Source organism: Dactylosporangium sp. NPDC049140 (assembly GCF_040648435.1).
Map to the genome: position 1 here is coordinate 195,951 of NZ_JBEZDS010000001.1, position 57,671 is coordinate 253,621.

48 protein-coding genes, 4 tRNA genes and 1 pseudogene (1 of these 53 only partly in view) are annotated in these 57,671 nt (G+C 70.6%); 27 read left to right on the forward strand and 26 right to left on the reverse strand.

The window, feature by feature from the left end; translation table 11 throughout:
• The first annotated feature begins 293 nt into the window (after positions 1-293).
• Positions 294-776, forward strand: a complete 483-nt coding sequence (locus AB0B76_RS00860) for an NUDIX hydrolase (protein WP_360367184.1) — start codon at positions 294-296, stop codon at positions 774-776.
• Between the two features lie 485 nt (positions 777-1,261).
• Here AB0B76_RS00860 and AB0B76_RS00865 read toward each other — a convergent pair whose 3' ends face one another.
• The 5 genes from AB0B76_RS00865 to AB0B76_RS00885 all read right to left on the reverse strand — a co-directional run bounded on the left by AB0B76_RS00865 (position 1,262) and on the right by AB0B76_RS00885 (position 8,547).
• Positions 1,262-2,029, reverse strand: coding sequence for a DUF6339 family protein (locus AB0B76_RS00865; RefSeq protein ID WP_360367187.1), 768 nt, complete (start codon positions 2,027-2,029; stop codon positions 1,262-1,264).
• Positions 2,029-2,739, reverse strand: coding sequence for a hypothetical protein (locus tag AB0B76_RS00870; RefSeq protein ID WP_360367189.1), 711 nt, complete (start codon positions 2,737-2,739; stop codon positions 2,029-2,031). Before AB0B76_RS00870 ends, AB0B76_RS00865 begins: the two co-directional genes overlap by 1 nt.
• Before the next feature lie 182 nt (positions 2,740-2,921).
• Entirely contained in the window at positions 2,922-4,976 is a 2,055-nt protein-coding gene (locus AB0B76_RS00875; RefSeq protein WP_360367192.1) for a hypothetical protein, read from the reverse strand.
• Positions 4,973-5,977 (reverse strand): PD-(D/E)XK motif protein, encoded by a 1,005-nt coding sequence (locus tag AB0B76_RS00880; protein ID WP_360367195.1) that lies wholly within the window; start codon positions 5,975-5,977, stop codon positions 4,973-4,975. Before AB0B76_RS00880 ends, AB0B76_RS00875 begins: the two co-directional genes overlap by 4 nt.
• Positions 5,974-8,547 carry a Z1 domain-containing protein gene (locus AB0B76_RS00885; protein WP_360367197.1) on the reverse strand — a complete coding sequence of 858 codons (2,574 nt, stop codon included), beginning with the start codon at positions 8,545-8,547 and terminating at the stop codon, positions 5,974-5,976. Before AB0B76_RS00885 ends, AB0B76_RS00880 begins: the two co-directional genes overlap by 4 nt.
• A gap of 245 nt (positions 8,548-8,792) precedes the next feature.
• Here AB0B76_RS00885 and AB0B76_RS00890 point away from each other — a divergent pair, with 245 nt between their 5' ends.
• Positions 8,793-9,236 (forward strand): very short patch repair endonuclease, encoded by a 444-nt coding sequence (locus AB0B76_RS00890; RefSeq protein WP_360367200.1) that lies wholly within the window; start codon positions 8,793-8,795, stop codon positions 9,234-9,236.
• Here AB0B76_RS00890 and AB0B76_RS00895 read toward each other — a convergent pair.
• Positions 9,145-10,332, reverse strand: coding sequence for a DNA cytosine methyltransferase (locus tag AB0B76_RS00895; protein ID WP_360367203.1), 1,188 nt, complete (start codon positions 10,330-10,332; stop codon positions 9,145-9,147). The two genes, AB0B76_RS00890 and AB0B76_RS00895, sit on opposite strands and share 92 nt — an antisense overlap.
• Before the next feature lie 857 nt (positions 10,333-11,189).
• Between AB0B76_RS00895 and AB0B76_RS00900 the strand changes: the two genes are divergently transcribed.
• Together AB0B76_RS00900 and AB0B76_RS00905 are read left to right on the forward strand one after the other, a co-directional pair.
• Positions 11,190-12,053: a DUF3578 domain-containing protein gene (locus AB0B76_RS00900; protein ID WP_360367206.1), complete on the forward strand. Its 864-nt coding sequence runs from the start codon at positions 11,190-11,192 to the stop codon at positions 12,051-12,053.
• Positions 11,999-12,292: a DUF3883 domain-containing protein gene (locus tag AB0B76_RS00905; protein ID WP_360367208.1), complete on the forward strand. Its 294-nt coding sequence runs from the start codon at positions 11,999-12,001 to the stop codon at positions 12,290-12,292. Before AB0B76_RS00900 ends, AB0B76_RS00905 begins: the two co-directional genes overlap by 55 nt.
• Positions 12,293-12,935: 643 nt before the next feature.
• Here AB0B76_RS00905 and AB0B76_RS00910 read toward each other — a convergent pair.
• Both AB0B76_RS00910 and AB0B76_RS00915 read right to left on the reverse strand, forming a co-directional pair.
• Positions 12,936-13,871, reverse strand: a complete 936-nt coding sequence (locus AB0B76_RS00910) for an HNH endonuclease (RefSeq protein ID WP_360367211.1) — start codon at positions 13,869-13,871, stop codon at positions 12,936-12,938.
• A gap of 124 nt (positions 13,872-13,995) precedes the next feature.
• Positions 13,996-14,068, reverse strand: a tRNA-Thr gene (locus AB0B76_RS00915).
• Positions 14,069-14,284: 216 nt separating this feature from the next.
• On the opposite strand from AB0B76_RS00915, the gene ugpC reads away from it, so the two are divergent.
• Positions 14,285-15,376 carry a sn-glycerol-3-phosphate ABC transporter ATP-binding protein UgpC gene (ugpC, locus tag AB0B76_RS00920; RefSeq protein ID WP_360367214.1) on the forward strand — a complete coding sequence of 364 codons (1,092 nt, stop codon included), beginning with the start codon at positions 14,285-14,287 and terminating at the stop codon, positions 15,374-15,376.
• A gap of 54 nt (positions 15,377-15,430) precedes the next feature.
• Here the strand turns inward: ugpC and AB0B76_RS00925 are convergent, their stop codons facing one another.
• From AB0B76_RS00925 to cysS, 3 genes are read right to left on the reverse strand one after another with little or no spacing between them, the layout of a single operon-like run.
• Entirely contained in the window at positions 15,431-18,091 is a 2,661-nt protein-coding gene (locus AB0B76_RS00925) for an Hsp70 family protein (RefSeq protein ID WP_360367217.1), read from the reverse strand.
• Between the two features lie 29 nt (positions 18,092-18,120).
• Entirely contained in the window at positions 18,121-19,203 is a 1,083-nt protein-coding gene (gene rlmB, locus AB0B76_RS00930) for a 23S rRNA (guanosine(2251)-2'-O)-methyltransferase RlmB (protein ID WP_360367220.1), read from the reverse strand.
• A gap of 4 nt (positions 19,204-19,207) precedes the next feature.
• The gene (cysS, locus tag AB0B76_RS00935) at positions 19,208-20,614 is read right to left on the reverse strand and encodes a cysteine--tRNA ligase (protein WP_360367223.1); all 1,407 of its coding nucleotides are present in this window, start codon (positions 20,612-20,614) and stop codon (positions 19,208-19,210) included.
• Positions 20,615-20,681: 67 nt separating this feature from the next.
• Here cysS and AB0B76_RS00940 point away from each other — a divergent pair, with 67 nt between their 5' ends.
• Positions 20,682-21,314 carry a helix-turn-helix domain-containing protein gene (locus AB0B76_RS00940; protein WP_360367226.1) on the forward strand — a complete coding sequence of 211 codons (633 nt, stop codon included), beginning with the start codon at positions 20,682-20,684 and terminating at the stop codon, positions 21,312-21,314.
• A gap of 6 nt (positions 21,315-21,320) precedes the next feature.
• Here the strand turns inward: AB0B76_RS00940 and AB0B76_RS00945 are convergent, their stop codons facing one another.
• A complete protein-coding gene (locus tag AB0B76_RS00945) occupies positions 21,321-22,034 on the reverse strand; it encodes an NUDIX domain-containing protein (protein ID WP_360367229.1) in 714 nt (237 codons plus the stop codon).
• A gap of 119 nt (positions 22,035-22,153) precedes the next feature.
• Here AB0B76_RS00945 and AB0B76_RS00950 point away from each other — a divergent pair, with 119 nt between their 5' ends.
• Both AB0B76_RS00950 and AB0B76_RS00955 read left to right on the forward strand, forming a co-directional pair.
• Positions 22,154-23,875 carry a hypothetical protein gene (locus AB0B76_RS00950; protein ID WP_360367232.1) on the forward strand — a complete coding sequence of 574 codons (1,722 nt, stop codon included), beginning with the start codon at positions 22,154-22,156 and terminating at the stop codon, positions 23,873-23,875.
• A 10-nt stretch (positions 23,876-23,885) separates the two neighbouring features.
• Positions 23,886-24,782 (forward strand): 5'-methylthioadenosine/S-adenosylhomocysteine nucleosidase, encoded by an 897-nt coding sequence (locus AB0B76_RS00955; RefSeq protein ID WP_360367235.1) that lies wholly within the window; start codon positions 23,886-23,888, stop codon positions 24,780-24,782.
• A gap of 45 nt (positions 24,783-24,827) precedes the next feature.
• Here the strand turns inward: AB0B76_RS00955 and AB0B76_RS00960 are convergent, their stop codons facing one another.
• From AB0B76_RS00960 to AB0B76_RS00995, 8 genes are all read right to left on the reverse strand, one after another.
• A complete protein-coding gene (locus AB0B76_RS00960) occupies positions 24,828-26,213 on the reverse strand; it encodes a class II fumarate hydratase (protein ID WP_360367238.1) in 1,386 nt (461 codons plus the stop codon).
• Between the two features lie 11 nt (positions 26,214-26,224).
• The gene (locus AB0B76_RS00965; RefSeq protein WP_360367241.1) at positions 26,225-29,119 is read right to left on the reverse strand and encodes a BTAD domain-containing putative transcriptional regulator; all 2,895 of its coding nucleotides are present in this window, start codon (positions 29,117-29,119) and stop codon (positions 26,225-26,227) included.
• Between the two features lie 531 nt (positions 29,120-29,650).
• Complete coding sequence (locus AB0B76_RS00970) at positions 29,651-30,739, reverse strand: HAMP domain-containing sensor histidine kinase (RefSeq protein ID WP_360367244.1); 1,089 nt, start codon at positions 30,737-30,739, stop codon at positions 29,651-29,653.
• A gap of 10 nt (positions 30,740-30,749) precedes the next feature.
• The gene (locus tag AB0B76_RS00975) at positions 30,750-31,433 is read right to left on the reverse strand and encodes a response regulator transcription factor (RefSeq protein ID WP_360367247.1); all 684 of its coding nucleotides are present in this window, start codon (positions 31,431-31,433) and stop codon (positions 30,750-30,752) included.
• Positions 31,434-31,442: 9 nt separating this feature from the next.
• A complete protein-coding gene (locus AB0B76_RS00980) occupies positions 31,443-32,135 on the reverse strand; it encodes a VanZ family protein (RefSeq protein WP_360367250.1) in 693 nt (230 codons plus the stop codon).
• A gap of 67 nt (positions 32,136-32,202) precedes the next feature.
• Positions 32,203-33,438 carry a serine hydrolase domain-containing protein gene (locus AB0B76_RS00985; RefSeq protein WP_360367253.1) on the reverse strand — a complete coding sequence of 412 codons (1,236 nt, stop codon included), beginning with the start codon at positions 33,436-33,438 and terminating at the stop codon, positions 32,203-32,205.
• A 284-nt stretch (positions 33,439-33,722) separates the two neighbouring features.
• Positions 33,723-34,643, reverse strand: a complete 921-nt coding sequence (locus tag AB0B76_RS00990) for a hypothetical protein (protein ID WP_360367256.1) — start codon at positions 34,641-34,643, stop codon at positions 33,723-33,725.
• Between the two features lie 455 nt (positions 34,644-35,098).
• Positions 35,099-37,123: a PKD domain-containing protein gene (locus AB0B76_RS00995; RefSeq protein WP_360367259.1), complete on the reverse strand. Its 2,025-nt coding sequence runs from the start codon at positions 37,121-37,123 to the stop codon at positions 35,099-35,101.
• Between the two features lie 98 nt (positions 37,124-37,221).
• Between AB0B76_RS00995 and AB0B76_RS01000 the strand changes: the two genes are divergently transcribed.
• The 4 genes from AB0B76_RS01000 (at position 37,222) to AB0B76_RS01015 (ending at position 41,364) form a co-directional block, all read left to right on the forward strand.
• Positions 37,222-37,707, forward strand: coding sequence for a SigE family RNA polymerase sigma factor (locus tag AB0B76_RS01000; RefSeq protein ID WP_360367262.1), 486 nt, complete (start codon positions 37,222-37,224; stop codon positions 37,705-37,707).
• Positions 37,704-39,038: a WD40 repeat domain-containing protein gene (locus AB0B76_RS01005; protein ID WP_360367265.1), complete on the forward strand. Its 1,335-nt coding sequence runs from the start codon at positions 37,704-37,706 to the stop codon at positions 39,036-39,038. Before AB0B76_RS01000 ends, AB0B76_RS01005 begins: the two co-directional genes overlap by 4 nt.
• A gap of 242 nt (positions 39,039-39,280) precedes the next feature.
• Positions 39,281-40,231, forward strand: a complete 951-nt coding sequence (locus AB0B76_RS01010; RefSeq protein ID WP_360367268.1) for a ricin-type beta-trefoil lectin domain protein — start codon at positions 39,281-39,283, stop codon at positions 40,229-40,231.
• A gap of 200 nt (positions 40,232-40,431) precedes the next feature.
• Positions 40,432-41,364 carry a hypothetical protein gene (locus AB0B76_RS01015; protein ID WP_360367271.1) on the forward strand — a complete coding sequence of 311 codons (933 nt, stop codon included), beginning with the start codon at positions 40,432-40,434 and terminating at the stop codon, positions 41,362-41,364.
• 22 nt (positions 41,365-41,386) lie between these two features.
• Here the strand turns inward: AB0B76_RS01015 and AB0B76_RS01020 are convergent, their stop codons facing one another.
• Both AB0B76_RS01020 and AB0B76_RS01025 read right to left on the reverse strand, forming a co-directional pair.
• Entirely contained in the window at positions 41,387-43,219 is a 1,833-nt protein-coding gene (locus AB0B76_RS01020) for a hypothetical protein (protein WP_360367274.1), read from the reverse strand.
• Between the two features lie 124 nt (positions 43,220-43,343).
• The gene (locus AB0B76_RS01025; protein ID WP_360368773.1) at positions 43,344-43,478 is read right to left on the reverse strand and encodes a hypothetical protein; all 135 of its coding nucleotides are present in this window, start codon (positions 43,476-43,478) and stop codon (positions 43,344-43,346) included.
• Here AB0B76_RS01025 and AB0B76_RS01030 point away from each other — a divergent pair.
• A pseudogene (locus AB0B76_RS01030) lies at positions 43,437-43,733 on the forward strand (AAA family ATPase); the annotation flags it as partial. The gene AB0B76_RS01025 and the pseudogene AB0B76_RS01030 sit on opposite strands and share 42 nt — an antisense overlap.
• Here AB0B76_RS01030 and AB0B76_RS01035 read toward each other — a convergent pair.
• Positions 43,727-44,098, reverse strand: coding sequence for a hypothetical protein (locus AB0B76_RS01035; protein ID WP_360368776.1), 372 nt, complete (start codon positions 44,096-44,098; stop codon positions 43,727-43,729). The pseudogene AB0B76_RS01030 and the gene AB0B76_RS01035 sit on opposite strands and share 7 nt — an antisense overlap.
• A 325-nt stretch (positions 44,099-44,423) precedes the next feature.
• On the opposite strand from AB0B76_RS01035, the gene AB0B76_RS01040 reads away from it, so the two are divergent.
• The 5 genes from AB0B76_RS01040 to AB0B76_RS01060 all read left to right on the forward strand — a co-directional run bounded on the left by AB0B76_RS01040 (position 44,424) and on the right by AB0B76_RS01060 (position 49,615).
• A complete protein-coding gene (locus AB0B76_RS01040; protein ID WP_360367277.1) occupies positions 44,424-45,686 on the forward strand; it encodes a S8 family serine peptidase in 1,263 nt (420 codons plus the stop codon).
• Positions 45,687-46,255: 569 nt separating this feature from the next.
• Positions 46,256-47,218, forward strand: a complete 963-nt coding sequence (locus AB0B76_RS01045; protein WP_360367280.1) for a hypothetical protein — start codon at positions 46,256-46,258, stop codon at positions 47,216-47,218.
• A 148-nt stretch (positions 47,219-47,366) separates the two neighbouring features.
• Positions 47,367-48,209, forward strand: a complete 843-nt coding sequence (locus AB0B76_RS01050; protein WP_360367283.1) for an RNA polymerase sigma factor — start codon at positions 47,367-47,369, stop codon at positions 48,207-48,209.
• Positions 48,206-48,841 (forward strand): hypothetical protein, encoded by a 636-nt coding sequence (locus AB0B76_RS01055; protein ID WP_360367286.1) that lies wholly within the window; start codon positions 48,206-48,208, stop codon positions 48,839-48,841. The genes AB0B76_RS01050 and AB0B76_RS01055 overlap by 4 nt, the downstream gene beginning before the upstream one ends.
• A 39-nt stretch (positions 48,842-48,880) precedes the next feature.
• A complete protein-coding gene (locus AB0B76_RS01060; protein ID WP_360367289.1) occupies positions 48,881-49,615 on the forward strand; it encodes a DUF429 domain-containing protein in 735 nt (244 codons plus the stop codon).
• On the opposite strand, the gene AB0B76_RS01065 is transcribed toward AB0B76_RS01060, so the two are convergent.
• Positions 49,612-50,091, reverse strand: coding sequence for a hypothetical protein (locus AB0B76_RS01065; protein ID WP_360367292.1), 480 nt, complete (start codon positions 50,089-50,091; stop codon positions 49,612-49,614). The genes AB0B76_RS01060 and AB0B76_RS01065 overlap by 4 nt on opposite strands.
• A 63-nt stretch (positions 50,092-50,154) precedes the next feature.
• On the opposite strand from AB0B76_RS01065, the gene AB0B76_RS01070 reads away from it, so the two are divergent.
• The 6 genes from AB0B76_RS01070 (at position 50,155) to AB0B76_RS01095 (ending at position 54,102) form a co-directional block, all read left to right on the forward strand.
• A tRNA-Arg gene (locus tag AB0B76_RS01070) sits at positions 50,155-50,227 on the forward strand.
• An 85-nt stretch (positions 50,228-50,312) separates the two neighbouring features.
• A complete protein-coding gene (locus AB0B76_RS01075) occupies positions 50,313-52,025 on the forward strand; it encodes a hypothetical protein (protein ID WP_360367295.1) in 1,713 nt (570 codons plus the stop codon).
• A 34-nt stretch (positions 52,026-52,059) separates the two neighbouring features.
• Positions 52,060-52,132 (forward strand) — tRNA-Val (locus AB0B76_RS01080).
• A gap of 95 nt (positions 52,133-52,227) precedes the next feature.
• Entirely contained in the window at positions 52,228-52,485 is a 258-nt protein-coding gene (locus AB0B76_RS01085; protein WP_360367298.1) for a hypothetical protein, read from the forward strand.
• Positions 52,486-52,613: 128 nt separating this feature from the next.
• A tRNA-Ser gene (locus tag AB0B76_RS01090) sits at positions 52,614-52,686 on the forward strand.
• Between the two features lie 96 nt (positions 52,687-52,782).
• The gene (locus AB0B76_RS01095; RefSeq protein WP_360367301.1) at positions 52,783-54,102 is read left to right on the forward strand and encodes a PQQ-binding-like beta-propeller repeat protein; all 1,320 of its coding nucleotides are present in this window, start codon (positions 52,783-52,785) and stop codon (positions 54,100-54,102) included.
• Here the strand turns inward: AB0B76_RS01095 and AB0B76_RS01100 are convergent.
• Together AB0B76_RS01100 and AB0B76_RS01105 are read right to left on the reverse strand one after the other, a co-directional pair.
• Positions 54,099-54,806 carry a metallophosphoesterase gene (locus tag AB0B76_RS01100; protein ID WP_360367304.1) on the reverse strand — a complete coding sequence of 236 codons (708 nt, stop codon included), beginning with the start codon at positions 54,804-54,806 and terminating at the stop codon, positions 54,099-54,101. The genes AB0B76_RS01095 and AB0B76_RS01100 overlap by 4 nt on opposite strands.
• A 56-nt stretch (positions 54,807-54,862) precedes the next feature.
• A complete protein-coding gene (locus AB0B76_RS01105) occupies positions 54,863-55,420 on the reverse strand; it encodes a helix-turn-helix domain-containing protein (protein WP_360367307.1) in 558 nt (185 codons plus the stop codon).
• Between the two features lie 75 nt (positions 55,421-55,495).
• Here AB0B76_RS01105 and AB0B76_RS01110 point away from each other — a divergent pair, with 75 nt between their 5' ends.
• The 3 genes in view from AB0B76_RS01110 to AB0B76_RS01120 are tightly spaced (at most 13 nt apart) and all read left to right on the forward strand, a layout consistent with a single transcriptional unit that may run on beyond the window.
• Positions 55,496-56,149, forward strand: a complete 654-nt coding sequence (locus AB0B76_RS01110) for an AzlC family ABC transporter permease (RefSeq protein WP_360367310.1) — start codon at positions 55,496-55,498, stop codon at positions 56,147-56,149.
• Complete coding sequence (locus AB0B76_RS01115) at positions 56,146-56,454, forward strand: AzlD domain-containing protein (RefSeq protein WP_360367313.1); 309 nt, start codon at positions 56,146-56,148, stop codon at positions 56,452-56,454. The genes AB0B76_RS01110 and AB0B76_RS01115 overlap by 4 nt, the downstream gene beginning before the upstream one ends.
• 13 nt (positions 56,455-56,467) lie before the next feature.
• Positions 56,468-57,671, forward strand: the 5' portion of a protein-coding gene (locus AB0B76_RS01120) for a fumarate hydratase (protein WP_360367316.1). The gene runs 425 nt beyond the window's last position; 1,204 of the gene's 1,629 nt are visible here — the first part of the coding sequence; the start codon lies at positions 56,468-56,470; the stop codon falls past the right edge of the window.

Consider the following 57,671-nt stretch of genomic DNA (forward strand, 5'->3'; position numbering starts at 1 on the left):
GGCGGACGCTCGGCTTGAGTCAGCGGGATCTGGCCGAGCGGATCTGTCTGCCATCAGGGCGGACGACGATCACCCGGCATAAGCTGTCATGGTACGAACGCGGTTGCAGCTGTCGGCGTGGCGATGGTGACCGTGCTGGCCGAGGCGCTTGACGTGCCGGTCGCGATGCTCGCGGCGTACGCATCGAGGGCGTCCTCCATCCGGTCAAGCAGGCGTTCGAACGGGTTGTCCGACTGTCACCTACAGAGTCCACGAGACGACTGCGTGACCCGGTGCGGCGTAGCCTCCGTTTGGTGACCACATCGGCCAGCGACTACACGGCCACGTTACCGCGCAAGCGCATGGGATCCGGCGTGCTGTTCCGCGACGCCGCGAACAGGATCCTGCTGGTACAGCCCACATACAAGGACTACTGGGAGTTGCCAGGCGGTGCGGTGGACGGTGACGAGTCACCGTATGACGCCGCACAACGTGAGGTCGCCGAAGAACTCGGCTTGTCCATGTCGCCCGGCCGTCTGCTGGTCGTCGACTGGGTCCCGCCACGACCGGGCCGCACCGAGGGCGTGATGTTTATCTACGACGGTGGCGTGCTCGACATGCAGACGACCGCAAACTTTCAGCTCCCCGCGGACGAGCTGCACAGCTGGGCCTGGTGCACAGTCATCGAGGCGCGGCAGCGGTTGTCCCCGCTGCTCGCTCGCCGTGCGACCGCCGCGCTGGAAGCGACGGCCGACGCGGTCACGTACTACCTGGAAGACGGGAAACGTGTCTGCTGACTCTGTTCCGACGCCCATCCAGCATCGCCGTCAAGACCAGCCGTGATCCGGTTGTGCGGGGCGCGGAAGGCCAACGCTCGGGGCCTACCACCAGGGGCACATCGAGTGGCCGCCGCGGCGCTGTAACCGACCTAGAAATTTTCTAGGTCGGTTACAGCCGCTTAGCAGTAGAGCGGGACGGCTTGCATCCATCAGCCGCCTTCGGCCACTCGCGCAGGGCATCATCAATGAGCCCGACCACTTGAACCAGCACCCGTAGTTCCGGTGGTTCGGCGCATCCAGCAAGTTACCGCCGAGCCTTGTTGCCAGGGCCAATGGACGCTCTGGACTCCCACGTCCACCGCGGGCAACACCCGGAGCGACGTCCTTAATTCGGTCAGTGATGGAATCATCTGTGCGGCGCTGGAGCGCGTCGCCGACGAGCTCGGCATGCGGTTATGGTTCGGGGCCGGTTCGCCGAGCCGCCGTTGCGCCATGACGGCTCTCTATCGCCCGAGCGCCTCGACCGATTCGGTGATCACGAAGGCCAGCTCGGCCTCAAGCTGATCATCCTGCAGGGCGTCGAACGCGATGAACGGCGCCAACCGGAGAAGCCGTTTGAGGAAGTCCCTCAACAGCTCACGGTCCGTCGTATCGTCGGCGGTCGACTTCTTCCACGCACGCACGATCGCCTTGACGAGCGTCGGGCTCGCGCCGAGCGCCGCTCGCCGAGCCAGGATCTGGTCGAATGCCGCCTCGCCGACACTGTCGAACAGGCCATACGGATCGGCACCGGGGACATCCTCGTACAACAGGTACGCCCGCCACCACAGCCGCGCGAACACATGCCGGGTCAGGTCAGTCCGGAGCACGCGGTCGCTGTCGAACGTCGCATCCGGCCGACGAAATCGCCAATACGCGACGTCCGGTGCGAGGACCAGCGAGGTGAACGCCCAGATATCGCCGACAGCCGCCTCGACCGGCAGAATTCCCATGAGCCGGTGCAGCATGGGTCCAATCTGGGCATCGAACGCCATGCGGTCGGCGGCAGAGGGCGGCTCCGGGAATCCCGCAGCCCGCGCGGCCGCCGTCAGCTCCTCACGCAGGCCGGACAGGATCTGGCGTTCGACGCGATCACCGCCGGTCGCGGCATACACGGTCGCGACGTGATCCAGCGCGTGGTGACCGGTCAGCTCGTTCGTGGGCACGTTGACCAGCTCGCTGTGCAGCCTCTGCGCCTTCGCCGGAAGCAGGCGTGGATAGAGATAGCCCATCACGACTCCCGGAAGATGCCGACCGCGGCCTGGATCTGCGTCGTCAGGAGGTGCGGTGAGTGGTCACGGAGGTGACGAAGGTCGGCCGTCGACCGGCCCGGAAACAGGCGTCGCAAGAGATTCTGCAGCGTCTGACCGAGCGTGTCATCGTCGAAGCCCGCGTCGTCGACCAGGTCGTCGTTGTGCAACGCGGCCTCGACCATCGTCCGGGCTACGTCGGCGTAGACGGCGGACAGGATGAGGCGGTCGGCTGGGCGCGGCGCCGCCGCGTTCTGGAACGCGCGGACGACTGCCGTGCTGCGCTCGTTGACGTAGAGCAGCACGGCACCCATCGTCGCCGCCTCCAACTGCGAGCTGACGTCGAGATGCCAGGCCGCCGCGTCGGGCAGCGGCGTTTGCGTGAAGTCGATGACGGCGATCGGGAACTGCGGCGCGTCGCCCTGTAAACGCACGCGGCACTCGTCCGACCAGAGCATCGAGCCCGGCCGGCTGGGAGCGAGGGGCTGCCGCGCGGTTCCGGGGTCGACCAGCGTCAGCACCGTGCGCAACACCAGGGTCCCGCCCAGCCGCTCGCCAGGCAGCAGCAGGTCAAGGTCGCCCCGGTAACGGCCCCCGGAGGGCAGCGGCACCCGAACGGCGGGCTCTCGGAGGCTTGACCCGGACGACGCCCAGATCACCACGAGCGACAGCTGAGCGTCCGCCGAGAGCATTGTCGCTCGCAGGATCCCCTCGAGGTCGATGTCGACCGTGCGCCGCAACGCAAGATCCGTTCGGTAGTCCCAATACGGGAGTGCGGAGGGCAGATCCTGCGAGACATTGTTGTCGATCAGCTGCCAGCCTCCGGCGTCGACCGTGGACGGCGCCGGCCGAAGGTACGGCCAGATTCTCCGCCTCATCGGGAGATCACCGTCCCGACCGTCACCGCGACTTCGGTGATGGTGTTCGGCGCGGGCCGTACGATCGCCTGCCACACGATGCCGTCGCCGCCTTCGACCTCTGCCTGGTCGCCCTGGACGAAGCGGCCGTCGCTACCGCGCCAGCCCAGTACGGTCGGCATGTCCGCCGCGGCGGGCGGCTGGCTTTCCCGTCCGCTGCCACTGCCGGCGATGACGACGTTCACCTCAGCGGAGACCACCTGAGCACCGTCAACAGGCAGCATGAACTCCTGGACGACGACGGGCCGGCCGTCGAGCTGGTCGAGCCGCGGTTCGCCGTCGTATCGGACCACGGGCCGAACGGCGAGTCTCGGGCCCGGCGGCCGAGTCTCGGACGCGGGCGCTCGGAGGGACTCGGTCGGCCCGCCCGTGAGCCGCTCGTCCTGGGGCTCTGTCCATCCGTTCCCGTCCGAGCTGCCGAAGCCGGTCGCGCGCGACTCCGCAGTTTGCCCATCGAACTCTTGCCATCCGCCTGGCGCGGGCCCCGTGGTCGGCGGCTTATCGGACCGGTCTTCCGCCAGGTCGACACGTTGCGCAACGGACGACGGCGGTTTGGATGCCTGCGTGCCGCCGCCGTAGTCCGTGGCCCCGCCAATGCCCCAGCCTCCCGCGACGAGACCCGAGAACATGCTGCTCGCCGCGCCGAGCGCGACCGCCGCCGAGCCGGACCGCGCGACCGCGCCCGCATTGTTGAACTGCTCCAGTTCCTCGCCGATCCGCGTGAACGTCATCCGGACAAAGGTGCGCTCACTACCCTCGAGCTGATCTGCGATCCAGTTGTCGTGCGTCGGCGGCTCCGCCTTTGCGTACACGTCATCGAGCGACTCGTCCGCCCGGAAGACCCCGGCGTAGCCGATGTGCTCCGACAGCGGCTTCGGACCGGCGTAGTACTTCACGACCAGCTCGGCCGGGCGCATGAGGCAGACGTGATGCACACCGCGGTTCAGGCCCGCGGTTTCCGACGCCCGCCCACCCTCGGCCGGCAGCATGAGGCGCCGGGCCAGGCCGAGCGAGCCGAGCTCGCGCTTGGGCCGGTAGCAGCTGAGGCGATGGGCGTCGTCGGAGCGGCTCTTGCGGTAGGCCTCGACGAAGAGATTGAGCGGAGCCGTCGAGGCCGGATCGGGAATCTCCACGCTCACGTTCTCGTGCCGTACGGCGAAGCGCATCGGGGCATCGCCGTTGGCCAGCGGAAGGATCTTCGGCCAGAGCTGCCAGGCGATCGTGTCCGCCAGGTAGCGGGCGACGTCCTCCGGCTCGTCGTCGCCGAACACCGGGTCGACGATCACGATCGTCGTCCCCGTCTCGTCGGCGCCGAACTGGCGCAGGCCGAGCAGCCGCGCGGTGCGGTCGGCGTCCTCGCCGACGAGGGGCTCGACGACGTTGTCCGCGTTCCGGTCGCCCCACCAATGCCGGCCCGTGTGCCGAACCGGTCCCTCGCGGCGGTCTGCGGTGTAGCTGCGCCACAGCGCACACCCGATCAGCCGGGTCTCCAACCCGTGGGCGCCCTGGCAGCGCGTGTGAATGAGGATCGTGCCGGACCGCGAGAGCAGGTAGAAGATGCCCTTGCCGAAGCCGTACGTGCCGCCGCCGAGGTGTTTGTCGCGAGGCTCGCCCGCATTGCGGACGAAGGTGACGAAGTCGCGTACCTCGCCGACGGCCTGATCCGCGCGGGTCGGACCCCCGAGTCCGGTCGTACCGCGGTCGGAGATGCGCAGCGTCCGGATGACCGGGGCGGCGAGGGCATTGCGCAAAGGCAGGTGGTCGTTCAGCGGCACGTCCCTCAGGAGCAGGTCGCGCCACTGGCCGGCATGGGCAGGGCTCACCGTCAGCATGTCGATCTCGAAGTCCACGACCTGGTGTCCCTGCCGCGCGTCCCAACTGTTCTGGGCCGCCTCACGGACCAGGACCGTCCACAGGTCCAGTTCCGGCCGGCCGAGCTGGTTGCGGATGCCCTCGGCCGCGGACGCTCCCTCGGGCGGGTATACCTGTGACTGCCAGCCGATCCCGGTCACTGACCAACCCCCGTAGCCGCCGCGACATGCGCCTCGATGTCCGCGTCGCCGAGCGCCGGTACGGGATCCGCGAGCAGGTCGATCGTGTAGTGGACGTCGGTCACCGGGGGCGCCGGTGGCACGAGCGACGCGAGGGTGACCCGCGGGAATCCGGCGCCGACCTCGTACCAGCGCTCCTCGGTCACGCGGAAGAGGACGTCGACGTAGTGACCGCGATCGGCCGGCCGGTAACCGACCTCGGCGAGCCGGGACAGCAGGTCGTGCCCGTCGTCGGCCAACTGCAGCAGATCGTCGACGAGCGCCGGAACGCAGCGGCCTCCAGTGCTCTGCTCCACCCGGATCCACACCAGGTCCAGGCATCCGCCCGCGGGCTCCTCCAGCTGGTCAAGGCCGTGAATGCGGACGCGACGGCCTTCGGTCGCCGTCGAGGTCTTGACCTCGATGGAGCGCGCCGCGCCGGTGAAGTCGTGACGATGCCCCGACGGCCCGGTCCACAGGTGGGAGGCGCCCCTGTGGCTGCGCAGCAGCCGTTCCAGGACGACGAGCTCGCCGAAGAGTCCGGCCAGGCGATCCGCGCCGAGCGGCACCGCGCCTGGGGCGAACAGCGCCCGCCAACGAGCGACCACCGTCCGGGCCGCCTTCAGCGGTCGGCTCGGCGCCGCCTCGACTGCAACCAGAATGTCGGCGCACAGTCCGTTGAACACATCGGCCAGGTCCGGCCGATCGCAGCTGAGATCGGCGTACCGGACGAAGACCTTCGCGTCCTCCAGCCCACGCTCGCGCCAGTGCAGCGCGGAGTCGGCGGCGGAGGCGACCGACTCGTTCGGGGCGAGCGGGATCAGCAGGCGCCGGACTCCGGACGCGTCGACGGCGGCCGAGATCGGCCCTGTGCTGCCCTTGACGGGCAGAGCAGCGACCCGCATCTTCTTCGCCGAGCCGATCGGCTCGGCGGCCAGCGCCTCCCAGTGGTCGCGAAGCAGGCCTCGGAGCGATCCACTCACTCGGTCTCCTCGACCTCGAGGCCGGTGAGGTCCTCCTCCTCAAGCTGCAGCTTCGACAGATCCGCGCTGACGTACTCCCACTCGACGGACGAGTCCGACCCGGCCGGCAGCGGAAATACGAGGCCGACGCCGATCACGTGGTCCTTGGCGTTCAACGGAACACGAAGCTTCTTGCTGCGCTCGGGCGGCGTCGACGTCTTGTCGATGGCGTAAAGGGTGAGCAGGCCAGTCTTCGGCATCTGGCCGCGTCGCAGGTCCTTGATCTCCTTCTCCGAGAGCTCCTTCTTCGAACCGCCGGGGACCGACAGATCGGCCGCCGCATCGGGGCGGCTCATCAGGGTCTTGATGTCCGGCACCTGTGCGTTCACGAGCTTCGCACGATTGACGCGGCGCACCGACACGCCCGGCGCATACTCGAACGCGGACTCGGCGGGCCCGTCCGGATTGCCGATCAACGCCAGGTTCCACCGGCGCAGGGCCCGGTCGCCCGAGTCCGCGCGCTTCCCGATGTAGTTGGCCAACAGCGTCGCGTCGCACTCCTGCGACCGCTCATGGAAGGCGTATTCCTTTAGGAAGTCGAGAACGAGGTCGTAGTCGACTTCGAACAGCACGATCCGGTCCTCAGCCGTTCTGATCTCGGTGCGTGCCCCGGCCGCCACGGCGCGCCGAACCAGCCTTCGCGCGGCCTGCTGGTTTCCGCGCAGCCAGTCGAGGTCGTCGCTGTGAAAGAACCGGGTCTGCACGCGCTGACCGCCGTAGGCGGCCGCCGCCTTCACGGCCGACTTCATCTTGGCCGCCGCCGTGACCAGCAGGGCGGGATGGGTGCGGATGCGTACGGCGAAATCGCGGGGCGTCTTGTCCTCGGTCATGTACACGTCGATGTCCCGCCGCATCTCGGCCTCGACCGAGGCGAGGTGACGGAACCAGTCCCGCAGCTCCTCCGTCATCCAGATCCTCGGCAAGTCGGCGTAGCCGTTGCGGAAACCGAACCAGCGACCCATCTGCAGCAGCGTGTCGTAGGCCGAGACGGAGCGGACGAAGTAGCTGACGCAGAGGCCCTCGAGGGTGAGTCCCCGGGACAGCGTGTTGCCGCCGACCGCGATGGCCACGACCCGGCCCTTCTCGTAGTCGAGGCGGTCCGTGCTCGTCGAGTTGTCGATGACGACCCGGCACTCCTTTAGAACGGCGGGAAGGTGCGCCAACAGCGCCTCGAACTCGACCGGCTCCTCGTCGAGCTCCTGGGCGGGGACTCGCATCGTCTCGGACTTCCACAGCGCGCGCAGCTCCTCAACCGCGGTCGGGTCGTCGAGAGCGGCGACAACGTCCGACACGACCGCCCGCAGCGGCGCCTTGAACGCCTGGTGGACGCCCGTGCTTACGCTCGTGTGAATCAGCATGGTGCTGTGTGGGTTGCCACTGCCCCGGGCCCGGCGTGCGGCCGTGGCGAGGCAGAAGTACCGCACAGCGGTACGGAGGCTGTCGGGGATGTCCGGCACGAAGGTGTCCTTCTCGCCCTTCGCCGGGCGCACGAGATCGACATCGTCGGGCGACACGTCACGGATCATGTCGTGGCCGTCTGGCACCTCGCTGGGGTCTTCATACTCCTGCACGTCGCGGCCGAAGATGACCTCGGGGCCGAAGTAGCCGACGGGACGCGGCAGATTCACGACGAAATGCTCGGGGTACAGGTCCTTGGCCGACGGGTCGATCAGCAGGTTGGCGAACGGGGTCGCGGTGTAGCCGACGTAGCACGCCTTCGGCAGTCGGGTCAGCACGTCACGGATGAGCGGGTTGATCGTCCTGGTAGCCACTGTCGCCTGGTCGGCCTCGTCGTCCACGATGATGGCGGGGCAGTCCGAGAGGTAGCTGCGCGCGGAGTCGAGCCACTTGTTGAACTTCCGCAGCACCGCCGGGTTCTTCTTGACCACGCACAGGACGTACTGCCGGTTGGACGAGCTGAAGTACGACGCGGCGTTGGCCGGCGGCGTGAAGTCACGGTCGGGGTCGGTGAGCTGGTGCCACAGGCCCGGGTTCGGTTTGACGAGCTGCTCCTCGAGGCGGAGCTGCGTCTGCCGGCGCAGGCCGTTGTGAATGCCCGCCAGGACGATGAACAGCTTATAGCCGCGGTCGGCCGCTTTCGCCAGCACCGAGGTGAAGTTGGTCGTCTTGCCCGACTGCACGTACCCCACAACCAGGCCGCGGACGGAGAACACGGCCTCGCGAGGATGGCTGAGCAGCGCCACGACCTTGGTCGAGGCGTCGTCAAGGACCTTCAACGGGTCGTCCTTCCACCCGTCCCGGCGGAGCAGGTTCTCCAGCGCCGGCCAGCACCGGTCATCCTTGCGTGGACCGGTGTACCAGGTGAACCGGTTGTTCAGGACCACCGACCGCGGCTCGTCAAGCTCCTTGATCCTGATGGTCTCCCGCTCGTACCGCTCGAGGATGCGCTGAATGATGTCCTGATTGACGTTCATCACTTCAAGCATCGAGCGCGCCGCGGCGGGCGTGTTCTGCTGGGCCATCTGCTGGAAGACGGTGTATTGGCCCTCGAACTCATCGAGCGACGACACCTGCTGCTCCTCCCACTCCGGCGGCCGTTTGACCCGCTCAGCCTAGTTGTTGCGACCCCGGATCCGACCCCGCCGATCTGCGCAACCGGGCCGCAACGACGCCCGCGCAACGCGCCCGACGGGCCACCCAACGCGCGAAACGGCGAGCTCCGCGCGCTAAAGGTCATCAAGATCATGCCGTACTCCGGCCTGGAACGGTTCGGCCGATCGGCTGACAAAGCGGTCCCGGCGGTAGTCTCGTTCGCGTGGTCGAACGGCTGAGTGGGGGATGGGCGTCGAGCGACGGCGTCCGCCGATGCATGCAGGCGAACAAGGGTCGCGACACACGGCCCGAAATGCGACTGCGCTCGGCCGTCCATGCCCTGGGTCTGCGGTACCGCACGTCGACCCGCCCCCTCGCCGCGATCCGCCGCACCGCCGACCTGGTGTTCAGCGGCGCGAAGGTGGCGGTCTTCGTCGACGGCTGCTTCTGGCACGGCTGCCCCGACCATCACACCAAAGCGAAGGCGAACGCTCAGTTCTGGTCGGAGAAGGTCGAACGAACCCGCGCCCGCGACCTGGAGACCAATCGATTACTCACCGAGGCCGGCTGGCAGGTCATTCGAATCTGGGAGCACGAACAGACAGAAGTGGCAGCTGCTCTTGTTGCGGCTGCCGTGCGCGAGCGGAGCCTTCGGCGGCGTCGATGAGGCTGGCCCCGATGTGCTCGGCCAGGGCTTTGGCCAGCTCCACCGGAACCGCATTGCCGATCTGCCGGGCAATCTGGATCTTGGTGCCGCACCACTTGAAGTTGTCCGGAAAGCCCTGCAGCAGCGCGGCCTCGTAATGCGTGAGCGCCCGGTGCTCCTCGGGGTGCAGGTATCTGCCCTTCTCCGGCTTGAAGAACTCCGTCCTGATGGTGACGGACGGTTTGTCCCAGCGTAACCGCCCCATGACGTCGGCCGATCCGGTCAGGTGGTTCTTCCAGCACGGCGCCTTGAGGTCATCGGGTAGGTCGAACCGGTTGCCGCCCGGCGGAATCTTCTTGAACCGGGCGATCGACACCTTGGGGTCGTAGTAGCGGGTGACGTGCAGCTCCGACGACAGGAACGGCCCCGGAATGCCGTTTTCCAGACGATTCGGCGGCAGGTCGATGTGGTCAACGGGAATCGACGCGGTCACGCCGTGGAGGGCATCCTTGACGGTCCGCCACGCCTCGCGGCGCACTGTCGGATCGGGGATCATGATCTGCTGCGGCAGGCTCTTGTGCGTACCAATGACGATGAAACGCTTTCGTACCTGCGCCGAGCCGTAGTCGGCAGCGGTGACCATTCTGGGATCGAGCTCGTAATCCTCGAGCCGCCCGCCTGGGGCCGCCTCACGTTGAAGCGCGGCAAACTCGTCGGATTTGGCGAACCGGTCAACGTTCTCGATCAGGAACGCCTTGGGCTTGATCTTTACCAGCGCGTTGACATACTCCCGCCACAACTGGTTTCGCTCGTCGTCCGCACGCTTCTTGCCCAGGTTGGAGAAGCCCTGGCACGGCGGACCGCCAATCACCACGTCCGCGGCCGGAAGGTCCGACTTAACCCATTCCCCAATGTCACCGCAGAAGATGTGGTCGGACCCGAAGTTGGCGGCATACGTGGCAGCGGCAAACTGGTTCAGCTCGACCGCAGCAACGGGAGCGAAGAAGCCGGACTGACGGAAGCCCTCGGTGAGACCACCGCAGCCCGCAAACAGATCCACAACGCGAAGCCGCGCCGGTGGATTGCCGACTGGCTCCGCGTCCGGGTCGGCCACCATCGGTCTCCCCTCATCACGCAACCCAGTGCCAACATCCGCCGCATCGTACGAGAGATCAATTCGACCACCTTATCGGGCCAACTGATACCACTCAAGCTCCGCCATACGTGGTCCGCGCGATGATCACCAAACGTGACCACATGCGCACGGAAAGCCGAAGCGTCCGTCGACGGGAGGCGATAGCAGCGCCGTCCAGGCGGCGACCCGTTGTCGCGTCGACGATCGCCGTGACGAGGGGCGGCTTCGCGGCCTTGCTCGGCAGCGTTGCATCTCGGAGGCCGGCCTGACGCTGGACCTCACCAATGGTGGCGACGGCGACCTCTGCAGCGCCGGGCCATCCCCTGCCGTCGCCTGAGGGCGGGCCGCGTTGATCGACGCGCCATCGGCCCGGATCATGCCGTTGTCGTAGGCCACGACCTCCGCCCGCCGCCGCGGCGTCGAGGGCCGCGGCGATCGTACAGAACGGCTGGGCCTGCGTGCCGGATCCGGCGTCGGAGCAGCCGGATCCGGTGGCGTTGTTGACGAACAGTCGGGTGGAGGTGCCTCTGAGCTGGTGTTGCGCGGTTGGCGATACTGGGATCGAACCAGTGACCTCTTCGGTGTGAACGACTGACCTTTGACTGCCAGCCTGGTGGGCGGCGGCTGTGACCTGATCCTGGCATCCGCCGATGTACGTCGTCGTCCGGCTGTGTGTTGGCCGGTTGTCACTCGATTTGTCACTCACCCGGCGTCACCAGCGTTTGCCCTGTCAAGAGGCGAACGCCTGATGTGATGCCGCCTCGATCGGCTTACCTGCAGCCGGGCTGATCGATGGCAAAATCTGCGGGACGCTCGCCCTTCGACGCCAGAGGAACCGCATGCAGGACCTGATCGAGGAAGTGCTGAAGCTTCAGGACGAGTACGACGCGAAGAACACACCGGCCATGCAGCGGCGCGGCGTCATCGTCCGGCAGGAGATGCGGAGTTGGCTGGATCAGCACATCGATGAGCTGCGCACCACCGTCGCCGATGTCTTCACGGACCTGGGTATCCAGGGCAGGGACGGCACGGGCCAGAAGACTGAGGTGCCGTGGACTCGCCTCTACTCCGCGTCCCGCAGCCCGAGGGCGACTGAAGGTTGGTACGTGGTCTACCTGTTCAGCGCGCTCGGCGACCGTTGCTATCTGACGTTGCTGCACAGCAGTACGGACTGGGATGGTGTCGAGTTCCGCCCTCGGCCGCCTCTGCAGTTGCAGGCCCTTGTCCAGTGGGCGCGGGAGAATCTGACCACCCTCGTTCCACAGCGCGTCGATCTGGTGACCGATCTTCAGTTCGACTCTCGCAGGAGTGGCCTCGGTGCCGCGTACGCAGCGAGTACCGCCTACGCAATCGAGTACCCGGCAAATGCGGTACCTGGACCTGAGTGGCTGCTCGCGGACCTCAAGTTCATGCTCGGCATGCTGAAGGAGCTTTACCGACTGGAAGAGATCGACCCACGCATTCCGGGCGTCGACCCACCTGAGGTCAGTCAGCTCAAAGCCGACGTAGCCGAGGCCGCTGGCCGACGTCGTTCACTGCCCGGGCAGGGTTTCCGGCTGACCAAGCAAGAACAGCTTGCTGTCGAGCGGAGAGCGGTCGATGTCGCCATACAGTACTACCGGGACCAGGGCTGGTCCAGGTCACCGACGTGGGCGCTACCGAGTCCTTCGACATTATCGCGCGCAACGGCACGGACGAATTGAGCATCGAGGTCAAGGGCACCACCTCGCTCGGTGAGTCGGTGATCCTGACCAGGAACGAGGTCGACCTGCACCGGAAGCGCTACCCCAACAACGCGTTGTTCATCGTTCACAGCATCGTGCTCGATCGCTCCAAGGCCGGGCCAACCGCTACCGGTGGCGTTGTGGTCGAACGCCGGCCGTGGGTGATCTCCGATGCCGATTTGAAGGTCCTGGCCTTTCAATACCGTGCGCCCACGTAGTAGATCGTCGCTCGAGATCGTCGGTGTGAAGGCCAACGTGGCGGTCGGTGGCTCGGGCCATCGTATGCGCGATGCTCCCGTGACTTCGGCTTTCCGATAGGGCCCGGACGGAGCCGCAGCGCACCGCCGGCCCACTACCGCGCTTCGCGCGAGCCGCGGCGGGGCTGCCACGGAAGCGCTTTTGGCCGGGCGCCTACGCTGGCTCCATCCGCGAAGCATCCGAACCTGTCCGCGTCGCGCTGACCGGCTCCACAGCAGGCCCGACCTGCACGCCATCACCCAGGCACTCGGCGCCGACTCGGTTCTGCGCCGTCTGCGGGCGCTCGGATCCGTGGCAAGCCGTTGAGCTGACAGCCGCCGCGTCGACAGAGTCGCCAGCCATGGCTGTCTTCCTGCGAATGCTGACTGGCGGTCGGCGCGATCAGGTGCGCCAAGGCTGCCCGATGCCGTAACGCGGAGTCGTGCCCGTGCGAGTCCTTGGCTTGATCGCACGGGCCAGCTCGGCGAAGACTGCGGCCGCTGCCGGCGGATACTGGTGCGCTACGAGCTGACCAGCCGCGGCACCCCCGATGTGCGCTACGAATGCCCGGCCTGCGACCGCTCCTCGGCTGGCGCTCGCGCACGACGGCGATAGGTCGCGCGGTCAGGCGGCCTGATAGACCGAGTCGACGTGCCACTCCAGGAACTCTCGGTGCGGGCGGTCGGCTTTGCGCTCCGGAAGCTCGATCTGCATCCCACTTCGCGAGTAGAACTCCTCGCCGTTGCCGAAGTCCTCACGCAGTCGCGGGCTGACCAGCAGCCGGTGCTTCGGATCGATACTGAGGTAGCCACGGTCGAACATGATGTGAACGTCCGAGCGCAGCAGCAGGCCGTTGTCGATGCGGTGCTCACCACCCTGCGGCAGCGGCAGGATGTGCGCGGCCTGGAGCACGGGCCGGATCTTCGCACTGGTAATGGCGCAGCGGTGGTGGTACGCGTCGAGCACGACACCCTTGAACGCCTGCTGACCGAGCCGCTGCGGCTGCAGCCGTGGGTCGCCGTACACCGGTCCGGGGCGATGCCACGGCGCGCTGAGATCGATCTCGACAACCGTTCCGGTGAGCCGATGCAGCAGGTCTAGGAAGTACCCCGAGTAGGCGCGCGCGGCCAGGTCGTAGCTCTTGCCCTGCACGACGTTCGTGGCGAAGTCCGGCGGCGCCGGGGCGTCCAGCTCCGGCCCGAAGAACCGCGTGTCGCGGATGAAAAGGCATCCGATCTGCGGATCCTCGCGCGGCGAGATCGGCTCGTTTCGGTAGCGGCCGATCGCCTCGCGCAGCTGCTGAAGGCTTGCGGCGCCGTTGCCCTCGCCGTGCGTCTCCCAGACCTCAGAAATGCTCAGCCGCGCGAAGCCGCTGAAGAAGCCTCCGCCGACGACGCGGTTGTGCGGGTGGTGGCTCTTGAAGAAGAAGGGCTCGCCAATCTCGACGGCGCCGAATCGATGCCTGCTCGACGGCCGCCAGAAGTTCACCTCCTGCAGCAGCGGCCGGTCGGCAAGGAACCGGTACCAATCGCCGTCCGTCACACCGACATAGGCCTTCACGATCGAACAGTTTGCCGTACGAACCGAGCTCATCCGAGCACACAATGAGCACGGCGCGTCGTCAGAAATTCGCCAAGATCACAAAATCGCACCCAAACACATAGGCTAGGGCCTTGATCAAGAGAGCCGACGGGGGGACTTGAACCCCCAACCTTCCGATTACAAGTCGGGTGCGCTGCCAGTTGCGCCACGTCGGCCTAGGCACACGATCGTACTTGGTCGAGTCCCGCCCCCGCGCCCCAGATACCGCCGCCCAACCCAGACCAACCCGGACAAAAACGGACCATGACCTTGGCATACGGTCCGTAAGCGCTTAAGGTAAGCAGCACTCCGTACCTGGCACTGCCGCCAGGCGCGGCGAACTTCTACTCGGATCGTCCGGCACGTTCCTGCCGGTGGAAGGTGGCTACTCCATGGCTACGGTCACGTACGCGAAGGCATCCCGGATCTACCCGGGCACCCCGCGTCCCGCAGTTGACCAGCTCGACCTCCAGATCGGTGACGGCGAGTTCCTCGTGCTCGTCGGGCCCTCCGGCTGTGGCAAGTCGACGTCGCTGCGTATGCTCGCCGGTCTCGAAGACGTGGACGCGGGCGACATCCTGATCAACGAGCGCAACGTCACGCACCTGCCGCCCAAGGCTCGCGACATCGCGATGGTGTTCCAGAACTACGCGCTGTACCCGCACATGTCGGTGTACGAGAACATGGCGTTCGCGCTCAAGCTGCGTAAGACGCCGAAGCACGAGATCGACCGGCGCGTGAAGGAAGCGGCCGCGATGCTGCAGCTCGAGGACTACCTCGGCCGCAAGCCCAAGGCGCTCTCCGGTGGTCAGCGCCAGCGTGTCGCGATGGGTCGCGCCATCGTGCGTGAGCCGCAGGTCTTCCTCATGGATGAGCCGCTGTCGAACCTCGACGCGAAGCTCCGTGTGCAGACCCGTTCGCAGATTGCCACGCTGCAGGCCAAGCTCGGCATCACCACCGTGTACGTCACGCACGACCAGGTCGAGGCCATGACCATGGGTCACCGGGTGGCCGTACTGCTGGATGGCGTCCTGCAGCAGGTCGACAGCCCGCGCGCGCTGTACGACCGGCCGGCCAACGTCTTCGTCGCGGGCTTCATGGGCTCGCCGGCGATGAACATCAAGACGGTGCCGCTGACCGATCAGGGCGGCCGCTTCGGCGACGTCATCCTCCCGCTGACCCGCGAGCAGATCGCCGCCGCGCAGGCGGACGGGGCCAGCGGCCGCGTCACGGTCGGCTTCCGGCCCGAGGACACGGACCTGGTCGGGCCGAACGACGGTGGCATCCCGATCACGGTCGACCTGGTCGAGGAGCTCGGCTCCGACGCCTACGTGCACGGCACGGTCGCGCTCGAGGGCCAGGACGAGCGCTTCGTCGTGCGCGCCGACCCGCGCCGCACGCCGCGGCTGACCGAGATCGTGCACGTCCGCCCGCACGCGAACACGCACCACGCGTTCAACGCCGCGACCGGCCGCCGTATCTAGTAAACAAAAACGAAGGGCGGTCCCGGAAGGGGCCGCCCTTCGTTATATCCGGAACTAGGCGAACGACCAGACCTGCAGCTTGCCCCCGCCCACACACGCGATCTTCGACGTGTTCCAGGAGCAGCTCGCGCCCTCGACCTTCGGCAGCGTGCCCAGCGCCACCCGATCGCCCGAGGACGCCGTAACGCCCGTCAGGGTCACGTCCTCCTCGATCGAGCTCGGCCCCTTCGCGAAGAAGAGCAGGCTGCCGTTGGTGACGCGGGCGCCGTACCCGTTCTGGTCCTCCGGCTTCAGCAGCTGGCCGCCGTCGGTGTTGAACAGCCGGCTCGACTCGGTGCTGGTGCCCGGCGCCGTGGCCAGGATCGTCGACCCCACGGGGACCAGCTGGGTCGTGCCCCGGGCATCGCCCTGCCAGAGTTGCTTCTTGTCCGGGATCGAGATGTACCGCAGCACGGTGTCCGCGGACGACGCCGTGTCGAGCACGCACAGGCGGTCGGTGCCGCACGGGGCCACTTTGGTGATCTCGCGCTTGTCGTCCGGCGCGGTGTAGATCTGCACCGGCTCGCCGGTCTTGCTCAAATCATAGGCCTTGATGGTGTACTTCGTGCTGGTCCCGAACACGAAGAGGCGCTGGTCGAACATGGCGTACCCCGCGTAGCTACCCGCCGTGTCGTTCCACGAGCGCACGATCTCGTGGTTGGCCGCCTTGCGCAGATTGATCTTGTCGCCATCGACGGTGACGAACTGGTTGCGGGCCTTCAGGTCGGGGTTCATCGGGCCGCCGCCGATGTCGGTCGGGCCGCGCTGGTCGGAGCCGAGGAGCGGGCCGAGCACGCTCGTGCCCTTCTCGTCGTCGTCGAGGGTCCACTTGTTGGTGCCGTCCCAGCCGTACGCGTTCGTCTTCTTCAGCTTCGTCGAATGCCAGAGCCACACGGAGTCGAGGAAGACCACGCTGTCGGTCGTCGTGAACTGCTGCTTGGTGCGCTCCTTGCCGGACGTGTTCAGCATGACCAGCGTGCCCGCGCCGCCGGTGCCGATCAGGATGATGCCGGCGGAGCTCGGCAGGATGCTCCAGCGGTAGTTGTCGTCGACGAGGTCGTACTGCCACAGCTTCTTGCGGTCGTCGAGGTCGTACGCCACCAGGTGCACGTTCTTGTCCGCGATGTACAGCGCGTACGTCTTCGAGCCCAGCGTCGCCGTCGCCGGGTAGTCGAGCTTGTCGTTCAGGTCGAGCGAGCCGGCACTCGCGACCGTCTTGAACTCGATCGCGTTGATCTTGTCGCGGAAGAAGAACCAGTACACACCGGCTCCCACCAGCGCGAGCACGACCACGGCGGCGAGAGCCCCGACGAGCAGCCGCGACAGGCCCCGGCGCGGAGCCGAAGGAGGAGCCGCGGACGGTGGTGCCGACGGCGGGGCGGCCGGCGGGGCGGAGAACGGCGCCGTGGGCGGCCCGGCCGGCGCCGGCCCGGGCGGGATCACCTGCGCGGCCCGCATCGGGTACCCGGCACCGACCGGCGGCGCTGACACCGGCGTGACACCGAAGCCCCCGGATACTGGGGAAACCGGAGACGCAGGAGGTGCGGAATGGGGCGACGACGAGGCAACCGGAACGCTTTCGGTGTGGTAGGCCCCGATAGGTACCAACTCCGCCAATGCGCCTTCCGCGACAGGCAGTTCGGGCTGTTCGAGTACAGTCGGTGCAATTCCCAACTCGGCGTGCAGAAGCCGCGCCGCCAGCGGCAGTCGCGACGAGCCGCCCACCAGGAACAGGCCGGCGAGCTGGTCCGGGCGCAGGCCGGCGTTGTGGATGACCTTCCCGGTCTCCCAGACGGCGCGGCGGATGAGCGGCTCGGTGACCCGCTCGAGCTCCTCGCGCGTGAGGTGCAGCGCCTGGTCCTGGCCGGGAATCGTGATCGGCGCGACCGTCGCGCGCGAAAGCATCTCCTTCGCGCCGCGGATGTCGTCCCAGAACAGGCGGCGGTCGCGGCGCTGGGTCGTCGAGGCCGGGTTGCGCAGCGCGGTCCAGGCCTGCGGCGCGGTCTGGTTGATCACGGCGCCGAGGTGCTCGACGATCGCCGCGTCGACGTCGAGGCCGCCGAGGTCCTCGATGCCGCCGGAGCCGATGACCGAGAACCGGCCGTTGTCGTTGCGCACGACCGCGATGTCGAGCGTGCCGCCGCCGAAGTCGAACACGGCGAGCGACGATCCGACCGCGACGGGCCGGCGCAGGACGTCGGCGAAGTACCGGGCCGCGGCGACGGGCTCGGGCACGAGACGGACCGGCGGCCAGCCCGCCCGGCGCGCGGCGTCGGCGAGCGTGTCACGTCGGCGGGTGCCCCAGGCCGCGGGGTAGGTCAGCACCGCCGCCGGCAGAAATCCGACAGCCTCGACGGCGGCGCGGGCGACCGCGGCCAGGATCGCCGCCAGCAGGTCGACGGTGGCGATCTCGCGGTCGCCGAGCAGCACGGTGGGCTCGTCGATGCGCCGCTTCGGGTTGGGCTCGAAGCGCGACGGGTCGAGCCCGGCCATCCGGTAGGCGTCCCGCCCCACGTGGATGCGGCCGTGCTCGTCGACGTACACGCCGGAGGGCATGATCGGCGCGCCGTCGACGAGCAGGGGGCGCGTCCGGCCGTCGGGGTGGCGAACCACCGCGACGGTGTTGGACGTGCCGAGGTCGACCCCGATGGCGAAGCCCTGCTGAGGCTGAGTCACCGGCCCATACTAGGTGCGGGGGTAAAGATCTACAGTCGGCGACGACGGCTGACTTCGGCAAGCGTTACGGCTGCCGCGACCGATGCGTTCAGCGACTCCACATCGGTCACCATCGGGATGCCGACGCGCAGGTCGCAGGTCTGCCCCACGAGCCGCGACAGGCCGCGGCCCTCGGAGCCGACGACCACGACCAGCGGGCCGACCGCGGCCTCCAGCGAGTACAGCTCCGTCTCCCCGTCCGCGTCGAGCCCGGCGACGACGAAGCCCTCCTCCTGGCACTGCTTCAAGGCCCGCGTCAGGTTCGTGACCTGGGAGACCTTGACCCGCGCGGCCGCGCCGGCGCTGGTGCGCCAGGCGGTCGCGGTGATCGCGGCCGAGCGCCGCTCGGTGAGGAAGACGCCGTCGGCGCCGAACGCGGCCGCGGAACGGATGATCGCGCCGAGGTTGCGCGGGTCGGTGATGCCGTCGAGCGCGATGAGCAGCGGCGGCGCCGACTCGAGCGAGGCGGCCAGGAGGTCGTGGAACGGCTCGTACGCGTACGGCGGGACCTGCAGGCCGAGGCCCTGGTGCAGCACCCCGCCGGTCATGCGGTCGAGCTCGTTGCGCGTGACCTCGAGGATCGCGACGCCCCGCTCGGCCGCGCTGCGCACGGCCTCCTTGACGCGCTCATCCATGTCGATGCCGAGCGCGACATACAGCGCCGTGGCCGGCACGTGGGTGCGCAGCGCCTCGACGACGGGGTTGCGCCCGACGAGCAGCTCCGGGCCGTCCTTGGGCGCGACCGACTTCCGCCCGGGCGACACCCTCGTCTTGGCGATCGCCGAGCCTTTGACGCCGAACGGCCCCTTGCCGGCCGTCCGCTTCGTCCCCGGCTGGCCGATCTTGGGCGCGCGGCCTTCGGTCGCGGCCGCCCGGCGCTCCTTGTCCTGCTTCCACGCGGTCTTCGAGGGCAGCGGCTCGTCGCCGGAGTACCCCTTGTGCCACGGACGTTCGTCCGCGGGCAGGGTGCGGCCACGCCCGGCGAGAGACTGCCGGTTCTTGCCGCCGGAGCCCTTCACGGCGCCCTTTTTCGAGACGACCCGCTTGCCGCGGCGTTCGGAGTTTCCTGGCATGTGTTCAGTGCTCCAACGTCCATCGTGGACCGGCCGTGGTGTCTTCCACCACGACGCCGGCGGTCTTGAGCTGGTCGCGCACCGCGTCCGCGGCGGCCCAGTCCTTACGCGTGCGGGCCGCGGCGCGCTGCTCCAGCGCGAGCGCGACCAGGGAGTCCACGACCTTTGTCAGGTCGCCGGCATCGGTGGAGCGCCACTGCGGGTGCAGTGGGTCAACCCCAAGGACATCAAGCATCGCTCGTACTTGCTGAAGCGCCGCGGCGATCTGCGGCCCATCGCCCGCGGTGAGCGCCGCGTTGGCGCCGTGCACGGCATCGTGCACGACCGCGAGCGCCCGCGAGGTGTTGAGATCGTCGTCCATCGCCTCGGCGAACTCGCTCGGCACGGTGCCGAGCTCGCCCGCGCCGACCTGCTCGGCGGCGCGCAGCACGAAGTTCTCGAGCCGGCGGTAGGCCACCGCCGACTCCGCCAGCGCCTCCGGCGTGTAGTCGATGACCGAACGGTAGTGCGGGGCAAGCAGGTAGTACCGCACCTCGACCGGGCGCAGACCCGACTCCACCAGGGAGTCGAGGGACACCACGTTGCCGAGCGACTTGGCCATCTTGGTCCCGCCGAGGTTCAGCAGCGCGTGGTGCACCCAGTAGCGGGCGAACCCGTGCCCGGCCGCCTTCGACTGCGCGATCTCGTTCTCGTGGTGCGGGAACTGCAGGTCGAGCCCGCCGCCGTGGATGTCGAACTCGGTGCCGAGGTAGCGCCAGCACATGGCCGAGCACTCGATGTGCCACCCGGGCCGGCCGGGCCCCCAGGGCGAGGGCCAGTTGGCGTCCGCGGGCTCCTCGGCCTTCTGCCCCTTCCACAGCGCGAAGTCGAGCGGGTCGCGCTTGGCCCGCGCGGGCCCGTCCTGCGCCGCCTCCATGGCGTCGGGCCGCTGCCCCGACAGCGCACCGTAGTCCTTGTAGGAGCGCACGTCGAAGTAGACGTCGCCGGACCCGTCGACCGCCTCGTACGCGTGCCCGTCCGCGATCAGCTGCTTGATCAGCTCGTGCATCTCCGGCACGTGCCCGGTCGCCCGCGGCTCGTACGTCGGCGGCAGCACCCCGAGCCGCTCGTAGGTCGCGGCGAGGATGCGCTCGTTGGCGTAGGCGATGGACCAGAAGGGCCGCCCGGCCTCGACCGCCTTGACCAGAATCTTGTCGTCGATGTCGGTGATGTTGCGGATGAACGTGACGTCATAGCCGGACACGAGGAACCATCGACGCAGAACGTCATAGTTGACCCCGGACCGCAGGTGCCCGATGTGCGGGCCCGCCTGCACCGTGAGCCCACACAGGTAGATGCCGACCTGCCCGGGCGTCAACGGGACGAAGTCCCGGACCGATCGGCTGGCGGTGTCGTACAGGCGTAGGGTCACACGTCCAAGGGTAACCGCCGGGCGTGATCATCCTTGCGCCCGCCGTCGGCCTTATACCCTGAGCCCCGTGGCTACCGAGACGGCGCAGACCCTGGACCGCGGCCTGCGCCTGCTCCACCTCGTCGCCGACAGCCCCGCCGGCCTGACCATGACGGAGGCCGCGACCGCCCTGGGCGTGGGCCGTGCGGTGGTGTACCGCCTGGCCGCGACCCTGACCGAGCACGGCATGGTCCGCCGCGACCGGGCCGGCCGCCTCCGCCTGGGCGCCGGCCTGCTCCACCTGGCCCGCCGCGCCCAGCCCCTGGTCGCCGACGCCGCCCTCCCCGCATTGCGCCGCCTGGCCGAAACGGTCGGCGCGACCGCCCACCTGACGATCGCCGACGGCGGCGAGGCCTACGCCCTGGCCGTGGTCGAGCCCAGCTGGACCCAGTTCCACGTGGCATACCGCACCGGGTCACGCCACGCCCTGGACCAGGGCGCCGCGGGCAAGGCCATCCTGGCCGGCCGCCGCGGCGACTACGCGGCGGTGACGACAATGGGCGAACTGCAACAGGGCGCCCACGGCGTGGCCGCGGCCATCCCGGGCGTGGAGGGCCTGGAGGCGAGCGTGGGGGTGGTCGCCCTGACCAACCTGGACCCGGCAACGGTACCGACGGAAGTAATCACCGCCGCGACGGCGATCGCGCGAGCCCTCTCCTAGGGGTGGTCAAGTTCCGGACGACCGCCCGGGCCGCAGCATCGGCGGCTGCAGGATGGTCGCCGGGCCGCGGCGGTAGAGCTTGGCCGGGCGACCGGCAGGTAATGACTGCAGTTCGCCGGTCTCCTCGATGAAACCCTCGATCTTCGTCACCTTCCGGTAGAAGTTCGGCGCATCGACCCGCACGCCCCAAACCGCCTCGTACACCCGGCGCAGCTCCGAGATGGTGAACGCGGCCCCGCAGAACGATGCGGCGATGGGCATGGACTCGAGCTTCGCGCGGGCGCGGTCGAGGCCATCCCGCAGTATGGCCGCATGGTCAAAGGCCAGCGAGCGGTCGACCTTGTCCCCTAAAACGGGCACCCACATCGCCCGCGCGGCGTCCGTCCCGGCGACCGGCGTCGGGAGGTTGGGCGCGATGGCGAGGTAGGCGACGGACGCGATGGCCCCGCGGGGGTCGCGGCCCTCGCGGGCATAACACCGCAGTTGCTCCAGATGGAGATCGCGCCCCTCAAGGCCGGTCTCCTCCTCGAGCTCGCGAGTTGCGGTGGCGTCGAGGTCCTCCGGCAGCCGGACGAATCCGCCGGGCAGGGCGGCCCGCCCCAGGAACGGCTCCTTCCCCCGCTCGACCAGCAGCACCTGCAGCCGCTCGTCCCGCATCGTGAAGATGACCAGGTCAACCGCGAGGCGGAACAGGGTGGGCGGCCGAACCGACTCAATCACGTGACCCTCCGACCGACGAGGCATTGACGTTGGTGTATGAAGCGCCTACGCTCCGCATCGAGCTAGTTATTGTCGATTCGACAATAACACTCGCCAGTCGCACTGCGAAGGAGCGGATCGTGAACGCCCTCATGACCACCGGCGCGCGTGACATACCGCGCCCGCGGACCACAGAGACCAGGCGCAACCTTCCCCGGCTCAACGCCGCAACCCGTCATCTATGCGCCGGCGTGTACCTCGATGCGGCGTTCCGCGACCGGATCCTGCGCGATGTCTTCAACGACAACAAGCGGCGCCCTGCGCCCGCGTACGGCTTCGACCCCATCCCGGTCCTGCACCACGCCTGGCGATCCTGGTGCCTCGACCTGTTTCAGCACTTGGTCATCAGCACCACGATGATCACGATCGTGGTCTGGCGGCCGCTCATCGCCGTTTTCGTCGGGAGCCTGACGCTGGTCTGGTGGAGCGGGCGCCAGTTCAGCGGGCTGCTCCGAGCGCGCTGGCGCTACTTGCTGGACCGGTCCGGACGGATGTACGGCGCCGACCTCCACCGGCATTCGCGGTTCATCGCCCGCATTCTCGCCGTCGGCCTGCTGTTCCTGGGCGCCACGATCGCCATCCTCGCGACAAGTCACCACACCGGCCGATGGCTGGTCCAGGGCAACATCATCGAGGCGTCGGCCGCCATTCTGACGCCCCTGCTGGCCAACGCCGCTATCGCGGCCGCACGCCAGCTCATGCTGGACGCCGTCTTCGAAGAGACGGCGCGGGATCCCGCCGCCCGGTTGCAACCGCGGCTGGAGGTGCTCGACGCCTACCGGGCCCACGCGTACACCATCTACGGCGGCTACCGCCCGTTCATCGGCAGTGGTCGGCGTGTCCGGGCATGGTCGTTCGTCCAGCGGCTGGTGCCACCCGAGAAGGTCCTGGCCAAACTCGGCCACGACACCGACCGGTACACGGAGTATCGGACGCCGCCGTTCCGCACTGGCCAGCTCGTGGAGTACCTGCACGAGCAAATCCAGGCCTTGCGCGAGGAGTCCGATCCGGAGGTCCGTCTGCCGGGTCTGCGCGTGGCGGACCACGTGTTCATCGAGGGCACCGCGGCGCCCCGGTTCGTGCCCGCGTTCGCCAGTGACGAGGCGACCGCGACCGCGCATGTGATGGCGAACCCGACCGACGCGGCCCGGCATTACCTCGCGTGCCACATCGAGTCGTGGGAGGGCGAGGTGTTTACGAGCGTGTTCGTCCACGTTTCGCTCCAGGGGCGCACGCTGTACCTGGAGTTCTCCACCTACGCGCTGACCCCGACGTGCCGAGCGTTCCACGTCATCGACTCCATCGGCGAGACTGGCCGCGCCGCACGGCTGCGGGCCGCATTGTCGAGCGTGAAGCGCACGCCACAGCTCCTGTTCGCCCCGGCCAAGATGGTCGCCGCCCTCCGGGTGCTGCTGGGCTCCATCCGATCGTCACGCGATCTCACGCTGGAGGCGCGGCGCGGCGTGAACATCGGTGCCCGGTTCAGCCCGCGCGAGGAGGCGGTATGGCGACCGGAGCAGCGCAACGAGGATCCCGACGAGCGCGCCGACGATGCGCCGGACATCGACTATTTCCAGCTCGGCGACATCAACAAGCACTCCCAGATCATCGAGCGGCGACTCCTGGCCACTGTGGCCGACTTCCTGCAGACCAACAACGTCGACACCTCGGAGTTCTGGCAGCGAGCAACGACCATCCTCAACAACGGCGTCATCTCCACCGGCTCCAACAACACGATCGTCAACGGCTCGACCGTCGGCGCCGGCGCCACCTTCACCAACAGCGGCTCCCCGCAGAATTAGGAGACTCCGGATGCAAAACGACGGCGTGATCAGCACCGGCGACCACAACCAGATCTTTAACAAATCCACGATCGGTCCGGATGCCACCGTGCGCGGCGCTTACGGACCGAACCCGGCCACGGCCGACCGCCGCCCTGGCCGCTGGCAGATCGGCGTCATCACCGTGATCCCGGCCGAGACCAGGGCCCTGCATGGTCTGCTCGACCGCGCTGGGCCACCCCGGGAGGAGACCCACAACGGACGTCGCTTCCGCGAAGCCCGGCTCGTGGCCGGCGACTCGCCGGTCGCGGTAGTGGCGACCCAGGCCCTTGGACCGGGGCAACGCCCGGCCGGCGCCGCTTACCAGCACCTCCGAGCCCGATACGCGCCGCCGGTCATCGTGCTCGTCGGCATCGCCGGAGGTATCCACCCCGACGTCGGACTCGGTGACGTCGTGATCGGCTCTCGGATCGTGTACTACGACTCCCGGCGCGAGGACCCGGGCGAGACCCGGTTCCGGGGCGAATCGCATGACGTGCCCCCAGCCGTGCAGCACTCGATCAACGCGTTCTTCACCCGGCACGGCGAACCGGCGATCCTGCGCACCCGCTCGGGGCGGCGCGGTGAAACGTTCCGGGTGCTGCCGGGCCCGATCGGCTCAGGTGAGGCGGTCATCCGTGACGACGACAGCCCTGCCCGGCAGTGGTTGCGCCGATACAACGACAAGACCCTCGCCACGGAGACCGAGGGTGCGGCCCTCGCCCACGCCTTCCATGAGGACCGTGACGCCGACGTGCCGCCCCGGGGCTGGCTCGTCATCCGGGGAGTCTCCGATCACGCCGACGTCGCGAAGAACGACCTGCATCACGACGCGGCATCCCGCAACGCCGTGCAGACGTTCCACGCCCTGCTGCCGTACCTCACCTGAGAATCGGCTTCGCCGAATTGAGCTGCTCGCCGGGCCGGACGGTTCCTAGCGCGAGCCGGTCATGCCGAGTAGGTCGAGGGCCTCGTCGAGTTGCTGCTCCGTCAAGGTGCCGCGCTCGACGTGGCCCCGGTCCAGCACCACCTCGCGGATGGTCTTGCCCGAGGCCAAGGCCTGCTTGGCGATCGCCGCGGCCTCCTCGTAGCCGAGGTGGCGGTTCAGCGGCGTCACGATCGACGGGGAGCCCGCCGCGTACGCCTCCAAGACGGAAGGGTTCGCCTTCAGGTCCGTAATGCAGCGCTCCTCGAACAAGCGTGCCACGTTCGTCAGCAGGCGGATCGACTCCAGCAGGTTGCGCGCGATCACCGGCAGCATCACGTTGAGCTCGAAGTCGCCCTGGGTGCCCGCGAACGCCACCGCGGCGTCGTTGCCGATCACCTGGGCCACGACCTGGCGGATCGCCTCCGGGATTACCGGGTTCACCTTGCCGGGCATGATCGACGAGCCCGGCTGCAGGTCGGGGATCGCCAGTTCGCGCAGGCCCGCGCGCGGGCCCGAGCCCATCCAGCGGATGTCGTTCGCGATCTTGTACAGGCCCACGGCGATGGTGCGGATCACGCCCGATGCCTCCACGAGGGAGTCGCGGGCGCCCTGGGCCTCGAAGTGGTTGCGCGCCTCGGTGAGGGGCAGGGACGTCGTCTCCGAGAGGAGGGCTACGGCCCGGGAGGCGAAGCCCGGCGGGGTGTTCAGACCCGTGCCGACCGCCGTCCCGCCCAGCGGCAGCTCGGACACGCGCGGGATTACCGCGGCGATGCGGTCCACGCCGTAGGAGATCTGCGCGGCGTACCCCGAGAACTCCTGGCCCAGCGTGACCGGCGTCGCGTCCATGAGGTGGGTGCGGCCCGCCTTCACGAGCGGGGCGAACTCGGCGGCCTTGCGCGAGAGGGCGGCGGCCAGGGACGTCAGCGCGGGCGAGAGCGTGTGCGCCAGCTCGCCGGCCACGGCGATGTGCATCGCCGACGGGAAGACGTCGTTCGACGACTGCGACGCGTTGACGTGGTCGTTCGGGTGGACCGGCTTGTCGAGCGCGCTCGAGGCGAGCGTGGCGACGACCTCGTTCACGTTCATGTTCGACGACGTGCCGGAGCCGGTCTGGAAGACGTCGATCGGGAACTGGTCGGCGTGCTCGCCGTCCGCGATCGTGCGGGCCGCATCGGCGATGGCGTCGGCGACATCGGGGTCGATCACGCCCAGGGAGCCGTTCACCGCCGCGGCCGCCGCCTTGATCGCGGCGAGCGCGCGGATCAGGGGCGGCTCGAGACGTACACCGGAAATCGGGAAATTCTCGACCGCCCGCTGGGTCTGAGCGCGCCAGAGGGCCGACGCTGGGACGCGGACCTCGCCCATGGTGTCGTGCTCGATGCGGTACTCCATGGATCCATCTTTCAGCGGGAGAGCGCGAAAAGGTCCTGTGCGCCGAGTGATGTGAACAGCGCAACAGCCTCCTCGGCGCGGTCCAGGCCGTGCAGCGCCCGCGCCTGCTCGTAGCGGTCGCCGATGCGCGAGGCCTTCGCGAAGGCCTCCTTGTTGAGCCAGTCGGCCTCCTGGGCCAGGCCGCGGGCGCGCAGGGTCAGGGCGAGGTCGTTCGCGGCCAGGCACTGGCCGGACACGTCCGCGACCCGCTCCATCTGGTCGCGCGCCGCGCGCTGGCACGTCTCGGCGTCGGCCAGGCGGCCCGCGAGGCGGTACGCGGTGCCCAGCTTGCTCAGCGTCTCCGCTGCCCCGTACTGGTTCACCGAGTCCCTCTTCAGCGCCAGCGCCCGCTGCAGCAGGGCGGTGGCGACGGTCAGGTGGCCGAGGTGGAGGTGCACCAGCCCGAGCTCGCCGAGGCTTATCGCGAACGGCCGGATGCCCCCGATGCGGCGCGCGACGGCGAGGGCTCGCCGGTTCGCGGCCAGGGCCTGCGGGTAGTTGCCGGCCTGGGTGTGCACGAGCGCGACCGTGCTGTGCAGCTTGAACTCGAGGCTCGGCGGCATCTCGGGCAGGCGGACCTGGGCGGCGGCCTCGGCGGACGCGATCGCCTCCGGGTACTGCCCGAGCCGGCTGTGCAGCATCGCGAGGTTGGTGAGCGCGGTGCCGACCAGGCGGGGCAGGTCCTCGCGCTCGGCGATGCGGATGACGGTCTGCAGGGTGGTGAGGGCGTCGGTGAGGCGGCCCATCCGGAAGTACACGGCGGCGAGGTAGTTGCGCGACTCGGCCTCCAGCTCGCCGTCGGGCAGCGCCACCGCGGCCTCGATCGCGCGCTCGTAGAGGTCGAGCTGGTGCTCGCCGAAGCCGAAGCCGAACAGGAACGGCGACACCGCGCGGGTCAGCATGCACGTGTGCCGGTGGTGCCCGGACTCGGCGGCGAGGCGGCTGACGCTGAGCACGTTGGGCAGCTCGCGCTCCAGCCAGCGGCGCGCCTCGGGCGGGGTCGCGAAGTCGAGCGCGGTCGGCGGCGGCGTCTCGAGGCGCAGCAGCGACCGGGCGTCGGAGAGCTCCATGAACTTCGTCGCGCTGACCACGCTGTACAGATAGTGGTCGAGCAGCCGCGCCACCGCCCCGGTGTTGTCGCACGCGAGTTCGGCCGCGAAGTCGCGCAGCAGGTCGTGGAGCCGGTAGCGGCCGGCCGCCGGCGCCTCCACGAGGTGCACGTCGACCAGGTCTTCGAGCAGATCCTCGGCCTCCCGCACGGGCAGGCCGGCCAGCGCGGCGGCCGCGGCGGGCTCGAAGTCGCCCGAGGGGTGAAGACCCAGAACCCCGAAAAGCCGCCGCAACGGTACCGTCAGATGCTGGTACGACAGCGTGAAGGCGGCCGCGACCGTCCTTCCGTCGACCGCGAGCTCCGGCAGCCGCCGGTTCGCGGTGCGCAGGCGCAGGGCCAGGTCGGCCACGCTCCAGCCGGGCCGGTGCTGCAGCCGGGCCCCGGCCAGCCGGACCGCCAGCGGCAGCCGCCCGCACAGCTCGGCGACCTCGACGGTGCTCGCGGGGTCCGCGTACGCCCGCTCGCCCGCGGTCCGCCGCAGCAGCTCGACGGCGTCCTCGATCGGCAGCACGTCCAGCGACACCGTCAGTGCCCCGTCGAGGCCGGCCAGGCGGCGCCGGCTCGTGATGACGACGCCGGTGTGCGCGGTGCCGGGGAGCATCGGCAGCACCTGGGCCGTGTCCAGCGCGTTGTCGAGCAGCACCAGGACCTGGCGGTCGGCGAGCTCGGTGCGCCAGAGCACCGCGCGGTCGTCCAGCCCCGGCGGTACCCGCTCGGCGTGCACCCCGAGCTGCCGCAGCAGGGCCCCGAGCGCCTCGCCCGGGTCGAGCGGCGCCCGGTCGCTGTGGCCGCGCAGGTCGAGGTACAGCTGCCCGTCGGGGTAGCGCTCGCTCGCCGCGTGCGCGACCCGCACCGCGAGCGAGGTCTTGCCCATGCCGGCCATGCCGTCGATCGCGATCACCTCGGGCCGCTCGTCGCGCAGCGCCCCGACGAGCCGCTGCACCAGCTCGGCCCGGCCGGCGAAGTCGGCAACGTCGCGGGGCAGGCAGCGGGCGGCTCGGCGGCCGAGCGTGCGCGGCGCCTGCGGCAGCAGCAGGGTGGCGTCGCCGTTGAGGATGCGCCGGTGCAGGTCGGACAGCTCGGCGCCCGGCTCGATGCCCAGCTCCTCGGCCAGCAGCGCCCGCCCGCGCCGGAACACGGCGAGCGCGTCGGCGCGCCGGCCGGAGCGGGCCAGCGCGGTCATGAGGTGGCCGCGGAACTGCTCGTGGTGCGGGTACCGCTCGACCAGGTCGGCGACCTCGGCCAGCACCTCCTCGGGCAGGTCCAGCTGCAGCTCCAGGTCGAGGCAGAGCGCCATGGCGGCGGTCCACTGCTCCTCGAGGTGCGCGGCCGCGGCCCGCACCACGTCGGAGTCGACGTCGGTGAGCGGCCGGCCCCGCCACAGCGCGAGCGCGGCCCGCAGGTCGTCGCGGCCGGCGGCGAGGTCCCCGTCCGCGGCGGCGGCCCGGCCCCGCTCGACCAGGGAGGCGAACAGGGCGGCGTCGAGGTCCTCCGGGCCGACCTTGATCCGGTACCCGGACGGCTCCGTCACCACCAGGTCCTCGGGCAGCCCGGCCTTGCGCAGCAGCTGCCGCAGCCGGGAGACGCAGCTGTGCACCTGGGCGCGGGCGGTCAACGGCGGGCTGGTGTCCCAGAGCGCGGTGATGACCTGTTGTACCGGTACGAGCTGCCCCTCCCGCAGGAGCAGCAGCGCCAGCAGCACCCGCTCCCGCGGCGCCGCGACCGTGATCTCGGCGGCCGGGGTGCGGATCTGCACCGGGCCGAGAATCGAAAATCGGGTCGAATCGCGCATCATCACCCTCTGTGCGGCCGCCGCCTCCCCTCGAAGCTGCACTGGAAACTTGATGGTAGTCAGATGAGAGCGTCGAAAGAGCAGGGGCGGCGACCCTTTTCATTGGAGCGCTTGTGCGTGCCGAAATGCGCCCAGTGCGGATGCCTTACTCAGTCAAGGCACCCGCGTTACTCTGGGCGAACGGGGATATTTCGGTCCGAGCTGGCGAAACATTTGATGCGGGGCCGCGCCCGACGCCGTGTGTGGCCCCCAAATCCCTTTGGGTCACGGCGTATTGGGTGGCGACTGTACGGACTTATCGCCTGACGGGGTATTACACCGAATATGGGCGTTTTCCCGACGGGCGCCGGTTCCGCTTCGGCATTTCGTTGCCGCGGCGGGCGTTGGGCGTCGGCAACGTCTGCGCGGCGAGGGACGCCGGGCGTTGGCGGCGTTTTACCCCGGTTGGGCCGGGCATCTGCGGCGTCGAGGGGGTGCCGCAGGTGCCGCACGTTTTTAAGGCGTGCGCGGGAGCCGGACGGTGACGAGAAGACCGCCGGCGCGGCCGGGTACGAGGTCGAGGGTCCCGTTGTGGGCCCGGACGATGCTGTGCACGATGGCCAGCCCGAGGCCGACCCCGGCGTGCTCGTCGGTGCGTGTGCGCTCCGTACCCCGCTGGAAGGGCTCGGTCAGCGCCGGTATGAGCTCCGGAGCGAGCCGGCGACCCGTGTTCTCGACCCGCAGCACGCTCACGTTCCCCCGCTCCTCGGTGTGGACCGTCACCGTGCCGCCCGCGGGGAGGTTGTGGACGACGGCGTTCTGGACGAGGTTCGTCACCACCCGCAGCAGCAGCTCCGGGGAGCCGCTCGTCCGGGCCGCCCCGCCGGTGACGTCGAGGGAGATCCGGCGCTGCTCGGCGAGGGGGAGCAGCGTCTCGGCGGCCTCCTCGGCGACGAGGGAGAGGTCGACGCTCTCGCGCGTGAAGTTGCCGCGCTCGCCCCGGCTCAGCAGCAGGAGGGCCTCGGTCAGGTCGATCGCCCGGCGGTTGACCACGTCCAGGCGCTCGATGAGCTCGCCCCGGTCCCGCGTGGGGTCCTGGCGTGCGACGTCCAGGAGCGTCCGCGAGATCGCCAGCGGCGTACGCAGCTCGTGCGAGGCGTTCGCGGCGAACCGCTGCTGCTCGGCGACGTTCGCCTCGAGCCGCGCCAGCATCGCGTCGAACGCGTCGGAGAGCTCGCGGAACTCGTCCTGGCGCCCCTCCATGCGAATCCGGTGGGACAGCGATCCGTCCGCGGCCACGCGGGTGGCGTTGGTGATTTGGGTCAGCGGCGCGAGCATCCGGCCGGCCAGAACCCACCCGCCCAGCAGGCCGAAGTTCAGCAGGAAGATCAGCACTGCGGCCGCCCTCGGGCCGAAGGCGCGCAGCAGGTCGGAGCGGTTCGGCACGAACATCGCGGGGACGGAGAACGGCCCGGCCTCCTGGGAGCTGGTGGTCGACTCGGGCACGTACCGCAGCAGGAACACCCACACGGTGACGAGCAGCAGGCCCCCGGCCAGCATGACGAACCCGGCATAGCTGAGGGTCAGCTTGAGGCGGACGCTCAAGCCGGGCGGCCTAGCCACGGTCCTCGCCCTCGCGTCCGGTGTCTATGCGGTAGCCGACGCCCGGCACGGTGGCGATGAGCCACGGCTCGCCGAGCCGTTTGCGCAGCGCCGAGACGGTGATGCGCACCGCGTTGGTGAGCGGGTCGGCGTTCTCGTCCCAGGCCCGCTCCAGCAGCTCCTCGGCGCTGACGACCCCACCCTCGGCGGCGACGAGGACCTCCAGCACGGCGAACTGCTTGCGGGTGAGCCCGACGTAGCGGCCGTCGCGGAAGACCTCCCGGCGGAACGGGTCGAGCCGCAGGCCCGCGATCTCGCGGACCGGGGGCCGGGCGTAGGTGCGGCGGCGGTCGAGCGCCCGCAGCCGCAGGACGAGCTCCCGCAGCTCGAACGGCTTGGTGAGGTAGTCGTCGGCGCCGAGCTCGAAGCCGGAGGCCTTGTCGTCGATCCGGTCGGCCGCGGTGAGCATGAGGATCGGGATGCCGCTGCCGGAGGCGACGATGCGCCGGGCGACCTCGTCGCCGGATGGGCCGGGGATGTCCCGGTCGAGGACCGCGAGGTCGTACGAGTTGACGCTGAGCAGCTCCAGGGCGGTGTCGCCGTCGCCGGCGATGTCGGCCGCGATCGCCTCCAGCCGCAGGCCGTCCCGGACGGCCTCGGCCAGGTACGGCTCGTCCTCAACGATCAGTACCCGCATGTCGGAACCCTATAGCCGGACCCGCGCGGCATCCGGCCGTTGCGCCACGAGGGGAGGCCGGTCCGCCGGCACCTCCGCCCGGCGGCGCCACCAGGGCCGCGACGCCAGCCCGGCCAGCGCGGCCCCGGCCGCGTTGACCAGGACGTCGTCCACCGAGGACACCCGGTCCAGCCGCAGGACGTACTGGGCGATCTCGATCAGGGCCGAGCCGCCCACCCCGAGCGCCAGGACCCGCGGCAGGGACGCCAGCGCCGCGAACCGCATCGGGGCGAAGAACCCCAGCGCCGCGAGGATCAGCAGGTTGCCGCCGATGCCGATCGGGCCCATCGTCTCGAGATCCCGCAGTGGTACCAGGCTCACCCGGCCCGCCACCATGCCGGCCCCCGGGCCCGGCATGGTGGTGATCCAGACGAACGGCACCGTCCCGTAGACCATGCCCACCTCGGCCAGCGACGCCCGCCCGGCGTCCGGAGCGCCGACGGCCTGCCGGTGGACGGCCAGGACCCACGCCGCCAGCGCGGCGAACGGCAGCCCGGCCAGCGTCATGAACATCACGCCGTTCTCCGTGTCGAAGCAGCCGTGCCACCGCCCGGCCAGGCACGCCGGGGCGGACATCGCGAGCGGCCGCCGCACCACGTACACGGCGGCCGCGAGACCGATGATCGCCAGGCTCAGGAGCACGATTCTTCGCAAACGGTTCATGCTCTGATCCAAGCCGGAGGGCCGTTGCCCGGGCGTATGCGGTTTTGCATACGCCCGCGATACACCCTCAGCCACCACCCCCGTCGCCGGGCGCGGCCCCGGTGACGGCCTGCGTCTCCCGCCCGATCATCTCCGCCAGCGGCACGCCCTCGCGGTTGCTGAGGATGACACCGACCCAGCCGGTGTCCGGGTAGACGCTCCAGTTGGCGCCGACACCGGGGTTGCCACCGGCGCGCTGGAACGTCCACTGGCCGCCGGCGATCTCGGCCACGACCCCGTACGCCCCGAACGAGGCCGGCCCGTGGGGCAGCTTGGGCGCGGTGAGCACGTCGGCCCAGGGCCGGTCCAGCACCGGGCCGCCGCCGAGCGCCTGCGCGAACCGGACCAGGTCGGGCGCGGTGGCGAAGCCGCCGTCCCCCGGGGCGTCGATGAAGGCGCGGCCCGGGTTCTTGCCGAGGATCCACGGGTCCGGGCTGCCCTGGTCCAGGTTGCGCACTGCGTCCACTTCGCGGCCGTCGGCAAGCGTCATGTACGGGTGCGCGAGGTGCGGGTCGGTCAGCCACTGCGGCCGCGTGTAGAACGCCGAGCGGGTCATGCCGCAGCGCCGGAAGATGTTCTCCTGGACGTAGTCCCAGTACGTCCGGCCGGCCACGGCCTCCACGATCAGCGCGGGAATCGTTATCTCGGCCTCCTGGTGGGTGGTGGTGGGCACGCCCGGCACGCCGACCGCCTTCGCCATCCGGGCCCGCTGCTCGTAGTACCGGTGCACCTCGTCCCGGCTCCGGAAGATGCGCTGCACGTCCTCGGGCGGGCTGTCGAGCCCGGACGTACCGGAGAGCAGGTGGTGGATGCTCACCCGGTCGGCGATGTCCGGGGCGAAGCCGGCCAGGTGCTGCCCGACCGTGTCCGTCAGCCGCAGCCGGCCCTGCTGCGCCAGCTGCAGGATGGCCACCGCGAGGAACGGCTTGCCCGCCGAGCTGAGGCTGAACGCGATGCCCTCGCCGTTGGGGACCCCCTGCTCCTCATCGGCGTGACCGTAGCTGCGGGACAGCACCGTCCGGCCCCGGTGCGACAACAGCACCACGCCGGAGAACCTGCCCGCGGCGGCCAACTGCGCCACGTAACGGTCGTAGGCCCCGCCGGGCCGGGTGTCGGGCGGGATCCGGTCGCTCCGGTCCGAGTCGGCGTGGCCGATCCCGGCGTTCACCAGCGGCACCCCGGCCGCCACCACGCCGGCGGTGGCCAGCCCGCCCCATCTGAACAGCCGCCGCCGGTCGATGCCATGTGCCGAACCCGAGCCCATGATCACGGTCCTCCCGCTGGAGACGAACCCGGCGCGGACATACGCCGTGGTTGATGCCTCCACTGAAGCCGCGGAACCGTTGCGGCGGCGTATGCGAATTTCGATACGCCGCCGATACAACGCGCGCGGTCAGGCCCTGCGCGACCGCCGAGCACGAACCGCCCGAGTCCACGGCGGCGACGACGGCGAACGGCCGAGCCGGCCGGGCGGCGATCGCGTCGCGCCAGCGGTTGGCGGCCTGGGCGTTGGCGAACAGGTGGGCGGTCGCCCCCGCCGCCGGTCGGTCAGGCCCTGCGCGACCGCCGGGCGTGGGCGCGGTAGCCGTTGGAGCCGGCCGCGTGCAGGAGCAGCTGAAGCCGGCGCGGCTGGCGGGTCGGTAAGGGCATGACCTCGGACGGCAGCGCGGGCAGGGCGTTGGCGAACAGGCGGGCGAACGTCGCCCCCGCACCGGTCGGGCAGTCGGGTGCCAGCCACCGCAGCGTGCGCAGCGGCTCCCGGGTGCGGCGCTCGGTGGCGTCGACCAGGAGCAGGCACCGCTCGCCGGCCGGGACCAGGTCGCCGTCGAGCATGACCGCCTGGCTCGTGTCGCGCAGCCAACCGACCACGCCGGGCCCGCTGGACAGCACCAGCTCGACGAGCCGGGCCCGGTCGGCGCCCGGGTAGGAGAGGGCCGCGTCCAGCAGGCCGGGCAGCACCATTGTGGCCGCGTCCCACAGGGCGGCGGTCAGCGCCGTCACCAGCTCCACGACCTCGTCCAGCGCGATCCGCTCCGGCCCGAGCCCGCGCCAGAACAGCAGCTCGTCGAGCACCGTCTCGGGCCGGGCCACGCCCCGGTCGCGCACCACCCCGGCGATCGCGGCGTCGAGCAGCCGCATCGGGGCCAGGGGGTCGACCAGGTCGTGGCATTGCGCCTCGATCGAGCGCAGGACCGGTGCCGGCACGCCCATCACGTCGGCGACGGCCTCCGGGACGAGCTCGTCGACCGGGTGTTGCCGCGCCCGGGCCGCGATCCGCGCGCCCCACATCAGGCGGGCCTGGGTCGCGGTCGAGGGCCACACCAGCCGCAGCAGCTCCCGCGCCGGGGTGGCGAAGCGCGGGCCGCCGAAGGTCAGCGGGTCGCAGAAGGCCTGCCCCACCGCGGCGTCGCCGGCGATGATGCGCAGGTCATGGGCGCCGCTGATATTCGCGACCGGGTTGAAGAGCACTGGCGAAAACCTCCCGCGACGGTACCGAACCGACGACCCAACCCTACCCCTCTTCGAACACATGTACGAACACAAAATCGGCACGAGGTGTGTGAGGCTGAGTGTTCGTGAGTAGAGGTCGATGATGCAGCGTGGCAACCGGTCGTCACAATGACAGTTGCTCGAACGGGCGCAGACATGCCTGCCACTGCGGCAGCTGCGGCGGATCCTTGCACGGCTGGCGGGCCTGGCTAGATCTGGCCATCGGGCCGAATGCCGAACGCACCCACCGGTGGAACCGCCGGAACCGGGTGCTCCAACCCGCGTCGCGGGGCCTGCGGCGCAACCAACGCAACCGCGGCCGACGGTGCCCTCACCACCGAGGGCTGACGTCAACGGCGTGGCGTAGCGGCGGTTCGTGCTCGGCGGTGCGTCGGCGTTGGCCGCCGATCGCACCGCCGAGCACGGTCAAACGATCAGACCAGGCCGGCGAACTCTTCCCACAGGCCGATCGCGGTGCGGTTGGCGATCAGCGGCTGGTTGCCGCCCGCCTCCGCCGTCACGTACTTCCCGTTCACGCCCGCCAGCAGTGAGGCGCTCCCGTCCTGGTTGCGGATCAGGGTGAACCGCTCCCAGGCGCCGATCGCCGTGCGGTTCGCGATCAGGGCCGCGTTCCCGCCGTTCTCCGCGGTCACGAACTTGCCGTCGGCGTGGGAGAACAGCGCGACGGTACCGTTGCCCGCGTCGATGAGGTCGAACTGCTCCCACGGGCCCAGTGCGCCGCGGTTCGCGATCAGGGGCTTGGCGCCGCCCGCCTCGGCCGTAACGAACTTGTGGTTGGCGTACGCCGTCATCGCCAGCCCGGTGGCGCTGTTGTACGTGCTGTAGAACTGCTCCCACGGGCCCAGCACGTCACGGTCCGCGGTGAGCGGGGCCGTGCCGTTGTTGCCGCTGACGTACTTCCCCGTCGCCCGCGAGCGCAGGGCGAACGTGCCGTCGGCGCCCGGGATGAGCTGGAAGCGGATCTGCGGGGAGTCGATCGCCCCGCCGTTCGCCACGAGCCGGCCCGACCCGTCCAGCGAGACAACGATGCCCCGGACGAGCGGGAGCAGCGCGACGTCGCCGTTGCCGATGTCGAGGAGGTCGAACTTCTCCCAGTCCCCGGAGACCGTCCGGTTGGCGACCATCGGCTGGGCGCCGGCGGCCTCCGCGCTGACGTACCGGGCGTTGCTGAGCGCCATCAGGCTCAGGGACCTGATCCGGCGCCAGACCTCGACCCGCCGGGTGATGGTGGTGGTCGCCCCGGAGGTGTCCGTGACGGTGAGCGTGAGCGTGTAGGCGCCGCCGCTCGCGTACGTGTGCCGCGCCGTCGTCTCCGCTCCGGTGACGACGGTGCCGTCGCCGAAGTCGAAGGAGTACGTCGTGATCCGGGCGGTGGACAGCCCCGGCGTCGCCGTCGCCTTCAACGTGGAGCCGTACTGGCCGTCCTCGAACGCGGTGGCCAGCGTGACCTTCGCCGGCGCCGGGTCGATCAGGCCGACCGCGAGGTTCGTCACCCCGTGGCCGAGGACGATCGGGGCGGCCGCCGTGTTCGTGGCGGTGTCGATCGGCGTCACGTTGCCGGCGGTCGCGCCCCCGGTGGCGTACACGCGCTTGCCGTCCGGCGTGATGTCGAGGCCGTAGGGGTGGCCCCCGGCGACGGCGACGCCGGCGGTGACCGTGTTCGTGGTGGTGTCGAGCACCGAGACCGTCCCGGTGCCCCAGTTGCTGACGTACGCGTGCCGCCCGTCGGGCGCGACGACCACGTCGTACGGCCGGTTGCCGACCGCCACGGTGGCGGTGACAGTGTTCGTGGCCGTGTCGATCACCGAGACGGTGTCGGCGGTCCAGTTGGTCACGTACACCCGCGAGCCGTCCGGCGTGATCGCGACCCCGTAGGAGCGCGGGACGGGGATCCGCTTGACGACCGCGTTGGTGGCGGTGTCGATCACGACCACGGCGTCGGCGGTGGTGACGTACAGGTGCCGCTCGTCCGGAGTCACGGCGACCCCGTGCGGCGCGTCCCCGACCGCCACGTTGACGATGCCGTTGGTCTCGGTGCTGATGACCGACAGCGTCCCGTCGCCGAAGTTGGCGACGTAGTAGTTCCCGAGGCCGGCGGCCGCGGCCACCCCGTGCGGCTCCGCCCCGACGTTCAACGTGAGGAACTCCAGGCCGACCCGGGCGTCGAACGCGGTGACCCGGTTGTTGACGGAGTCCGTGGCGAGCACCACGCCCCAGTCCGCAACGAACGCGACGTCGCCCGAGCCGCCGCCGGCCTTGACGGTGTTGACCTCCTTGCCGCTTGTGGTGTCGACGATCGACACGGTTCCCGGCGCGGTCGCGGAAACGTAGAGGAAGGGCCGGACCTCCGCCGCGCCGGCCGGGCTTGCCCCGGCCACCAGCCCCACCGCGGCCCCGGCGACTGTCGCCGCGAGACCGCTCAAGATTCGTTTGTGCACGGCGGGAATTATTGCGGAGCGCCGACGATTCCGCCGTCCCGAAAACGACCACAACCATCCGGCCCGTCGGGCCACTCTTACTCTTGCGGGAGGCCGGATTGCGGGACGAGCAGGAGTTCGTGGAGTACGTCCGGGCGCGTACGCCGGTGCTGCGGCGGCTCGCGTACCGGCTGTGCGGCCAGTGGGCGGCCGCCGACGACCTGGTGCAGGAGTGCCTCGTCGCGCTGTACCGGCACTGGCCCAAGGCGGTCGCGGCCGAGTCGGTCGACGCGTACGTGCGCACGATCCTCGTGAACGCGTACCTCGCCGAGCGCAAGCGGCCCTGGGCGCGGCGCGTGCAGCCGGCCGCCGAGGTGCGCCTGCCCGCGGTGGTGCCGGCCGGCATCGAGGAGCGGATCGACGTGCGGGCGGCGCTGGCCCGGCTCACGCGCGGGCAGCGCGCGGTGCTCGTGCTGCGCTACTGGGAGGACCTCGACGTCGCCCAGACCGCGGCCGCGCTCGGCTGCTCGCCCGGCACGGTGAAGAGCCAGACCTCCTACGCCATGGCCGCGCTGCGCCGCCACCTGGGAGGGGACGGATCATGAGGGACTTGTTCGCCGCCCTGCCGGACGATCCCGCGCCGCCGCTCGCGGACGGCTACCTGGGCGAGGTGCTCCGGCGCGGCCGCCGCTCGGTTCGACGCCGCCGCATCGGTACCGCCGCCGCCTGGACGGCCGTCGTGCTGGCCCTCGTCGCCGTGTTGCTGCCGGGTGTACCGCGACCAGCCGGCCCGGCCGCGCCCGCGCACCGGCCCTCACTCCCGGACCGGTTCGCCGGCTACTCGACGCTGACCAGCACCGTGGAGCGCTCCGCGCCCGGCCGCGCGATCGCGTTGTACACCTTCGGCAACGGCGAGACGTTCAACATGTTCCAGTCGCTGGTCGTGGGCGCGGACGCGGACACGTACCGCCGCGTGGACGACATGGAGCGGCACGACCTGGCGATGGGTCTGTTGTCGCCCGACGGCACCCGCGTGCTCGTCGGCGACGACCGCGGCGCGACCTCCGAGCTGACCCTCGTCGACCTGACCACCGGCCGGCGGCGCTCGATCGGGCTCGGCGCGCCGCTCGGGGTGCGGCCGCTGGCCTGGTCCCCCGACGGGCGGTACGCGGCCTACAGCGCCACGGCCCTCGAGCCGTCCGACATGTCGGCCGGCTTCTCCGTCGAGACGCCGGTGCTGGACCACGGCACGCTGCGCCTCCTCGACGTCGAAACCGGGCGCAGCACCGAGATCCCCGCCATCAAGGGACCGTGGACCGCCGCCTTCGCTCCGGGCGGGGCACGGCTCGCGGTCCAGGTGGCTCAGGACGTACACCTGCTGGATCTGAACGGTCACGAGGAGGGCGTCGTGCCGATCGGCGCCGGGCGGGGGCTCGTGGCCGGGGTCGGCTGGTCGCCGGACGGGCGGTTCCTGGCCACCGTGCCGTGGGTGTCCGGCACCTCCGACCACGACTCCTTCATCACCGACAACGTCGACGCGACATTCGTCCCGCTCGACCCGGCCACCCCGACACCGTCCCCGCTGCACGACGTGGCCCGCGTCCTGGGCTGGCGCGACCCGGACCACGCGATCGCCGCCGCGGTGAACGCGAGCGGCCGCCTGTCGCTGATCGAGATCACCCTGCCGACGAACGAGCGCCGCGTGCTGTCCCGCTTCGACGCCGGCTCCTCGTGCGAGCTCGGCATGCAGCACTGCGAGGTCATCGACCTGCAGCTCGCCGCGGGCCTGCTGCCGGACCTGGACGTGCGCACCGCGAGGTCCCCGGACCGCGGCCCGTGGCCCTGGCTCCTGCGCGTGCCGGTGGCCGCGCTCCTCACCACGGCCGCGGCGCTGACCTGGTTCCTCATGCGCCGCCGCGCCCGGCGAGCGCGGTGAAAGTAGGCACCGCAGCGGACGCCCGTACACCCCCGGTTGCCTCGGGCATCGTCACCCGCACGGGTGAGTTCGAGGGTGAATTCTCAGGTTCACCCTCCGCAATCTCATCAGCACACACCGATGGCCGTTACGTTCGGCGTCATGCGACCCGGGACGCCGCCCATGATGTTGATCGAGGATCGCGATGACAACCGCGAGCCGCGGCTGCACCGACGGCACACGGTGGAGCGGGCGGCCGGCAAATGACCTATCCCAACGTGACGGACGCGGGCACGGCCGGGCCGGAGATCGACGACGAGCCGCTCCTGATTCGTCCCTACGTCCGCCTCGTTGAGCACCAGCACGCAGCGCACGTGACCGAAGAGCTCTTGGGCGGTGCATCGACGTCCGACGGCCAACCCGAGTACGCGAGAACGCCCGCCGATATCCGCCCGACCCGCGCCGGCGCGGCCCCCGCGACGGCCGCCCCTCCGGTCAATCGTTTCCGACGGCGCTTCGTTACTGTCGGTTCGGGCATGCTGATGGTCGCGGTGGGCGCCACCGTGCTTGCGCTGAGCGCCACCGTGCTTGCGCTGAGCGCCGGCGATGAGCCCGCGGCTCCCGCTCCGGGTGCGGCCGGGTCTACAGCGCCGGCGGGTCGTCTCTTCGGGACAGCTGCTGTGCCGGCCCCACCGTCGTCGCCGGTGTCGAACGCGGCGGCAACGGCACGAGTGCCGTCCGTCTCCGGGGAGCCGTCTCTGCCCGGGGCGTCACCCAACCCAGCGGGTGCCGCCCCGCCGATAGATGGCCCCGCACTCAGCGGCCAGCCCACCCTGCCGCCTCCGCGGGGAGGCGAGGTCAGCACCGGCCCGATCACCAGCGTCTCCGGACTGTGCCTTGACGGCAACGTCGGCCCGAACGGCGACGGGATCCGGAGGTGGGACTGCAACGGCACCTCCGGTCAGGCATGGACCGTCGCTGACGGTGGCACCATTCAGGCCCTTGGTCGATGCCTGCAAGCATCAGGCGACCAGGTCCGTCTGCGCGACTGCGACGGTGGACCGGCCCAGCAGTGGCGGTCAGGACTCGCGGGCTCGCTGGTCAATCCGGCATCGGGGCTGTGTCTCGGGGGTCCGGGCGACGCGGACAGCAGGGCCCCGCAGCGGATGGTGGCCTGCAACCAGTCCGATGCGCAACGATGGATCTTGCCCTAGTCGGAGGGCAATGCCCGCGTCGGCCGACGTACCACGTGTAACGCGGCAGGCACGTAGAGCGCTATTTCGGGAGTGGCACGCTTCCGAAATAGCATCGCATCGGCGTGGGCAGCGCCGAATGGCACTCGCGGCGACGCCGGGCAGACCCGATGGCATCTCGGCCGGCCTCGCCGTCCTGGACTCGCCGATGAGTTGCGCCCATGTCTACCGCATTGAGTCTGGCCTGCGAAATCGCGCCCGATCTCACGGCCACCATGCGGCTGCAGATCCCTGCCCTCGCCTGGCACATGACGGGGGCCGGTGTATGGCAACGCACCTACCACCTGGACGGGCAGGGCATCCCGGTACGGGTCGAGGCCCACCGTGACGGGCTGCAGTTCTCCTTCCGGACCAGCACGGAAAAAGAGCTGTTGCGTGACCTGCTGACCGCCACGTTCCGTAACGGTGAACAGGTTGGTGCGCTGGCCCTTGCGGGTCACCCGGCGTTGAGAACTCTGCGCCGACACAACCGGGGCATGATCCTGCTGGCCGGCTCGCCGTTCGAGACGCTCGTACTGGCCATTCTGGCCCAGGCCCGACCCGCCGCGGCCGTAAGGAAGGTGTTCCCTCGAGTCGCCGCCGCATGCGGTGGACTCACCCCTCAACGACTTTCCGCGATGCCAGTAGCCAGATTGGCCCAGTTGGTCAGACCGCTCGGCGACGTCAAGGCATCCCGCCTGCACGCCGCTGCGGCGGTCCTCACCAGGCGACACGTGAAGGCATTCGACCAACTGATCGGCGACTCCGACTCGCACGCACTGAATTTTCAGCTGTCGTCGTTGCCCGGCGTCGGCACACATACGGCCGCTATCGTGATGTCGATCGTCAACGACGTCCCGGACACGGTGCCGATCGACCGGCACCTGATACGAGTCGCCTACCGGCTCGGTCTCACCGACCACGACGGCGGCCTCACCAAGCCGGGTGGCCGCCGGGTCGCCGCGGACCTGCTCGCCTACGGCCCGGACTTGGCGCGCATTCACCCACTGATCCAGCAGGTCGCCTACGACACATGCACCGCGGACACCCCGGACTGCCAACGCTGCTTCCTCGCCGAGTCCTGCCGCTACGCGGCCGTACCAGATGATGCCTGAAGCTATAGCGGCCGTCGGCGCCTCAACGGATCGTCATCCACGCACGCAGGTTGCCAACGAGCAGAACGCATGATGCGAGGATCAGCACGGCAGCCGCTCCGGCCCGCCAGTTACGGACGACGACCTCGACGGCGCCCAAGACGGCGAACACGGCGGCCCCGGCCGCGGCCATGGTTGCCGCGAACCGCACCAGTCGGCCGCGGGCGGCCGCCTCCATCGCGAGCATGAGAGCCATGAGACCGGCGAACGACCAGAGGACTCCGATGGGTGGGCTTATCACCACGAGCGCGACCCCGGCCAGCATGACCGACACCGATGCTGCCGACCATATCGCCAGGAACCGCTGGCGTGGGGTGTCGGCGGCCAGCGGAAGAGCACGGCGGCGCAGATGGGCGTGCGGAGCCTCGATGGGCGGCTGGGTTCTCGCGCGGACGATCGCATCGAGTTCCTCGCGGCGCGCGGCCTGCTCGGTGTGCAGCCGCGCGATGGTCTCCTTGCCGTCCCGGCCGTAGCCGGTCTTGTCACGGCGGGTCTTGTCTGCACCAGCGCGGCTCGTGTAGGCGGCCCTGGCCCGTTCGCTGGCGCGCAACTCCCGCGACGTCTGCCGGTGGACGTCGATCTCGACGGCGATCTCGGCAAGGCGTCGTTCCAGCCAGTTCGCACGGCTCTCCCGCAACACGGCACCGTGCTCGACGGTCGGGTACTCCTCGTCGAGGCCGGCCCACGCCACCGGGTTCGCCCAGCCCGGCCGGACCGCCCCATCTCGCTCATACCGGGGCCCGGACGGTGCCCGCTCGCCGCCGAAGTGGTCCCGCGTGTCCAACCCCCACAACCCTCGATAGTGGCGGATCCACGGAGTGTTGTCGTCAACCAGGACCGGATGCCAAGCCCGTCGCTCGCCGACACCGATGCCCAGGCCATCGCCGCGGTGGTAGTCGATGAACGGGATGCCGGCGGTCGTCTCCGGCATGTCCCTGGTCCAGGGCAGAAGAGTCCGGGCCACCTGCCGCAATGCGGCCGCGAGGCGGTTCGGCCACGCCAGGGCGACGGTCGTGACGTATTCACCGGGTAGGTAGGCACCGGCGTGCGATCCGGCCCCCGCGTACACCACCGGATGCGTGCCGACGAACTCCATGTCCGGGTCGTCCCAGCGTCTACGCAGGTCGTCGCCGACCTCGTCGTGGGCCGAGAACGCCACCCAGGCCGGGCGCAACGCGCCGGTGAGTGTCACGCCGAGGAAGATCGTCACCTGTTCCCAGTCGGCCTCGTGGTCGTTGACCCCGATGAACGTCGAGCGCCAGTCGTTCATCGGGTAGAAGTACCAGTACTGCAGGGCGACGTAGCCGCCGTCCCGGGACACTCTCGCGTAGTAAGGATGATCGTTCGCCTGCATGTGCGTGACGTACAGGCGGTGCGCCGCCGCCCGGGTACCGCCGGGTACCGTCCCCCGCAGGAGAAGGGACAGGCGGAGCCCGGCATCGACGAGCCGCGCGAACAGCCCGACGGCGGCGAAGCGGCTACTCGGCCGGAACGACGGCTGCGCCCCCTCGCGACGCCACCGCCGGTACTCGGCACCACGCATCGGGCGGTCGACGAGGCGCAGGTACAGGCCGTCCCCGGCGAACCGCTCCCCCTCCGCGGCCAGCCGCTCCAGCGTCAGCTCACCGGCCTGGACCAGGCATTCGTCGCGTCGTTCACCCGGGCGCCGCCGCCACAGGCCGGCCTGGGCGACGTAGGCGCTCACGGCTGTCGGCAGGAACAGCTCACCGGCCGTGTACCGGATCACCGGCTCATACGCGCGCAGCAGGGCAAGGTCACCCTCACGGGTGCCGGGCCCGGCGGGGGTCTCCGCCATGCCGATCCCCTCCTCACGGTGTCCCAGTCGCCTCGCTACCGGCGTTCGCCTCGCTACCCACAGCCGACAGGTTCATCCGCCCGGCAATCCACACCACGGATGCAAGCAAACAGATCCGGTCGGGTCAGCGGCGAAACGCATATTGCCAACGCGCCCCGTGCGCGGTGAGCAGCACGCTGCCGGTTGCCGATATGGCGGCCGACTCGGCCTCAAGATCGTGCCCGCACTCGAAACCGAGCTCGCCGACGAGCGAGCGCACCTCGACGCATCACGGCAGGCGCTGCGGCGCATGCCGAGGAGCTCTTTCTCCACCGGAGACCAGGTCGCCGGCGACGCGTACGCCGCGGAAACTCTGGGCCGGCACCTCGCCCGACGCATCGCCGACCTCGCCGACAACCCCCGACACGCCGCTCTTCTTCGGACGGCTCGACCTTGACGACCACATCGGGCGCCGCCACCTGACCGACGCGGCCGGCGAGACTGGCGCGCGCCGCTGTCGCGCAAGTTCTACCAACGCCACCAGCGTGCCGCGGAGCTGGTCAGCGTGTGGCCAACCGGTCTGCTCCCCAGCCCGCGCCGCGCCCAGGCGATCGCCTCCGCCGCCCGGCCGGCCGCACGCAGCGCCTCGACAATCCGCGCGTACTGCACGGCGCTGGTCAGATGCTCCGCCAGCACTTGGACGTGCCGATCGATGTCACCGGAGACCTCGGCCAACTGCTCGCGAAGATCCCGGACCGCGAACAATCCCGTCCATGACTCGGGATCTGCCGTCTCAGCCCGATCGGCGACCAGCCGCTCCACCTCCGCCAGCCCGGGCGAACCGAGCGCCGGGGCGAAGTCGCGCAGCACGATCCGCGGCCAGCCCGGGCCGTCGCGCACCGTCCAGTATCACGTTCTGGTGTAACGCCGGCCCGCCCGACGCCGCTTGTTCTCGGGACGTGGCGTTACAGCGTGACGTCGATCGGACAGTCCGACGGAAAGGTTCACCGTGAGACTCTCTCGTCGCAAGGCACTGGCAGCCGCGTCCGCCGCCGCGGTCGGTGCCGGCGTCCTGACCGCCGCAGCGTTACCGACGCAGGCGTTGGCAGCAGGACCGGAAAACACCTACATCGTACTTGCTCCAAACGGTCAGTCGACAGCTCGAGCCGCGGATAGGGTCGCCACCGCCGGCGGCACGGTCGTCGCGAACTACGACCAAATCGGCGTGCTCGTGGCCCGCTCCACCAACCCGTCGTTCACGACCGCGGTATCGGGTGCGGGCGTGGACGCCGTCGCGTCCACCGCGGGCCTGGGCACCGCGCTCGAGGACACCGCCACCGCGGAGGTCACCGACGCCACCGCGCAGCAGACCACCGGCGACCCGACCGGCGAGCCGCTGTTCGGCCAGCAGTGGGACATGACGCAGATCAACGTCCCGCAGGCGCACAAGGTGACCACCGGCAGCCCGAACGTGGTCGTCGGGGTCCTCGACAGCGGTATCTCCAGCACCCACCCCGACCTCGCCACGCAGATCGCGAAGGACAAGAGCGCGTCCTGCATCGGCGGGACGGTCGACACGGCCGAGGCCGCCTGGAACCCGACCACCTCCGACCACGGCACGCACGTCGCCGGCACGATCGCCGCCGCGATCAACGGTATCGGCGTCGCCGGCGTGGCCCCCGGGGTGAAGGTCGCCTCCGTGAAGGTCGTGAACGACGACGGCTTCATCTACCCGGAGGCCGCGGTGTGCGGCTTCCTCTGGGCCGCCGACCACGGCATGCAGATCACCAACAACAGCTATTTCATCGACCCGTGGGAGTTCAACTGCCGTAACGACGTGCGGCAGCGCCCGGTCTGGATCGCCGTGCAGCGCGCGATCCGGTACTCGCAGAACAAGGGCGTGCTCAACATCGCCTCGGCGGGCAACTCCAACGTCGACCTGCAGCACAAGTTCATCGACACTGGCAGCCCGAACGACGGCAGCTTCCCGGTCGAGGACCGCACGATCACCGGCGCCTGCCTTGACCTGCCGGCCGAGGCGCCCGGCGTGGTGACCGTGTCGGCGGTCGGTCCGACCCGGCTGAAGAGCTACTACTCGTCGTACGGCCAAGGGGTCGTGGACGTCGCGGCGCCCGGCGGCGACACCCGGTTCCGGAACCTCGGCTCGCCGTCGACGCTGACCGACGCGGTCCTGTCGACCACCTTCAACACCACGACGAAGACCAACGGTTGGGGCTACAAGCAGGGTACTTCGATGGCCGGGCCGCACGCGGTCGGCGTCGCCGCACTGGCGCTCTCCGCCCACCCCGACATGCGGCCGGGGACCCTGGCGTCCTGGCTCGAGCGCACCGCCGACCCGCTCGCCTGCCCCAGCGGCGTGTACAACCCGGTGCCTCTCCTGCAGGGCTACGAGGCGACGTGCTCGGGCGGAAACCGCAACGGCTTCTACGGTGCCGGTGAAGTCGACGCGTACAACGCCGTGCGATAGCACCGGCAGTGCCACGGTGGGGTCGCCGGCCCACAAGGTCGGCGACCCCACCCGCGCCGCAACGTCATAATCTGGTAAGCCTGCCGATCAGCGGCGCGCACCAGCGTCGCGAACGAGCGCGCGGCGATCCGCAGGCCGGTCGCGGTCGCCTCGAACTACTTCAGATCGGGTATGGCAGCCACCGTCGCCTCGACAAACTCGGCGGGCAGACGGGGCTCGGCAGCGTTCCAGCGAATCCACTCCGGCAGCAACACGCGGTGAAGGCCTTGACCGTGGGCTCGATGTCGAGGTCCGCAGTCAACGAGGGGGGCGGCGGCAACGTGACGCCGCCTGGCGCACCGCAGCGCCCAGCGCTTCGACGGCGGCCAGTTCTTCGTCGACCTCCGCGAGGGCGCCGCGGACCCGCTCGCGGCGGTCCTGCCGCCGGCGCTGAGCGTCGCAGCCGCCCGCGCGGCCGTGACCCCGTCGCTGCCCCTGTCCGCCCTCGTCGGAGGATCACCGGTCATCCATCATCTTCGACCTGAACGGCCCATCCACTCCGGCCGGAGCAGGCCTCACACGCTGCGAGAATGCTCGATGTGGACGCCGTCGGCCCGATCTGTGCAGCGCTCGCCGCGGGGCGCGGGCGGGCTCCGGCGGCCGGGGCGCTGCGCCGGGCGCTCGTCGCGCGGCTGGCCGCGTTCCCCGACGCGCAGGGGGCGCTGGCGCGGGAGCTGACCAGCGCGGCGCAGTGGCGGGAGCTGCTCGGCGACGCGCTCGTCGCCTCCGGCGCGACCCGCGACCGCCAGGTGCTCGCCGCGGCGCGGGCGGTGCTGGACGCCGGCGGATCGCGGTACACCATGGACATCCGCGGCGCCGGGAACGTCCAGGCGGGCGACGGCAACATCCAGATCGGCCAGAACCTCGGCACCGCGGCGCAGCAGATCCACGGGCCGGTGACCATCAACCAGGCCGCCTCCTCGCACTCCGAGTCCGGGCTGGGCGACAACTACGGCGCCGTCGGCACCTTCTACGGCCCGGTGTCGATCCGCGTGCGGCACAGCGCGCTCGGGGCGGCGACCGGGCTGCTGCTCACCGCGCTGCTGCTCGTCCTCGCCGCCCTGGTGTGGCGCGCCGCGGACGACGGCCCGATCGGCTGGGGCTCGCTGCCCGACTTCGGCCTCGCGATGCGCCCGACCTGGTGGGCCTGTCTCGTGCCGTTCGCGATCGGCGTCACCCAGAGCGCGAAGGTGGGCACGGCGACGCCCGCGCTGCGGATGATCTCGACCGTGACCGAGCACGTGCTGGGCTGGCCGGCGGTGTTCGCGCTGCTGGTGGTGAACAGCCCGCATCGGTACCGCGACCACTGGTACACCAGCGCCGACGCCGTCGCGTTCAGCAACGCCGTCAACGACTTCCTTCAGCGGCACTTCTTCGCCGACGCGCCGCTGTTCACGAGCGCCTACGTCTGCCTGTTCGCGATCGGCGCGGTGTCGGGCCTGGTCGCCGGGGCCATCGAGCGGCTCAAGGCCGAGTCCCGGCCGGTCCGCTGACCGAGATCGTCGGGGTGGCCGAGACCGTCGGGTCGGGCGGCTACGCCCGTGAGAAAAGCCGCGTAAACGGTATTACGGGCGACCGTGCCAAACCACCCGTTCGGAGCCGACTCGCGAAAACCCAGCCGGCGTGGCCTACCGTGTGCTGGTGACGGTGTCGGTTCAGGGTGTGCGGGACGAGGATCTCGCCGCGCCGCTGGCCGCCGCCATCGAGGGGGATGCCTCCGCGTTCGCGGTGCTCTGGCGGTCGCTGCACCCACCGGTGCTGCGCTACCTGCGCGTCGTGTGCGGGGACGCCGCCGAGGACGTCGCCTCCGAGACGTGGCTGCAGGTGTCGCGGGATCTTTCGAGATTTGACGGTACCGCCACCGCTTTCCGGGTCTGGCTCTTCCGCATCGCCAGGCATCGCGGGATCGACGAGAACCGCCGGGCGTGGCGCCGGCACGAGGAGCCGCACGAGGCCGTCGAACAGCTGAGGGTCGCCGCGACCGCGCGCGATGTGGCCGCGGAGGTGGTCGAGCTCGACGAGACGGACCGTGCGCTGCGCATGATCGCGAGCCTGCCGCGGGACCAGGCCGAGGCGGTCATGCTCCGCGTGGTCGCCGGCCTCGACGTGGCGGGGACGGCCCGGGTGCTGGGGAAGCGCTCGGGCGCGGTGCGGGTCGCGGCGATGCGCGGGCTGCGGCGGCTGGCGGAACATCCGGAACTGCGGGCCGCTGACGGCGTTGACGGGCCTGGCCGGGCGCGGTCCGGCGAGGTCGACCCGGCGCGGTCCGGCGAAATCGGCCGGGCACAGTCCGGCGAGCCCAACCGGACGCGGCCCGGCGATAACGACCGGACGCGGCCCGGCGATAACGACCGGGTGCGGCCCGGCGATAACGACCGGGCGGGGTCGGACGAGCTCAACCAGGCGCGGTCTGACGAGCTCAACCGGGCGCGGTCTGACGACGACAGCCGGGCGCGGTCCGGCAACGAGGGGCGGGCGCGATGAAGCGCGATGAGTTCGCCGAGGGCCGGCTGGGCGAGCTGCTGTCGGCCGCGGCCGCGCCCGGGCGCCGGCACGAGCTGCTCGGCGAGCCGGACGCGGTCGCGACGTTCCGCCGGGAGTACCGCCCGCGCATCGCCCGCCCCCGCAAGCGCCGCATCTTCGCCGTGGCCGTGGCGGCCGTACTCGCGGCCGGCGTCGGCGGGACGGCGTTCGCGGCGAACACCGGCCTGCTGCCCGACCCGGTGCAGACCTGGTTCGACAAGCACACCGACCTGAAGCCTGACAACCACGACACAGCGCCGGTCTCGACCATGTCCGCGCCGCAGAGCCCCCAGCCACCCCGTGCGTCGGCGGCGACATCGGCGGCGGCCGGCCCGACGCCCCTGGAGGCGTGCCGGGCCTGGGTGGCGCGCCGCACCGACCCCCACGCCCGGCCCGTGACCGGCGACGAGCGCAAGGCGCTGTCGCTGCTGGCCGGCGGCGAGCGGGCGATCGACGCGTACTGCGACCGCCTCCTCGGCCTCGCCCCGTCCTCCTCCGCGGCCGCCCCGCCGAGCGGCAAGAGCGGCAAGAGCAGCAAGAGCAGCAAGAGCAGCAACGGCAGCAACGGCAAGAGCCCGGGCGGCAACCGCTGAGGTGTAACACCGCGCGCCCGGGCGACGCTGTTTACCTTCGTGCTCACCGCAGGTGTCGATCTCGCCCCCACCGACGAGCGGACCGCCCTCGTGACCGTCGCATGGTCGCGCGGCCGCGCCGCGCTGCGCGAGGTCACCATCGGGGTGTCCGACGCGCGCATCGTCGCGGCCGTGCGCCAGTCCGACAAGACCGGGTTCAACTGCGCGCTCGGCTGGCCCGAGCCGTTCGCTGCGCTCGTCAACGCGCACCGCGTCGGGCACACCGCGAGCCTGCCGAGCAAGGAGAACGGGGCGAACTGGCGGCGGGTGATGATGTACCGCGCGACCGACGAGGCCGTGCGCGCCACCGTCCAGGGCGTCGTCCCGGCCAGCGTCGCCGCCGACCGCCAGGGCCACGCCGCCCTGCGCTGCGCCGCGCTGCAGGCCATGCTCGCCCGCTCCGGCCAGGACGTCGACCGCAGCGGCACCGGCACGATCGTGGAGACCCACCCGGCGGCGTCACTGCACCGCTGGGGCGTGACCCGCCGGTACAAGGGCCGCCACGCGGGCCTGGCCGCCGCCCTGCACGACGCCACCGCGCGCTGGCTCGACCTCGGCTCCTTCGCCCCGCTCGTGATCACGAACCGCGACGCCTTCGACGCCCTGGTCGCGGCCCTGACCGCGCGGGCGACGGCCCTCGGCCTGACCCTGCGCCCGGACCCCGATCAACTCCCCCTGGCCAAGGTCGAGGGCTGGATCGCCGTCCCGTCGACGGGCCTCGACGCGCTGCCCTAGATCGACTCGTCCAGGTGGGCGCTCCACACCGCGTTGCCCTGCTCGTGGGCGTCGACGCCGGCGAAGAAGGCGTCCGCGAGGTTGCCCGTCTCCGCGTCCGGGAAGCCCTCGATCTCCAGGAACTTCGGCCGGTGCACCGCGAACGGCTCCGGCCGGTACGGCACGGCGATGACCAGCTTCTTCGGCGCCGGCCCGTACTCGACCGCCTCGGCGATGAGGGCGTCCACCTTGCCCGACTCGAGGTGGATGTACGCGTCGAGCACGAGCACCGCCCGCAGCCGGCCCGCCGGGTTGGTCTCCAGCTCCTCGCGGCCCTTGCGCGCGCCCTCGGCGATGTCCTCGGCGACGAAGCGGGTCATCCCGCGCTGGCCGTTGACCTCGTCGTACCCGAGCAGCGGCGTCAACGGGCCGCCGTCGGATACGCTCCACACCCCGTGCGCGGCGAAAAATCCGGCAAGTCTGGCGAAGTCATACATGCGCCTCAGCATTACACGGTGCCCCACCCCGCGCCGCCCCGCCGATCTAGACTCGCCCGCGGCGGGGCCGTAGCGCAGAGGTAGACGCATCGGACTGCGGATCCGAAGGACGCCGGTTCGACTCCGGCCGGCCCCGCCCTCGAGCACCCGACGAAGAGCGCCCTACGAAGACCGCGCGACGAAGACCACGCGACGAAAGACCACGCGACGAAGGAGGACGGTTGCGAACGCTGCATCCGTCCGCGGTGCCGGCCACGATGATCGAGAAGGCGACCGAGCGCCGCCTGGCGGGCGACTGGCCCGGCGCCTGCGCCGCCGCGGGCGTCGTCGTGCACGTCGACCTGGCCACGATGCGGCGGCACTTCGGCACCGAGGTGGCCGGGGCGCTCGAGGCCGACCTGCGCCACCTCGTGCCCGACCTCCTGCGCTGGCATTTCCCCCGCGACCGCAACGGCTTCCCGCGCACCGACGCGTTCTACCCGCTGGCGCTCCTGCCCGACGACCACGGGCTGTTCGCACGCGCAAGGCCCGGCGAGCACCGCATCGACCTGCGCATCGACCGCCTGGTCGAGCAGCCGGGCCGGCGGGACGACACCTTCGTGCTCCTGCGGGATCGTTGGGATTCCCGGTGTACCGCGGAAATCCTGGCCCGATCCGGAGGAGTCACGCGGCTGCCGTTCTTCACCGCGGCGGGCGCGCGCCACGCAACGGAGGACGGCTCGCCCGAGGGCCGCGTCGAGTCCGCCCTGGGGCTCGACGAACGCGGCCGGCACGCCGCGGCGTGGGCCGTCGCCGGGTACGACCTCCAGGTCCTCCTCTTCGACCGCCGCTTCGGCCGCGACCGCCTCGACCCCGCCGCGTTCGCCATCGACCCGGCCGAGCGCAACCGGGCCCGCGGCGCCGCGGTCGAGCGCTCGCTGGCCTGGCCGCGCCCGGTCCACGCGACGTTGCGGGAGGCCGCGCGCCGCACCCTCGCCTACGTGCGGGAACTCCGCGCCGCCGCCCCCTGGCCCCGCCCGGGCGTCGTGGGGCCGTCGCCGCACCCGATGACCGAGGTCAACGACCACCTGGGCCTGGTACGCATCGACGTACGCGGCCGCACGATCGTGCTCGACGGCGCCCGGGCGCGACTGCTGACCCGCGGGCCCTACCACGAGACCGACGCGTCCCGCCGCGACGCCGAGCTCGACGAGTTCGGCACGACGATCGAGCGCATCCCGGTCGTCCCGCCGGTGCTGGTCCGCCGCCCCGAGGAGCTCGACGCCCTGCTCCGGGGCCCGGCGCGGCTGCACCCGCTGGTCCATCGGGCGCTGTTTCCAGAAGCGCCGGCGGCGGTACCGCCGGAGCCGGCCCGGCTGCGCACGACCCTCCGTGTGCAGTGCGACCACGCGACCCACGAGATCACCATGCGCGCCGGCGAGATCGTCGTGCCGCACACCTCCGCCGAGATCGACCGCGAGCTCGCCCTGTCCGCCCTCGGCGGCGCCCTCCAGGGCTGCGTCGCCGCGCGCGAGGGCTGGCGCGCCGCGGACATCCGCCCGCCGCGCCCGGTGCGCCACCTGCAGGTCGAGCTGCTGCACGTCATCCGGCACGGCGACACCGCCGCGGTACTCGACGCCCTGGCGCGGGGCCTGGACCCGCACGTGCGCCTGCCCGCACACGGCGAGACCCTCCTGCACCGCCTCCCCCTGCTCCCGGGCGGCGAGGGCCTGCTGCCTGCGCTCCTGACGGCCGGCCTGGACCCGAACGCACGCGACCGCCGGGCCCGCACCCCGCTGCACGAGGCCGTCGCGCGAGGCTCCGAACACCTGGTCCGCGCCTTACTGAAGGCCGGCGCCGACCCGAAGGCGCGGTCGCACCCGAGCGGCTACGTGAACATGGCGGGCTTCACGGGCCGCAAGGACCTGGCCTTCCTGCGCCCCTTGCTCCAATGACACCGGAACCCGGCGCCGTAGACTCCGGCGCGGCAGGGCCGTAGCGCAGAGGTAGTCGCACCGCCTTCACAGGGCGGGGAACGCCGGTTCGACTCCGGCCGGCTCTGCCCCTCATCACCCGGAAGGCAACCCCCGAACGGCAGCGTTGTCGAGCCACGTGGCGGGTACCGCCCGAATCCCCGGACTCGGCAGGATCGAAGACGTGTCGAAGCCGCAAGGAGCGCCCGGCATCGTCGTCGCCCTCAACCTGCTCGCCGCGCTATGGGTCATCGGGGGCCTGGCCAGCGTGTCCACGCTCTGGCCGAGCGACGGCCCCTACGACCGCCCGACCGAGGCCGAGCTCGCCCCGGCCCTGACCGTGGCCTTCATCGCCGGCCTGGCCGCGACCGTCGCCGTGAGCGCCGCCGCAATCGTGAAATACCTGTCCAGGCGCGGCGAGGCCCCGGAGCTGGAGTCCTGAACCGCTGGGCCGCCGTTACCTGCCGCGTCGATCCAGGGGGCGACCCGCGGCCGGCCGCACACCGCGTCGGCCTCGCCGGCATGGCCGACGCCGCCGAGGAGCGGTGACGCTCTAGACTGCCGCGTGGCAGAGCCGTAGCGCAGAGGTCGACGCACCGCCTTGCTCAGGCGAAGGACGCCGGTTCGATTCCGGCCGGCTCTGCCCTGGACCGGAGCGTCACGTTCGGGTGAATCGGCGCGACACGGGCAAAAGGCGTCATCCGGCGGATTATCATGCCGCGGCGCTACGCTCGCGGCCGTGGCTAGGGGAGCGGTCCGCAACTTCGAGACGGCGCTCGGTGCGATCGGGGTGCTGGCGCTCATCATCACCGCCATCATCATCACCGGCTGGAACCCGCTGCCCAAGGTTGGTGACTGGTGGGAGAAGGTTGCCGACAGCACCGGGAAACTGTCCACCCCCGACACGACGTGGACCGAGCGCGTGGGCGGGCAGCCCTCGTCGGCCGTTGTCGCCGGTACCGCCGCCATCGTCAGCATGCGCGGCACCGTTGAAGGCCGGTCGCTGACCTCCGGCCAGGTGCTGTGGACCAGGGAGGCCGACTGGGCCGGGGTCGCGGGCGACGGCGGGAACGTGGTCGCGATCGTCGGGCGGCGCGGGACCGGGCTCGAGGCCCTCGACCCCGGCACCGGGACGGCGCGGTGGAAGGACGGCGAGGCGGTCGGGGCGTGGACGTTCCGGGACTCGGTGCTGACGATCGCGTGCGGCAAGCTCAGCGACTGCACGCTCACCGCGCGGGCGCCGCGCGACGGGGCGCAGATCTGGAAGCTCACGCTGCCGGGCATCGGGCGGGTGCTCAACGGCATCAACAGCGACCTGCTCGGCACCGAGGTCAAGGCCGATGCGTACCGCGACGCGATCGGGGCCATGCCGCGCACGATCCCGGCGATGCTCGGGTTCCCGATCGACCAGAAGGTGAAGGTCGTCGACACCGGGCGCGGCAAGCTACTGCCGGAGGAGAGCGTCTCGAACACCACGCGGGTCGTGGTCGCGGGCGGGCGCGTGCTGGTGTCGACGGCGGCGCCGAAGGACGGCAACTGCCGGTACAGCCTCGAGGCCCGCGACGCGAGCACCGGCAAGGCGGTGTGGAAGAAGGACGGGTACGACCTGCACACCGCCTCCGGCGCCGGCTGCGAGCAGCGGCACGACCCGTCCGGGGCCGACACCGTGCTGATCGCGACCCGCGGCGACAACCGCGAGGTGTTCCTGTCGCCGCGCGACGGGCGCGAGATGTGGGCCGGGGCCGACGGCGACGAGATCGTGGCGGCTGACAGCCAGTACGGGCTGGTCCGGTCCAACGGCGGCAAGACGCTCGCGGTCGTCGGGTTCGACAAGGGCGGGCGGCTGTGGCAGAAGGACGTGCCGGCGAAGGCGGACATCGCCGTGTCGCGGTACGCGGTGCTCGTGCGCGACTCCACCGGCGGGCACCTGATCGCCTACGCGCCCGCCGACGGCCGCACGCTCATCGACGCGAAGACCACCGCGGACGTGCTCGGCATCGGCGAGCACGGGCTGATGGTCGGGCGGGGCCGGACCATCGGGTACCTGCCCTTCGGTTAGAGGATCTTGTACGTCGAGGTCAGCCGCCCGCCGGTGTACTGGTGGAACACGAGGGCCGGGCGGTCGTCGTAGTCCATCCCGTCCGTCTCGCGCTCCCAGGGCATGATCAGTGTCGACTTGATGCCGGGCGCGATGACGAGCGGCACGCCCGCGAACGTGGTCACCGTCGGCGTGTGGAAGTGCCCGCACAGCACCGCGACGACGTTCGGGTGGCGGCGGATCACGGCCTCGAGGCGCTCCTCGCCGAACTGCCGCAGCCGGTCGGCGTACGGGTGCTCGAGCGCGATCGGCGGGTGGTGGAAGCACACGAACGCGGGGCCGTCGATCGACAGGGCCTCGTCGAGCCACTCGATGTTCTCGATGAACCCCTCGTCCTTGCCGGGGATGGTCGAGTCGACCAGGGCGAAGAGCACATCCCCGACGCATTCGACGCGGTTGAGCGGACCCAGGCCGGCGGCGACGAACTCTTCCCGCCGATCGTGATTGCCCGGCAGATGGAGCAGTGGTACGTCGAGCCGCTTGAACAACATCTTGAGCTGCTCGTACTCGTCGGGCTGCCCGTGGTCGGCGAGGTCTCCGGTGAGCAGGACCGCGTCCACCTGGCGGTGCAGGCCGAGCAGGTAGTCGACGACCCTCGTGGTCCGCTCGACGATGCGCCGGCCGCCGTCCACGTGGGTGTCGCTGACGTGCGCGATGAGCGTCATGTGGTGACGCTAAGGAGCGGGCTCAGGCGGTACAACGTCCAATTGCGGATCCGCGGTCAGCGATGCTCCATGATCAGCGCGAACGACGTATGAGGGGCCAGGGCCTCGTAGCCGTGCGCGACGTCGCCGGCGAAGGAGGCGTAGTCGTGGACGTCGAGGTCGACCGGTGAGTCCTCGGGGCCGACCCGGAGCCGTCCGCTGATCATCACGACGTGCTCGATCGTGCCGGGCAGGTGGGCGTCGGCCTTGCGGGCGCCGATGGGCTCGACACGCATCAGGTAGATGTCCCGGCGTACGCCGGGCGGGCAGGTCGCGAGCAGGGTACCGATGAAATCCGCCTGTTCGGACTTCACCGTCGGACCCTCGCCGGCCCGGATCACGCGGGGCGCGGTCGGCGGCGGCTCGACCAGCCGGCTGAACGGCACGTTGAGCGCCACGGCCAGGGCCCACAGCGTCTCGATGTTGGGGTTGCCGGCCCCCGACTCGAGCTGGCTGAGCGTCGACTTGGCGATGCCCGCGCGCTTGGCGACCTCGCTGAGCGACAGCTTCTCGCGCTCCCGCTCGCGGCGCAGCGCCGCGGCGATCAGGTCGATCGGGGGCTTGTTGGGGTCCAAGGCAGCTTCCGTTCGGTGCGTCGAACGATTCATTCGGCTTGACGAACACTCGCGATGGGTCCAGCATACCGAACTATGCGTTCGATTCTCCGAACAGATCCGCTCGTCCGCGACGTGGCAGCGCTGTGCGCGGCGGCCATGGTCGTCGGGCTGTCGTTCGGCGCGATCGCCTCGGCCGCCGGGGTGCCGCTGTCGAAGATCATCGCCATGAACGCGCTGGTGTACGCGGGCGGCGCCCAGTTCCTCGCCGTCGGGCTGATCGGCGCCGGGGCCACCGCCGCCGCGATCGTGCTCGCCGGGCTGCTGCTCAACGCGCGGCACCTGCCGTTCGGCCTGGCGATCGGCAACGAGGTGCTCGGCCGGCGCCGCATTCTGGGCAGCCACCTGATGACCGACGAGTCGGTCGCGTTCGCGCTGGCCCAGGACGATCCGGCCCGCCGCCGCCGGGCCTACTGGCTCACCGGCATCAGCCTGTACCTGACCTGGAACTTCTCGGCCGCGGTGGGGGCGATCGCCGGGTCCGCGCTCGGCGATCCGGACGTGTTCGGCATCGACGCGGCGTTCCCGGCCGCGCTGCTGGCGCTGACGCTGCCTTCGTTGAAAGAGCGTGCGGCTGTACGTGTGGCAGTCGCCGGCGCCGCCCTGGCCCTCGCCGCCACGCCGTTCCTGCCCGCGGGTCTGCCCGTGCTCGTCGCCCTGCTGGCCCTGCCCCTGGCGAGGAAAAAATGAGCTGGATCGCGATTCTCGTCCTCGCGGCGGGCACCTACGCCTTCCGGTTCGCGGGGCCCGTCCTGCGCGAGCGGGTCTCGGTGTCGGAGAACGTCAAGCGGTACCTCGCGCTCGCCGCCATCGCACTGCTCGCCGCACTCATCGCCACCGCCGCGCTGCTGGAGGGCACCCACTTCGTCGGAATCGCCCGCCCCGCCGGAGTACTGGTGGGGGCGGTACTGGCGTGGCGGAAGGCGCCGTTCGTCGTCGTCGTGGTGGCCGCGGCACTGACGGCGGCCCTGCTCAGGGTCGCCGGGGTCGAGTAATACAGTCGTGGGCATGCCCGAATTCGCGTTCTCGCCGCTGCTGCCGCTCGGACCCGACACCACCGAATACCGCCTGGTCACCAGCGACGGAGTCGGCCGCGACGGGCGGTTCCTGACGATCGAGCCGGAGGCGCTGACCCGCCTCACCGACGAGGCCATGCACGACATCGCGCACTACCTGCGCCCGGCCCACCTGACCCAGCTGCGCTCGATCATCGACGACCCCCAGGCCTCGCCGAACGACCGGTTCGTCGCCCTCGACCTGCTGCGCAACGCCAACATCGCCGCGGGCGGGATCCTGCCCATGTGCCAGGACACCGGCACCGCGATCGTGATGGGCAAGCGCGGCCGCTTCGTGCTCACCGACGGCAACGACGAGGCCGCGATCGCCCGCGGCGTGTTCGACGCCTACACGCGCCTCAACCTGCGCTACTCGCAGCTCGCCCCGCTGACCATGTGGGACGAGAAGAACACCGGCTCCAACCTGCCGGCGCAGATCGAGTTGTACGCCGAGGGCGACGACGCGTACAAATTCCTCTTCATGGCCAAGGGCGGCGGCTCGGCCAACAAGAGCTACCTGTACCAGGAGACCAAGGCCCTGCTCAACCCGACCCGCATGATGCAGTTCCTCGAGGAGAAGCTGCGTCTCATCGGTACCGCGGCCTGCCCGCCCTACCACCTGGCGGTCGTGATCGGCGGCACCTCGGGCGAGCACGCGCTCAAGACGGCGAAGCTGGCCTCGGCGAAGTACCTCGACACCCTGCCGGTCTCGGGTTCGCCGGTCGGCCACGGCTTCCGTGACCTGGAGCTGGAGGCCGAGGTCCTCCAGCTCACGCGCGAGTTCGGGATCGGGGCCCAGTTCGGCGGCCGGTACTTCTGCCACGACGTCCGCGTCGTGCGCCTCCCCCGCCACGGCGCCTCCTGCCCCGTCGCGATCGCCGTCTCCTGCTCGGCCGACCGCCAGGCCGTCGGCAAGATCAACGAGCAGGGCGTCTGGCTGGAGCAGCTCGAGCGCGACCCGGCCCGCTTCCTGCCCGACGTCACCGACGAGCACCTCGACGACGACGTGGTGTCCGTGGACCTCAACCGCCCGATGGCGGAGATCCGCGCCCAGCTGTCGCAACTGCCGGTCAAGACGCGCCTGTCGCTGACCGGCCCGCTCGTCGTGGCCCGCGACATCGCCCACGCCAAGATCGCCGAGCGCCTCGACGCGGGCG

Excerpts from the sequence above, each read along its gene's own strand:
- AB0B76_RS01010 (WP_360367268.1), top strand. The coding sequence starts at position 39,281 with ATGACCTATCCCAACGTGACGGACGCGGGCACGGCCGGGCCGGAGATC.
- AB0B76_RS01065 (WP_360367292.1), bottom strand. The coding sequence starts at position 50,091 with ATGTATGACTTCGCCAGACTTGCCGGATTTTTCGCCGCGCACGGGGTG.
- rlmB (WP_360367220.1), bottom strand. The coding sequence starts at position 19,203 with ATGCCAGGAAACTCCGAACGCCGCGGCAAGCGGGTCGTCTCGAAAAAG.
- AB0B76_RS00870 (WP_360367189.1), bottom strand. The coding sequence starts at position 2,739 with ATGCTCTCGGCGGACGCTCAGCTGTCGCTCGTGGTGATCTGGGCGTCG.
- AB0B76_RS00895 (WP_360367203.1), bottom strand. The coding sequence starts at position 10,332 with ATGGTGGCCGACCCGGACGCGGAGCCAGTCGGCAATCCACCGGCGCGG.
- AB0B76_RS00960 (WP_360367238.1), bottom strand. The coding sequence starts at position 26,213 with ATGGAGTACCGCATCGAGCACGACACCATGGGCGAGGTCCGCGTCCCA.
- AB0B76_RS00985 (WP_360367253.1), bottom strand. The coding sequence starts at position 33,438 with ATGGGCTCGGGTTCGGCACATGGCATCGACCGGCGGCGGCTGTTCAGA.
- AB0B76_RS00980 (WP_360367250.1), bottom strand. The coding sequence starts at position 32,135 with ATGAACCGTTTGCGAAGAATCGTGCTCCTGAGCCTGGCGATCATCGGT.
- AB0B76_RS01020 (WP_360367274.1), bottom strand. The coding sequence starts at position 43,219 with ATGGCGGAGACCCCCGCCGGGCCCGGCACCCGTGAGGGTGACCTTGCC.
- AB0B76_RS00900 (WP_360367206.1), top strand. The coding sequence starts at position 11,190 with ATGCAGGACCTGATCGAGGAAGTGCTGAAGCTTCAGGACGAGTACGAC.
- AB0B76_RS01100 (WP_360367304.1), bottom strand. The coding sequence starts at position 54,806 with ATGACGCTCATCGCGCACGTCAGCGACACCCACGTGGACGGCGGCCGG.
- AB0B76_RS01110 (WP_360367310.1), top strand. The coding sequence starts at position 55,496 with ATGCGTTCGATTCTCCGAACAGATCCGCTCGTCCGCGACGTGGCAGCG.
- AB0B76_RS01115 (WP_360367313.1), top strand. The coding sequence starts at position 56,146 with ATGAGCTGGATCGCGATTCTCGTCCTCGCGGCGGGCACCTACGCCTTC.
- AB0B76_RS01055 (WP_360367286.1), top strand. The coding sequence starts at position 48,206 with ATGAAGCGCGATGAGTTCGCCGAGGGCCGGCTGGGCGAGCTGCTGTCG.
- AB0B76_RS01015 (WP_360367271.1), top strand. The coding sequence starts at position 40,432 with ATGTCTACCGCATTGAGTCTGGCCTGCGAAATCGCGCCCGATCTCACG.
- ugpC (WP_360367214.1), top strand. The coding sequence starts at position 14,285 with ATGGCTACGGTCACGTACGCGAAGGCATCCCGGATCTACCCGGGCACC.
- AB0B76_RS00865 (WP_360367187.1), bottom strand. The coding sequence starts at position 2,029 with ATGGGCTATCTCTATCCACGCCTGCTTCCGGCGAAGGCGCAGAGGCTG.
- AB0B76_RS01005 (WP_360367265.1), top strand. The coding sequence starts at position 37,704 with ATGAGGGACTTGTTCGCCGCCCTGCCGGACGATCCCGCGCCGCCGCTC.
- AB0B76_RS01045 (WP_360367280.1), top strand. The coding sequence starts at position 46,256 with ATGCTCGATGTGGACGCCGTCGGCCCGATCTGTGCAGCGCTCGCCGCG.
- AB0B76_RS00955 (WP_360367235.1), top strand. The coding sequence starts at position 23,886 with ATGCAAAACGACGGCGTGATCAGCACCGGCGACCACAACCAGATCTTT.
- AB0B76_RS00975 (WP_360367247.1), bottom strand. The coding sequence starts at position 31,433 with ATGCGGGTACTGATCGTTGAGGACGAGCCGTACCTGGCCGAGGCCGTC.